The sequence below is a fragment of the Paenibacillus sp. BGI2013 genome, assembly GCF_002843485.1.
GTDB lineage: Bacteria > Bacillota > Bacilli > Paenibacillales > Paenibacillaceae > Paenibacillus > Paenibacillus amylolyticus.
Genome location: NZ_PJFA01000002.1, coordinates 288,358 through 346,028 on the forward strand (window position 1 = coordinate 288,358; position 57,671 = coordinate 346,028).

Consider the following 57,671-nt stretch of genomic DNA (forward strand, 5'->3'; position numbering starts at 1 on the left):
AGGGGATCTTGGAGAGACAAGGGAATATCGTGTGTCGGATCTGCTGGGTGAGGGCGTACGTTTACTGGATCACCTGCAAACCGTACAGATCGGCGAAGTGGAGATTCCGCTGTCCAAGAAGGAGTACCAGCTGTTCAAGTTGCTGTATAGTCAACTGGACCACTTTGTGACAAGGGAACAGATTGTGGCTCAGGTGTGGCCAGAGCGTAGTATGCTGGAGAGTGAAGCGGTAGGGATCGACGAGATTAATTCGCTAATCTATCGGACGAATCGCAAGCTGGGTGTACATTTTACCATCAAGTCCGTTTATAAAAAGGGTGTATATATGAAGTCTCATGTGCCGGAATGAATGAGTGATAACAAAGGGATGAGTTCATGTTCATCATTTACCTGATTCCATGGCTGATTGCTGTGGTGACATTGATATGTGTCATATCTATCGTACTTGTTAGTTGGAAAAACGGGATTTCCCCGATGCCCACATCCAGTCGTGTAAGACAGGTGGTTATACAGGAAGTAAACCGCATTCCAGGGTACGGGGATGTGCTCGAAGCCGGTTCCGGATGGGGTACATTGGGACTGGATGTTGTAAGGCATTGCCCTGGCAAAAGGCTGACCGGGATTGAGAATTCGAGAATTCCCTTATGGTCTTCCCAAATAATTGCCTATCTCAGTGTTCGCTTACGTCGAGCCAAGGGAAACAAGCACTCTCTCAAGGGCAGGCTGCGCTTCATGCGCGGAGACATCTACACCAGTTCCTATGAACATGCAGATTGTGTGATTTGTTATCTGTTCCCGGGAGCCATGACCCGGCTTCTGGACAAGTTCAGTCGAGAGCTTCCGCCGGGTGCCAAGGTGATTAGTGTCTGTTTTGCGCTGCCAGGAAAAGAACCGCTACGTACCATTACATGCCGGGATGCCTTGCGCACCAAGGTGTATGTGTATTCCTTTTAAAGAAAAGAACAGGAAAGTGATCACCAGTTTTTTGCTCAGCTGGAGTGCTGTAAATCTTCTGCCATAACGTTAATGGATGAAAGAGTGTGCTCCATATCATAGTAATGCAGATACCACGTAAGAACGAGGATACGAAAAAGGCCCCGAACTCACTATGAAGTGATTCGGAGCCTTTTTGTCTCGCCTTTGAGTTAGGGCAAGAGATTGCTTGATTATTGCTTACCGCACGTATTATTTTGCAGAATCGGTAGTGCCTGTGCTGTCGGATGTTGTACCGGATTGGGATCTGTTTCTGCCGCCTCCGAATCCGCCTTGTCCACCGCCGCCACCAGGACCGCCCATACCTGTATTGGCTGTGGTTACACCAGATTCATTCACCCAAGTTACATTACTAGTCGATTGGAATGCAACCACTTGAGTTCCGCCACTATAGGTACCGTCTGTGTAGAGTCCATCCACGGCTTTACCTGTAGACGTACCACCGGAGTAGATCACGTATGAACCATCTTTTGCAAGATCCGGGGAGCTGACAACCACGGTTTGATAATCTTTTGCTGGTGCAAACGTCAGAATGTTGTTGCCTTCGCTATCTTGTACATGTACAAGTGTTCCAGCTTTTTGTGTTGCAGGGAATGTCATCACAATGGTGTTTTGCGTAGATGCAGCGGATGTTCCTTGTGCCATACCAGAGCTTCCGGCAGCCACGAGGTACCCACCGCTGATTTCAAATGTACCGTCATAATCCAATGCTCCGTTGCCGCTATTCGTCGGTCCGTTCACAATAACCGTTCCGCCAGTCATGTTAATGGAACCATTGGAATCTAGCCCGTCACCACCTGCGTTCACGGTGAGGGAGCCGCCGTTAATGTGGAACTCGTTATTGCTCGCTGCTCCCATACCGCCCGGTCCACGTCCTTGCTGATTAACAGCTGTACCTTGGGATGCCTGATCGGTAGTCGATGTTGTGCCTGTCGTTTCGGTTACAGAGATGTTCGATGTCGTTGTTGCATCGGTTGCTGTAGTTGCGCTATCTGTACTTGCCGCTGTATTCGTAGCTGTCTCCGTCTCGCCACCTGCAGCATTTACGCCATCATCGGATGCCGTTACATCCACATCGCCATCGTTCAGGGTGATGATTGCACCTTCAAGTCCTTCATAGCTCTTCGCAATGGTGATGGTTCCACCGTTGATCGTAAGGGCCTGATCGGCATGAATGCCGTCATCACCAGATTCAATGTTGAATATTCCGTCGTTGACGGTCACATTATTGTTGCTGTGCAGGGAATCATCCATGGAATCAATGGTATACGTACCACCATTAACCGTAAGGTCTGTGCCTGCTTTGAGCGCTTTGGCACTTGTGGACTCGGTTGCTGTTGTTGCAGTGTCCGCATCAGCATTGTTATCCGTTGTTGTTGTTGTTGTTGTGTTGGCAGAGTTGGATGCTGCTGCGCCGTTTGTGTTAGTTCCGGCATTCGTACCGCTGTTAGTAGGCATCTCGGGCATATCCGCAGGAGGTTCGCCATCTGGTGGTGTGCCCATATCCGTTGGACGTGTGCCGCCACCCCATCCACCACCACCAAATGGATCTTCTTCTACTTTGGCTGGTGCATTGGCGCTACCACCACCCGTTACAATGTTGTATGTGCCGCCATCCGTAACAAGTGCGGTTTCGGCTTGAATACCGTCGTTACCACTTTGGATATCGAAGGTACCTCCATCGATAGCAACGTAACCTTTGGTGGTATCTGTGTCATTGGTTGATTTAATGCCGTCGCCTTCGGCTTCAATGGTAATCGTACCCGCTTGGATGGCGACCATATCTTTACCTTTGATGCCGTCATCGGCTGCTTTGACGCTGATGTTACCGCTGATGATCTTCAGATCATCCTTGCTCGTAATACCTTCATTATAGTTACCTGTGACGGTCAATTGACCTGCACCATTGAATGTAAGATCTGCTTTGCTGAAGATTGCAGCATCCGGCTCGTCTGTCGTAGCGTCAGCGTACACATACGTTTTACCATCCGATACGGTGTTTTTGGTTCCTTTTTCGAGCGTAATTACCGCTTTACCAGCCTTCTGAATGTAGATTGCGGCACTGTCGTTATCATGAATGGTTGCTCCGTTTAATACGAGATGCACAGTACCCTTATCGGCAACGTTAACCACGATCTGGCCATCCGTTAGCTCACCGCTAAGTACATAAGTGCCTGCTTCCGAGATGGTTACCGAACCATTCGCGGCTTTAGCACCCGAACCGGTCACCGTTGCAGTTGTTCCGTTCAGCTTAATCGCTGTGGAATCCGCCTCACTCCAGCTAATGTTGGTATCGTCAGCATCCAGAGAGACCAGATCTGCATATTTTACTGAAGTTTGCTCGCTGACGGATACCGTTTTGGTTGTTCCTGTCGTTGACGTTGCGGCATTGGCGGTTGTGCTTGTCGTTGCTGGTGAACTGCATGCGGCGAGTAGGCTGGTAATCATGGCGATGGACCAAAGTTTGCTGCCTGTTATCATGTTTTTCTTCATATTAGATCGTTCCCTTCGAATTATAAATTAATATTCCGTTGTTGGACTCATGGTTAATGAGATATCCAGGTTGCCGTTCCGTGTGCGGATCGCATCGAGGAATTCCTTTTGGCTAACACTTTCGTGAATGGTTACACTGTAGACCAGCTCATACAGACTGCCGAGTTCGGTCGTTCTGATTTTTTTCAGATCAAAAGGTACGTTGAATGTATGGAACACTTCATTAAGAGCTTCTTCATAACTCAAGTTTTCGGGAATGGTGACTTTCAGCGTTTTCAGCTGACTTTTCTTGCCACCGAAGTTGAAGCGACTCAGAACAAACATGAGTACACACAGGATAATGGTGAACAGCACCGCGTATCCAAAAGCGCCTACACCGCAGGCAAGACCGGAAGCCATCGTGAACAATACGTAAGCAATGTCCTTTGGATCACCAGGGGCACTTCGGAATCGGATGATCGAGAAGGCACCTGCCAAGCTGAAAGCTCGTGCGATGTTGCTGCCGATGAGCAGGATGATGATGGCGACGATGACGGGCAGGACAACCATCGTTAAGGTGAAGCTCTGGGAGTATGTGCTTTGGTTAGTCTTCATGTAGGTAAGGCTGATGACCAATCCCAGAATGATGGCAAGACCAATGGTAATGACTGCGTTGTTAAACGTCAGGTTAGTATCGGTTAGGGCTGAACTGAATAGTGAATCAAGCATATAGGACACGCTCTCTTTCTATAATCGTTTTATCTTGTTCTATGGATGGGTTGAAATCGGTACCTGGTACAAGAATCCGCTCTGTCTGGTAATTCAGGTTGGTTGTTCTCGCGAGATGTCTGAACTCGTTGCCGTATTTAGAGAATCCGGTACGGTACAGTCCATGTTCGGACAGCAGTTGTGACAGCCACATCGGAACGGTTTTCTCGGCTTTCACTTCCATCAGCCATCGACCGTCCTTCACCAGCGGCTCACCGTAATCTCCCTGTTCGAGCTTCAGATCGTATCTGCGGCTACGAATGTTGGTGTCAAAGGTAATGCGAAGATCCCGGCTGTTCTTGTCGAAGAGTGCCTTGCGTTCATACGCCAGATACACTTTTGGTTCCAGATCGTAGAGGCGAAGGAAGTATTTGATTTCCTCCACAACCTGTTTGTTCATGTAATCTGCCAGCTCCGGTGCCTGTCCCGAACTCACGAATTCGTAAGCTTCATCCAGCTTCAAGGCTGTTCTGCGTTTGTTCACCAGGCCAAAGACTTTCTTTTTGATCTCCAGATACACTCTGGCATTCTCTTCAGGGATTCCATAAGCTCGCAGTCTCAGCTTCTCCTTGTATTTTGGTTTGGAGAGACTGGCGCGGATCAGCGAATCCTGTGGAGTGTCGAAGTACAGGTTACTGATGGAGTAATACTCATGTTTCTTGTTGTAGGCATCCAGCTCCATGTATTTCAGCAGGTCATTGTAGAAATGCGCGTACTGCTCATCCGTCAGAAGATACTTGCTCTCATATCGGTTGAATACTTCAATTGCCATGTGGGACTCATTCCTTTCGTTGGTGGGTTGTATGTTTTGTTGCATCGTGTATTGCTTCCATGTCTGTATCTTAGAGCCCCAACCTTGAATGAATCTTAAATGGTTTTACATTGCGTTAACACTTTTTTTACCTTCCTATAATAGTGCGCATACACAAAATGAATTAAGATTGATTCAAGGTTTGATTGATAGAATAAGAACATATAAAACAAGTCCATTGAGAGAAATAATTCAAGCAGAGGAATGAATAGATGATGAGAATATTAATTGCGGAAGATGAGGTTCATTTGGCAGAGGCTGTATCGCAGATTTTGAAAAAAAACAACTACTCCGTGGACATGGTCCACGACGGCAGATCAGGACTCGATTATGCGCAGAGCGGCATCTACGACCTGTTACTACTCGACATCATGATGCCAGAGATGGACGGGATCACCGTCCTGAAGAAACTTCGCAGTGAAGGCAATCATACGCCTGTCATTCTGCTTACTGCCAAGGGTGAACTATCGGACAAAGTCACAGGCCTCGATTATGGTGCCGATGATTATATCGCCAAGCCCTTCGCCACAGAGGAATTGCTGGCCCGAATTCGAGCAGCCTTACGACGGAAGGGAGAAGTGGTTCCCGAGGATGGACTGAAGTTTGGCGACATTGAGCTGAATACAACTCAACTGAAGCTGAGCGTACAGGGTAAGGAGATTAAGCTGAATCTGAAGGAGAATGAACTGCTGGAGCTGTTGATTGCCCGCAAACAGGCGATTACCTCCAAAGAGCAGATTATTGAGAAGTTATGGGGATTTGATTCGGAAGTGGAGTATAACAATGTGGAAGTATATATCTCTTTTTTACGCAAAAAATTAACCTTCTTGAACTCTGCCGTCCGCATTAACACGATTCGGGGTGTGGGGTATGTACTTGAGGTGACGTCCTGATGTTCAAGAAACTTCGAAATCGATTCTTGATCGTGAATCTGGTGTCCATCTCCATTATGATGCTGGTGGCATTTGCGACGATCTATACGATTACTTATCAGAATGTGCAACGTGAGACAAATATGGAGTTGTACAAGGTGTCTGATTTCTATCACAGTCCTTATAATTCATCCAAGATGCCGCGCGGGGAAGGGCAGGGTTCCGGTACAGGTGGTAATACAGGCTCAAGTTCAAGTTCCGGTTCAGATTCGTTTCCTTCCGATACCATGGGTGGTGATAATGGAGGACCGGGAGGTGATCCCAACTCACCTCCGGCACGTTCCGTTTCGTTCATGATTAAGACGGATGATAAGTGGAAGATTACGGATACACATTCCCGATTTGATATGGAAGATACGTTCTACACCGAGGCGTTACAAAAGGTTGACCAGAATAAAGTTGGTGATTCGGAACGGCAGACGGGGCAATTTACGCTGGATGGAACGGACTGGGCCTATGTGGTTGATCCGAGCGGTGACGGGCATATGATCGTATTTATTGATGTGACGGCACAACAAGGCATTCTAACGAATCTGATCTATACCTTTGCTATTGTTGGACTGGTCATGTTGATTGTGATCTACTTCCTGAGTCGTTATTTTGCGAATCGCTCCATTGCACCAGTCAGAGAAGCGTTTGAGAAGCAAAAACAATTCATCGGGGATGCTTCACATGAGCTGAAGACACCGCTGGCGATCATCAATACCAATGCCGACGTACTGCTTGCCAATCAGGAGGATACTATAGCGAACCAGGCGAAGTGGCTTCATTATATCAAGTCGGAAACTGAGCGCATGACCGGACTTACGAATGATCTGCTCTATCTGACACAGATGGATGACTCACGCTCCACGATGATTCATGCGAAGTTTAATATAAGCGATGCGGTAGAGAGTATTATTTTGCCGATGGAGGCCGTTATTTTTGAGAAAAACATTTCCCTCGACTACAACATTGAGCCGAATCTTACGGTTCATGGGAACAGTGAGCAGATCAAACAGGTCATTCTGATCCTGCTCGATAATGCGGTGAAGTATTCCGGTCCAAAAGGCGCCGTAAACGTCACCCTTCAGAAACAGAATAATGATGTCATGCTAGCCGTGTCCAATACAGGTGAAGGCATTGCACCCGAACATCTGGATCGGATCTTCGATCGATTCTATCGTACCGATTCGTCAAGAGCCCGCAAGCATGGTGGGCATGGTCTGGGTCTGGCGATTGCTCGTTCCATTGTGGATCAGCATAAAGGAGAGCTATACGCTCGAAGTGTAGTCGGAGAGGGTGCTACATTTTACGTGCGGTTGTCGTAGGGCAGAGTGATGAGCCGGCTCCACACTAACCTTCGCTACCGCTATATAATCGTTCTTCAGGCATAAGTTCTGCCTGTAATGGGTTAACCTATGCTACAATGGCAACAGTATGTATGAATCAAGGAGATGACTGAACGTGGCAGAAGCAAACGCAATTAATGAACAAGAAATGATGCAATATATTGCAGATAAAACGAAGGCAAGCCAGGCGAATATCGCCCTTGTGCTGAAGCATGAGCAAGCGTACATCAACAAGGCGCATGAGAATTCCAAAGGCAATGATGTTGATATTGACGGCGATGATCTGGCTGACTACATTCTTAGTCGTAAAGATGTGAAGCTGGATGAGTTGACAGTGGAAAGCATCCTGGATGCTGAGATGGACTACTTGATGGACAAGGGTCACGCGGGATACGTCGATTAAGTTAAGTGTGGGCAAAATCTAACGAACCTGATACGCCTTATAAGAGTATTTCTCGCTCGTTTGGGAATGTAACGAATCTCAGACACGTTATTCTATGGATTTTAGGACTTTCCCATGCTGTTAAAGCATTTCCGCGGAATTAGCGTGTCTGAGATTCGTTAGTTCGGGAAATAAGCGCTTTTTGCCGAAATAAGGTGCCCTAGGTTCGTTAGAGTAACTTAGAGTGATCACATGGTGCAACGAGGCGTTAAATGGCTGTTTCAAAAGTGAAATCTCACAGATGAAGCCTAATGCATGGCAAGTGTTGAACTGTCAAAAAGACCTCAACTCCACAATACTGTGGTGTTGAGGCCTTTTTTAGATTGTAGTGACCAGGCATCCCTTCGGGAACACCTGTCGGTATAACTTTTTTAAGGATGGACTTGAAGTTCTATCGACCCAATCCCTATCAATCCCACCGTTTATAGCTTCTTATTGACCCACCATACCGCCATCTACGGTGTAAAGGGAAGCTGTTACATAAGATGCTTCTTCGGATAACAGGAAGTTCATGACCGCTGCTACTTCTTCCGGTTCGCCATAACGGCCCATTGGAATGCTGGACACGGTTGCTGATTGATAGTCTTCCACGTTACCGGAATTAGCTTCGATCTGACGCATCATGCGTGTATTGATTGTACCTGGCAATACAGCGTTAACTCGGATATTATAAGGTGCCAGTTCATTTGCAGCGGTACGCGTGAGACCAACTACGGCATGTTTGGACATAATATATGGAGATACAGCAGGTGCACCCATCAGACCCGCGAGGGAAGAGGTATTAAGAATCGCACCGGATTTTTGTTTTTTCATCACTGGAATGACATTTTGCAGACCCAGGAATACCCCACGAATGTTGACGTTATATACCGTATCCAGTGCTTCAACACTCAGGTCTTCGATCAGCCCTGTTGGACCTTCAATTCCGGCATTGTTGGCAAAATAATCGATTCGACCAAAAGCATCCAATGCTTTTTGCACATAGTTTTTCACGTCTGCTTCTTGGGATACGTTCGCTTTTACGGCGATGACGTGCTCTTTGTCGAGGTTCAGATCAGTAATTGTCTGCTGGATGGCTTCTTCATTCAGGTCCACCAGAACCAAATTGATTTTGCGCTCAGCAAGGCGGCGTGCCAATTCTTTACCAATGCCCCCGGCTGCTCCTGTAATTACGGCTGTATGTGTATAAGATGTACTCATGAACTATCCGCTCCTTATTCATTATTGGCAGGTATTTCTCAAAAAAAGTTTCAACCTGTCGTCTATCTTTCCTGTCTCAATGTTAAGATATACATAGCAATGTGACAATAATCATTGACATCGCATATGTCAGCTATCGGACAGAGGTGTAAGCGGTGTTCATTTATATTACAATAATGAACAAAGGAGGCGAAAATGTTGATCATTGAACATCCTCAGGACCGGAGAGCACGAAGAACGCAGGATGCGATCATCGCTGCGGCGGTTTCTTTGATATTAGAGAAGGGAGCGGATGCCCTCACAATCCGGGATATTACGGAACGGGCGGATTACAACCGTGGAACCTTCTATTTACATTTTCCCGGCAAACCGGAGTTGTTACAGTTCATTCTGGATGATTTCATGCAGGGAGTGGGGCGAGCTTATGCAGAACCATACGTACAGCTTACAGAAGTGGACATGACTGCATTGCTACCATCCACGATGCCTGTATTCGAATATATTGAAGCCCATCAGGATATCTTTCGTGCGTTAATAACAATGCATTCAGATATGAGCTCTCGGCTATGCAATATGTTTAGAACGTATCTAACCGAAGATTTTGTATTGGTGACCGAGGATAGTGAGTGGACGATTAATTACGACATCATGTTAAGTTATCTGGTATCTGCAACGGTAGGTGTAATCATGCATTGGGCGGAGATTGGATTCAAATATTCTGCGCATTATATGGGAGAGCAGCTTACGGCGCTGATTAACATCAAACCGACCCGTCTGCTGATTGAACCAGGGCAGAAGGGTCGGACTATTCACGAGCGTATGCTGTTGGATTAAAGGTCGAATGAGAGTTTTGTTCTATATCAATTGAACTAAAGAATATTTACACTGCACACTCCGATGACAGAACAACCTTCCGATCGCTGTTATCCCCAGATTTTTTTGATTCCTTTTATAAAGGGTAAATCCGGGGATAAAGGCGAACGCTCCGCTTCTTCAGGTCGTTTCTGTCCTCTCCGTTTTGTGTAAATGTTTAGTTCAATTGATATAGATGAAGAAATCCAATTCGATTATCCGGTCATGGAGGCGTTCGCGGCCTGTTGCATCTGAAGCAGCTGTTCGCGGATCAGGACGGACTCGCCGATCATGATTAATGCCGGATTATTCACTTGATGCGACTTGGCGAGGGAATGGAGTTCGGCAAGTGTGCCGGTAATAATCCGTTCCTCCGAGGTGGTTCCCCGTTCGATTAAAGCCGCAGGGGTGTGTCCACTTTTGCCATGGTGAAGCAATTCATGTTGAATCTGGGGCAGTTGGCTAATGCCCATGTAGATGACCAGTGTATCCACACTATGGGCGAGTAGATCCCAGCGGACCGAAGATACACTTCCATCACTGCCGGTTCCGGTGACACATGCGAAGGATGAAGCAATCCCGCGATGAGTTAACGGAATAAGGGATGAAGCGGATGTACCTACAGCTGAAGTGATGCCAGGAATGATCTCAAATGCAATCCCTGCTTCCGCCAGCACAAGCGCTTCTTCACCACCACGGCCAAAGATGAACGGATCGCCACCTTTGAGTCTTACGACTTGTTTGCCTTCCGCCGCATGTGCAGCAAGCATCCGTCCAATCATCTCCTGACTCATGGAATGAAGGCCTGGAGCCTTGCCGCAGTAGATGCGGAGTGCTCCTTCGCGAGCCTCAGCGAGCAATTGATCATTCACAAGCCGATCATACATAATGACATCTGCGGACTGAATACGTTTCAGGGCTTTTACCGTAATCAGATCCGGATCTCCAGGACCAGCGCCAACAATACTAACCAGGCCCCGGCTCATGATCGTGTCCCCAATTTCGGTGCAACATCGGAACTTGCCAATCCTGAACGACCACCCTGAATGGATGCCAGTTTGGACGAGAGCTTTACTGGATTTCCCCAGTGGTGGGCGGCATATAGACCGAGGCCTGTAAATACAGCTCCGCCAATGAGATTGCCCAGCAATACCGGAATCTGATTCCACAGCCACCAGTCAGCCATACTGACCTGTGCACCGAGCATCATGCCTGCCGGGATGACAAACATATTTACCACAGCATGCTCAAATCCCTGAGCGAAAAATATGGTAATGGGCAGCCACATCGCTACGATTTTTCCCAGTGTGGAAGTGGACGTCATTGCCATCACTGCCCCGAGTGTGACCATCCAGTTACATAGAATGGCTTTGATGGTGACCAGTACAATGCCAGCCCCGCCCAAGTGCTGATACCCCAATGTTTTGGTTTCACTGGTCTGGATCAGCGTTTGAATTAGAGGGTTGCTCATATCCGTACCCATCTTGGTAATGGTCAGGCCGTATAAGAGAGCATAGAATGCACATCCGAGCAGATGTCCTGTGATCACCCAAAAATAATTTCGGAGTATTTCCATCCATGTAATTCTACGTTTCAACACCGCGAGTGGAAGCATCGCAAAGTTTCCTGTCACCAATTCGAGACCCAGCAGAATAATGATGACAAATCCTGCCGGGAATATCAGTGCACCTGCCAAACCAACGGAAGTTTGAGATACAGCGGTATATGCCAGTGTGGTTGCAAAGGCAAGGATAGCCCCCGCCAGAAAACCGCGGATCAGCATCTGTACCCGATTCATTCTGGCTTTGCTCTCACCAGCTTCGATCATCGATTGCAGCACTTCTGCAGGTTTAACAAAATCCATAGCGCACGCCTCCTTGATGTCAGGGTATCTCTAGCCTTTAACCCGCAATTGTGATGAAGATTTCTCCGCTGTTGCCGTCTACTTCTGTTTTGTAGGTATTCAAGCAGCCTTCATCTGGCTCTTGTACCTTACCGTTACGCAGATCAATCTTCCAATCATGCAAAGGACAATGAACCGCTGTCCCGCACACCATGCCTTCCGACAGCTTGCCGCCCTTGTGAGGGCAGCGATTCTCGACGGCATGCAGACTTCCGTCGCTCAGTTTGAAGACTGCAATTTCGGTATCCTGTATCAGGAAGGTCCGTGCTCCCTTTTCATCAATATCTGCAAGGTGTCCAATCCGGAATTTGTTCATCGCTGTTCCTCCTCTTCTAGTGGGTTACCGGCTCGGCACCGGACAGTGGGGTGAAGTTTTTACGTAATTTCTCGTCTTGTATGATTTCTTTCCAAGGATCAACCGTGTGACCCAGTGTAACTTCCAGACGTTCAACCAGAGCGAGACGTACATCCCGATCCGCCAATGCTTCCTTCACATGATCCAGACCAACCCGTTCAATCCAAGCCGCTGTTCTCTCATTCCATTTTGCGTTCTCTCTATAATATTGCAGGTAAGAGTAAGTCCACTCTTCCACTTCCGCATCGGTCTTCACCGTACACAGCAACTCGGCTGCACGAACCTTGACTCCCGCGTTACCGCCAACATGAATCTCCCAAGCGCCATCAATGGCGACAACACCCAGATCCTTGATGGTCGCTTCAGCACAGTTCCGCGGACATCCGGAGACAGCGAGTTTCACTTTGGCTGGAGCCACCATCTTGTCGAGTTTTTTCTCCAGACGAATACCCATCTCAATGGAATCTTGTGTGCCGAATCTGCAGAACGTATTACCTACACAAGTCTTCACCGTACGAAGCGCCTTGCCATAACCAAAACCGGAAGGCATATCGAGTTCCTCCCAGATCTTCGGCAGGTTCTCTTTCTGTACACCGAGCAGATCGAGTCGTTGCCCACCCGTGAATTTCACCAACGGCACATCGTATTTCTCTGCGACAGTTGCAATCTTGATCAATTCCGCCGGGGAAGTGACACCACCATAGATCCGTGGAATAACGGAGTAGGTACCGTCTTTCTGGATATTGGCGTGATAACGTTCATTGGTGAATTTGGATACACGCTCATCTGTGTATTCAGCCGGCCAGATCATCCCGAGATAATAGTTGAGGGAAGGGCGGCACTTGGAGCAACCTTCCGGTTCATTCCAACCGAGAACATTCATGACTTCCTTGACGCTTTTGAGTCCCATCTCCTTGATCTGTGCAACAATCTCATCCCGATCATAGGATGTACAGCCACAGATGCCTTCTTTAGTCTGTTCACCTACATTATCACCGGCATAATATGTGAGCAGGTTTTCGATAATAGGTTTGCACCCACCGCAAGAAGCGGAAGCTTTGGTACAGGATTTGATTGCACCGAGTGTATTACAGCCTTTATTCAGAACGGCGTCTCCAATGGAAGCTTTGGTCACACCGTTACAACCACAGACGATCTCGTCATCCGGCATACTCGCCATTCGTTCTGCGACAGATGGACCCGAGCCTGAACCACCGGAAGGTACACCGAGCAAAATTTCTTTCTCCCGACCACTGATGTTCTCACCACTCTTAATGAGGGAAAACAGCGATGCGCCATCCGTGGTATCCCCGAACAATACAGCTCCGATCAGCTGTCCGTCTTTGATCACCATCTTTTTGTACACACCATCAACGTCATCCTGAATACGAATGCTGCGAGTGTCCGCAGCGTCTTTGAATTGTCCGGCAGAGAATACGTCCACACCGGATACTTTCAGTTTGGTAGAAGTGACTGAACCTTCGTATCCTTCGGTTGCCGCGCCAGCCAGGCGTTTTGCGAGCACCATACCTTGTTCATATAATGGAGCAACCAGTCCGTAGGCAATACCGCGGTGTTCTGCACATTCGCCGACGGCAGATATACTAGGGATGCTGGTATGCATATAATCATCTACAATGACTCCACGATTCACATCGAGGCCGGTATTGCGAGCCAGTTCAATCTGAGGGCGAATCCCGACAGCCATGACAACCAGATCCGCTTCAAGCACCGTTTGATCAGTAAAACGAATGGCTTTTACCCGTTGTTTGCCTGTGATTTCTTCGGTATGTTTGTTCAAAAGGAACTTCATGCCCTGTTCTTCAAGCTCACGCTGGAGCATCAGACCTGCCGGCAAATCTAGGTTCCGGTCCATCAGATGACCGTTAATATGGATGACTGTGACGTCCATGCCCAGATTGAGCAGCCCCCGCGCTGCTTCCAGTCCTAGCAATCCACCTCCAATGACGGCAGCTTTGCGATACTTTTGTGATGCTGCCATCATGGTCTCGCAGTCTTTAATATCGCGGAAACCGATCACGCCTTCCTTGTTAGCGCCGGGAAGAGGGAGGATGAACGCCTGTGAACCGGTTGCCATAATCAGCTCATCATAGGCTGCGCGTACACCATCCTGAGATACAACTTCCTTGTGTTTGGTATCGATCTGAACGACCGGGTCACCCGGGTACACCCGAATGCCGTTATCTTCGTACCAGCTCCACTCATTGATTACGATATCTTCGATGGATGTTCCGCCAGCCAGTACGGAAGATAACATGATCCGGTTGTAGTTGGGATGCGGCTCTGCGCCGAAGACTGTAATTTCATAAGCGTGTGGAGCAAGCTTAAGGATATGTTCGATTGTGCGGATTCCCGCCATGCCATTGCCGACCAGCACCAGTTTTTTCGTTGTACTCATTATGATTAGCCCCCTTAGGTCCATTCTGCAAACTGCCTCAAAACCTTGTCTCTAAAATCGAAAAAGCCTGTTATGCCTCGGAGGACTGCGCATATACATACGCATCCCTTGCTCCGAGATTGCAAAACAGGCTTCATTGCCGTTTCAACCAGCTACGCCGTTGTAACTGTGATCGATTCAAATATGGAGTTGTTATGGCTTAACTATAAAAGATCGATCTATTCATGTCAATATAGTTAACATAAAAAAGTATTTGAAATTTAAAGTTAATTATGTTTACATGAGTTTATTGGAATATCGAATGGACGACGAAGTTTTACGAGTATATCTTCTTAGTTTGAAGGATTTTAGATAACGTTAGCACGCTGGATACGATAAATACTGTAGAAAAGGTGCCATGTATAGTGTTTCACCCTTTTTTATTGCAACATGATGAGGCATGAAAAGATCATTCTAATGTTAAAAATAAGACGCATAATCGTCACTACTTAATTTTTGTTAGGTAATGTAACATGTTTATTGCTTTCATGTATTAACGTCTTAAATGATGTGGACTCTGATTATAGCAATAGGGGAGGGATTGATCCATCATGCGATCTTTATTGGTCATCCGTGTTCAACCAACGATAGCTGCCTCATCCGATGCAATCCCTCTGACACCGGAGAGGCTACTGGGAGCAAACGGGTACCATGTACAGGTGGCGGGCAGTGAAGCGGAAGCGGTGAAGCTAGCTCGTGCGGCCGAAGCGTCCATTTTGCATCTGTCGCTGGCTGATGTGGAGTATTGGGTGAACTGCCTGGGAAAGGGGAAGTCGGATTCACCGCTGCTTTGGTGGTGCGCGCCAGATACAGCCTCTTCCTCCGCAGAATCTTGCGAGGTCGAAACCTCATTTGATGGAATACTTACACCGTCCATGACTGGGCCCGAGATTCACTGGACTCTTCACTTTGCAGCCCGGCGCTACATGGAACGCAAACAGTGGGAGCAGGAACGGAAGCAGCTGCAATCCAGGCTGGAAGATCGGAAGTGGATTGATATGGCGAAGGCTATCCTTAGTGATCTGAAGCAGATCTCGGAGGCCGAAGCCTATGACCTGTTACGCAAGAAAGCGATGGATGAACGCAAACGGATGGTCGATGTAGCTACAGCGATTGTGAAGGCCCATCAACTGCTCCAGTCTTAATTGGAAGGAGGATTCTCCATGGATATGTCTCAGATACTCCGAGAGGTCGGACGTGGGAAACGAGGCTCGCGTGATCTGAATTATACAGAAGCACTGACTGTAGCAGAGAAAATCCTGAAACAGGAGGTTTCCCCTGCCCAGACGGCTGCGTTTCTAATGGCTGAACGTATGAAAATGGAAAACGTCGAGGAACTGGAAGCTTTTGTTCATGCATGTCGTAACAGTGCGGAACGTTTCTCCATATTTCAGGATGGATTGGACTGTGCGGGTCCCTATGATGGACGAACAAAGTCGTTCATGGCCACGTTTCCGGTTGCATTTGTACTCGCGGCGGCTGGGTTGCCGGTGACTTTACATGGGAGTGATCCTTTACCACCCAAGTGGGGCGTCACGTTGTCTGTACTTTTGAAGGAAGTGGGCATTGATACACGTAAAATGGATCGGGAAGATGCACGGAGCGCTGCATTGCGTTCGGGTGTCATGTACGTATCCTCCGAGGATTGGTGCGAACCTCTTCGTAAGCTTCGTCCGTTACGGGAAGAGTTGGGTTTTCGAACGGTGTTTAACACAGCGGAGAAACTGATTGATTATAACCATTCACCGTATTTGGTGTTTGGTGTGTTTCATAATACCTTTCTGGATCGGATTGCGAAGTTGCTCACCCGGTTTAACTATCGGCGTGCTTATGTTGTACAGGGGATGGAAGGTTCTGAGGATCTGTATATTGATCGGCCAACCCGCGTATACGCCGTGGAAGACGGTGATATGAAGCTGGAACTGGTTGATCCTGCAGCCTATGAACTGGATATGCCCGTGCCGGAACTGGTCTGGACGGCTGCGAAGCAGCTTGAAGTGGCGGAAAGTGTGTTAAGCGGTGATGGTCATATTGCTTTTGTGAATCAGGTCTTGTTAAATGGAGGTTTCCGCTTATACGCGGCGGGGCGTGTCAATTCCATCGAAGAGGGCATATACACTTGTCAGGGCTTGCTGGAGAGCGGTGCAGCGTATCGCATCTATCAGCAGTGGTGTGTCTCCATGGGTGGTGAACTGCCGGATAGCAGAGCGGTGTCCATCTATCCGGCATCTTCCAGATAATGTAATGCTAGTGTTCAATCTTGTTATTGTTTAGCGTGTTTTTATTCCCAAGGATAAGTAACGGTCAGGAAGTCAGCGAATTTCTTGCTCTCTTCCCGCCGTTGTTTCCTCATGGCCGCCCGATCCGGAGCGGTCTCGTATAGTTTCTTCTCTTCTTCCGTCTCCGGGATAATGCGGGGTACGATCAGTTTGCGATTATTTTCGTCCAGGGCCACAAATGTCAGAAATGCAGTCGCTGCAATTTTCTTTTCTCCGGTCTTCAGATCCTCTCGAATCACTTTCACAAAAATCTCCATGGAACTTCGTCCTGTCCAGGACGCGAACGATTCAAGTGTAACCGAATCCGTTGGATTAATCGGGTACAGGAAATCGACAGAGTCGGTTGAAGCCGTTACAGTATTGACCCGGCATAGCTTGGAAGCGGCAATGGATGCAATATCATCGATGTAGGACATCAACTTGCCGCCGAATAACGTATTATGATTGTTGACATCGGTTGGGAACACCCGTGCCGTCTTGAAACAACGTGTTTCGCGTACATATTTTTTCTCCACCTGATCCATCTCCGTTGGTTTCGGTATCTCTCTCATGCTTTTTTCCTCCTGACAGTATGGCTGCTGTGACATTTCGTGTGTTGCAGGGTCTATTTTTGATCTATAATCCCTAGTATAGGTGTCGGTCTGATACATATTCAAATGAAGTTGGACTGCAAAAAAACCGCCAGGCGCGGACCGGCGCGCTGGCGGTTTACTGCTGTATATTAAGCCTTGGGTTTGAAAATGCCGGACGGTTTGCCGATCGGCAAGAACGCATAACCGAAGTGAGCGTTCAGTACCGAAGCACCTGTACCATACAGGGACACAATTCCGATCGCCAGTTCAGCGTATGCTGCAATGGTGTGGAAAATGTGAGGAGCTACGCCGAAAGCGTCAAAGGTCAAGCCAAGGAACAGGAAGTCAATCAGAATGAAGATGATAAGCAATACTTTATTCGCTTCAATAGCACCGATCGTCATGAACAGGGTGAATACGAGGTATCCGGCAAAAGCAAATCCGAGTTGCTTGCCATCGGCCTGTTCAGCGAGAGTGGAGCCAAATACGCCCATTTTGATCATCCAGTTGGCAGCCATGGCAAACCAGAAGAATGCGTACGCGCCAAAAGCTGTTGTGCCAAAGGTATTGTTGCGTTTGGAATCTTGAATACATGCGAATAACTGGGCAAAAGCACCCAGGAAGATCGCCCAAGGAATAGCGTAGCTAAGTCCTTCTGTAATGCCAAGCTTTTGGGAAGAAGCGACCAGGGTTACGATAGCCAACCCAAATAATCCCATTGCGCTGGGATCGGCGTTAACAATTTTGACTTTAGTCTGTGAATCGGTCTGCATGGTGATGATAAGCCTCCAATAATATCAAATCAGGATCAATGGCCGTCGTTGGCCGTCCTCTACATTACATCATTTGTATCCGCCGGGTCCGGACACACACATCGCCCTATTGTACCTGAATGACCCCATTATGGAAAGGGATTTTATTACCTTTTGAACCAATAGACTTTTTGTTTTTTCAATATACACATTTACGACACAATCCGTTCTGGCCGTGGATGATGAGGCCAGACGTTAGAATCCAACCCTCGGTGTTACCACTAAAATTGCGTCATATCAGCCATTTTCGGATAAGCTCTAGTGTGATAAAATAATCTTTATCAAAATTTGGAGAAGAATACAAAACATCCTTGTCTCCTATGCCATATGTTAATCCAACTATAGATTGACAGGAAAAACTAAAATGGTTCACAGAATAAGGAGGTATCAGGGGTCATGGTTATGAGTTTGGATTTGAAAAATAAAATAGAGAAGGCCAGACATAACCTTCATATGCTGGTAGAGCATAACAAGGGTGGTCTTGGGCATCCCGATGTGATTCGGCAGTCTATGGCATTGGACGAATTGATTAATGAGTATAACCGAATTAGCCGAAACCATTCACGGGCCTGAACCAAAAAAGCGATTTTAATTTTATACACGGAACAAATCACATAGATTGTAACGCTTGATCGTACAGACGGGCATGAATATAGCCGGTATGGACAGCCTCAGTTGAAGAGGCGGTATCCTACCGGCGTAATATTCATGCCCGTTTGTTTTTGCATCGTATCCATCATGCATCTGTTTAATGCAGCAATCGTTTGGCTTCCAAGTATAGAACCTGCACGAACTTTTTTGTATTAATGCGTGTCTGGGACAAGGAAGGCTCCACATTGTTTTGCAACTCCAGCATTTTCTTGCGAATTTCGGTGAAATCGAAAAATTTGGATGCATAGTTCTCGAACTTGGGATGTGTATAATCTGTTAATCCCAGAGAAACCACATGGCTCAGAGTCTGGAAGATGGCCCGGCGAACACGTTGTTCCGATGCCTTGATCTCCTTGTTCACCTCTGCGAGAGAGGCGTCTTCTCCCAGTTTACGTATCGCTACATTCTGGAAGATGTCTTTGAGGGATGGGAACGTATAGGGGGACAGCTTATGCTCATCTGTCTCTACCTGCTCCAGATATTCCAGCATGTCCAGCAGATCCCTGCTGCCCGCTTCACCGATCATGCCCATCTCGGACAGCAGGAAATGTCCAGCAGTCGTGATTGTTTTGTCCGGAACCGGAGCCCCAGCACGTTCGGTAGAATTCAAACCGGACAATCCCTGCAATGTCCGTTGAATATCTGCGATGGATTGCTGCATCCGAAGCCTTTCGCTCACCAGCCGCAGAACAGATAGAATCTCCAACCGGTTAATCGGCTTCGTAATATAATATTCAATGCCTAGTGAATAGGCTTCTCCGATCATATTTTTCGACTCGATCTGGGAGATCATGACGATCTTGCCCTCGAACCTTCCTTCAAGCGCTCGCACAGTCTGAATCCCGTCTCGTTGGGGCATCAGCAGATCAATCAGCAGTACATCCACCTTATGCAGTTCCAACAGTTCCGCGTGAATATGTGCTCCGTCCTCAGCTTCCCCGGCAATATCGCCCAGGCCTTCATCCTCAATAATATCCATCAACATGGAACGAACGCCAGGATCATCATCCACGATAAAATAACGCATGTCAGTCATTCCCTTTCTCTGCGAATGGTGTGATTGATAAATCTATGGTAAAGGCGGTTAACGCCGCGATGAACTCTCGTTCCAGTGTAATCGTTCCTTTCCTTCTTGCATAGAACCTGACATGTCAGGTTAAATGACAATGATTGGGCAGTCAAAGCCCATTTTTAAAATAAATGTAGGAATTGCATGTAGGTATTTGTCGTTTTTCGTAGATGTTCTTGTAGTATAAGTAACATCCCGAAGTCCGGGGCTAGTGTTGTGCAGAATGGTACAAACTTTTCGCGTAACCATCTCTGTGCTTGAAATACACCATAAAAAGGGGCATACCGATGGAGCAAACAATACAAGATATTGTCGTCATTTTCAATGATTTTCTATGGTCCAAAGTGTTAATTATATTATTGGTAGTATGTGGTATATACTTCACCACCAAGACCCGATTCATGCAATTCCGCATGATTGGAGATATGGTAAAGGTGCTTCGAGAGCCAAAAAGCAAGGAACCAGGCAAAATTTCACCTTTTCAGGCGTTTTGTATTAGTATGGCGGCCCGTGTAGGTACAGGGAATATTACCGGTATTGCACTGGCGATCGCACTGGGTGGACCTGGTGCTATATTCTGGATGTGGATCATTGCGATTATCGGGTCAGCCTCCAGTTTTGTGGAGAGTACGTTGGCTCAGATCTATAAAGTGAAGGATAAGGGCGGATTCCGCGGCGGTCCTGCATATTATATGGAACGTGGGTTGGGCAAACGCTGGATGGGGATTTTATTTGCCATTCTCATTACGCTTTCATTCGGTTTGGTCTTTAATGCGGTGCAGTCTAATACGATTACTGTTGCATTTGAGAACTCATTTGGCACGGATCGGTTAACGGTGGGTATCATTATGGCTGTGATATTTGCAGGAATTATTATGGGCGGTGTCAAACGGATTGCAAAAGCATCGGAATACATCGTTGTTGTGCTTGCTGTATTGTACATTGGGGTAGCGGCTTTTGTGGTGCTTGCGAATATTACCCAGCTTCCGGCCATGATTGCGTTGATTGTCAAAAATGCCTTTGGCATCGAACAGGTGGCTGGCGGAACGTTAGGCGCTGCGCTGATGAACGGTGTGAAACGCGGATTGTTCTCCAATGAGGCGGGCATGGGTAGCGCCCCGAATGCTGCTGCAACGGCGGATACAACCCATCCGGTGAAACAGGGACTTATTCAGGCGTTTGGCGTGCTTACAGATACGTTAGTGATATGTACAAGCACAGCCATGATTATTTTGCTATCCGGGGTATACAAAGGTTCCAATCTGGGTGGCATTGAATTAACTCAGGCTGCATTAAGTGTACATATTGGTTCATGGGCATCGGGATTCCTGGCGGTTATGGTGTTCCTGTTTGCCTTTAGTACACTAATCGGAAATTACTACTATGGAGAAACCAACATTGAGTTTATCAAATCCAACAAAGTTTGGCTGTGGGTATACCGCATTTGCGTTATCGCGATGGTGGTGTTTGGTGCGGTAGCCAAAGTGCAGCTGGTATGGGATTTGGCTGACCTGTTCATGGGGCTCATGGTGGTGGTGAACCTGATTGCAATTCTGATGCTGTCCAAGGTGACTTTCGAAGCGTTGAAGGACTACAAAAAACAGAAGGCTGAAGGACGTGATCCCGTCTTTACCCGGGACCGGATTCATATTCCGGGTGAAGTGGAATGCTGGCAGTCGGAAGAAGAAGTGATTGGAGATAAATCAATACATGTAGCCAATTAAGGTTTTATCTGAACGTAGTTGGTTATATAAAATGGGCACAACAAACAACAGGACTTGGATTATCCATCATGGGCAACCCGAGTCCTGTTTGTTGCATATAAAATGTATCTTTGCACTAGCCAAAGTTCATCAAAGATATATTTGATTAATTTTTAACGGAATAGCTGATCAGTTGTTCGGACAGAGCTTTCATTCGCTCCCCTGTTTCATTAAGCTGCTCAATCACATCCGTAAAGGAGGATACAAGCGTTGCTTGTTCCTGTGAAGAGGCTGCAATCTGGGAGACTTCAACTTCCATCTGTTTGATGACCTGTTGTACATCTCTCAGACTGGTATCGATGTCACTTGTAGCTTGTTTGGCATCCACAGAGAGCTTGCGTACTTCGGAAGCAACCACACCGAAGCCGGCACCAGCTTCACCAACACGAGCGGCTTCAATAGCGGCATTCAGGCCAAGCAAGTTGGTTTGCTCAGAGATTTCACGAATGAACCCGGCTACTTTGTTGATTTGGGAAGAGTTCTGAACAGCAAGTCTGGTGTTCTGCAAGATCTGCTCACTGGTTGCTTGCAGTTCTTCGGCATGAGCGGCGACATGTTGCACCATATCAACGAGGTTACCATTGATGGTTTGATTTTCTTGTATAATGTCTTCAAGTTGGTTCTGGTTAGATTGGTCGTAAGATACACAGAAAACAGCAACAACTTTCTGGTGATCATCAAAGATCGGAATGTTCAGAATATCCAGTTCGATACCATAAACTTCCTTGGAGAGAGTAGCAAGGGTCGCTTCTCTTCCATTTTTTAAGATGGCAAAGTTTTGATACGATTCCAAGAGTGACATTCCTTTTTCAAAACCAAGATCAAATTTATCTGTCATAATGACATCTAATACTTTTTCGTGATCGTAAAGAGTTAAACTAGCTGGTTCTCTGAGGATCAGGCTGATATAAGGCATTACTTTAAGCAGGGCATCTACAACGTTCATGGAAGAGGACCATCCTTTCAATATTTGAGTGTATTATTTTTAACGATCTATGGAATGCTCTATCTTTCATCGGACGGAAATGACTTTTCGTGAACGGCATTTTGCATGAAAGAATGAACATTTTATGATTAAATTTTAAAATATTTCCCATCTAAAATGATTTATTGGATATAAGTGTTAGTTGTAACTATTTTTATATCAAGATATTTGTACGAATGTATATCAAATATAGGACATGTGTCCTTTTGTGTACATTATATAGGGCAACGGAGGGAAGTCGGAATGAAAGAAATTATGGACTTTGGACTTGTGCGGCAACTCGCCCGTGAGAATGGGTTGGATCAGGTGCTGGACGAGCCTGCGCTCGCTGAGTTGCGACTACTTGAGGCTGCGAAGGGCGAGATGATATGTGCCAAAGGTGAACGACCCGAGCGGTTGTATTTTCTCGTGCAGGGCAAGCTCAAGATCTATACCACCCTGCCTAACGGCAAGTCTCTGTTACTTCGTTTCAGTACACCACTTGCGCTTGTGGGAGATTTGGAACTGGTAAATGGCAAGGAGGCTATGAATACGGTAGAGTCTGTGAGCAAAAGCCTGCTGCTGGGTATCAGCTATCGCGCTCTCCAGAATACGTATGCAGAGAACCCTAAGTTTCTCCACTTTATGCTGAGTCAAGTTACGCACAAATTGTATACCTTTTCCAACCTGTCGAGTCTGAATATGTTATATCCAGTCGAGAGCCGATTTGCCAGCTATCTGTTGTCCACAATGGGCCAGGACGAGTCTTCTTCGGAAGAGATCCAGACCTCCAAGCTCACCGAACTGGCCGATATGCTGGGCACCAGCTATAGACATCTTAATAGAGTTGTTCAAGATCTGTGTAATCGAGATATTATTCGCAAAGTGCAGCGAAAGCTAGTGATCTGTGATCTGGAACAGTTGCGTGTCATCGCAGGAGGCAATATATATGAGTGATAGTATTTTAAAAGTAAGACCAAGCCTGTATATCTAAGCGACATGACGCGACACAATAAAATACAATACGGCACAACAAAGAGCACCCTCACGAATAAACCAAGGGGTGCCCTTTTTGCTCTGCACTTCAAGTGGATTAGATATCTCCGCGTTCTTCGAACAATTGAGCGATCTCTACAATAACACGGGTGGCCTTCACCATATTGTCTACCGATACATACTCGAATTTGCCGTGGTAGTTCTCACCACCAGTGAAGATATTTGGTGTTGGCATGCCCATATAGGATAGCTGGGAACCATCCGTTCCTCCCCGGATGGGGCGAATAACAGGTTCGATGTCCAGTCGGGTCATGGCTTCATGGGCAATATCGACGATCTGGCGTACGGGTTCAATTTTCTCGCGCATGTTATAGTACTGGTCATTCAATTCAACCGTGATGCTTTTCTCTCCGTACTTGGTCTTCAGTTCGTTTGCGATATGGAGCAGATTTGTTTTGCGCTCTTCAAACTTCTCCCGGTCGAAATCACGGATGATGTAACTCATCTTTGTCAGCTCAACGTCACCCTCCAAAGACAATAGATGATAGAAACCATCATAACCGTCCGTGAATTCAGGAGCTTCCTCCACAGGCAGGCGTCGATTCAATTCCATCGCAATTTTCAGAGAGTTCACCATCTTATCCTTCGCTGTTCCGGGATGCACATTGGTGCCTCGTACGGTAATTTTGGCGGCAGCTGCGTTAAAGCTCTCGTATTCCAGCTCACCAAGTGGTCCACCGTCGACTGTGTAAGCATATTTGGCTCCAAAAGCAGCTACGTCAAACTTGTGCGGTCCACGGCCAATCTCTTCATCCGGGGTAAAAGCAACCCGAATCTTACCGTGTTTCACTTCCGGGTGTTCAATCAGATAGGCCATCGCCGTCATGATCTCGGCTATACCTGCCTTATTATCTGCACCAAGCAATGTTGTACCATCGGTTGTGATCAGGGTGTGGCCTTTATACTCGTGCAGTTCTGGGAAATCCTTGTTGGACAGTACGACATCCAGTTCCGAGTTCAGCACAATGTCAGCACCATCATAGTTATCGATAACCTGTGGTTTGACATTTTTGCCAGTAAAGTCGGTCGCTGTATCGAGGTGAGCCAGGAAACCAATTACGGGAACATCCTTGTCGGTATTGGATGGCAGTGTAGCCATGACATAACCGTTCTCATCCATCGTCACATCTTGCAGACCAATGAAGGTACATTCTTCAACGAGCAGTTTGCCCAAGGCCAATTGGCCGGGTGTGGAAGGGCATGTCTCGCTATTTTCATCGGATTGGGTATCCATCTGAACATAAGTACTCAGTCTTTGAATTAAAATATCTTTCATCTATTATCGCTCCCTAGCTTGAGTAGTATATAAGTTGAGCAACTTGTTTTACACTGATCCACTACGAGGCCAGAATAACCTTCTGATCGCTGTTATCCCCAAATTTTTTGATCCACTTTTACAAAGGTGAAAATCTGAGGATAGCGTATGCTTTCGATGTAGCTTTCTTGCAGAAAGCTTTTAGCTCCGCTTCTACAGGTTATTTCTGCCCTCTCCGTTATCGTGTAACCGTTAGTCACAACTTATGTAAATTGGGTATAGTAATTATTGTGGTTCTCTACGGTTATCATATCATGTTTTGCAGTCATTTCCAGAATGGGGCAAAACCGAAATAGGAGGATGACTAGGTATCAAAAAGGGTACTAGGTCACAAAAATGTACGTACTTGTATTTCTATAACTGAGGTTCATAATAAATGATGAAGAAAGGATGTGTTCAAGACATGCCATTTATCACGGTTAAGGTACTGGAAGGCAAGTCGGTCGAGCAGAAACGTCAGTTGATTGAACGTATGACTCAGGTGGCCTGTGAGACACTGGATGTTGATCCGAGCAAAGTCTTTATCTTCATTGAGGATTTGGAGAAGGACAATTACGGCAAGAACGGAAAACTGTTTTCGGACTTAGACAAATAAGTAAGGGTTCATATATATCTTCATATATATCATGATCATGGAACAGGAGATGTAACATTAATGACTGAACAATTATTTTCGCCCTATCAATTCAAGAGCCTGCAATTAAATAACCGTGTCGTCATGGCACCAATGTGCCAATATTCTGTCACTGCGAAGGATGGCATTCCGAACGATTGGCATCAGGTTCACTATGTGAGCCGTGCGGTTGGAGGAACAGGACTGATTGTAATCGAGATGACCGATGTAGATCCGGATGGACGTATTACCGATAATGACTTGGGGATATGGTCAGATGAGCATGTGCCTGCCTTCACCAAACTTGTAGATGGAATCCATGCCTACGGCTCCAAAGTAGCTATTCAGATCGCACATGCGGGACGAAAAGCAGAGGATGCTCCGCAGCCGGTTGCCCCATCGGTAGTTACATTCCCGGGAGAAAAGTACAAGGAACCACGCGCGTTAAGTACGGAAGAAGTAGAAGCCATGGTGCAAAAGTTCGCAGACGGTGTTCGCCGCGCAGTACAGGCTGGAGTGGATACCATTGAGCTGCATGGCGCACATGGATACCTGATCCACCAGTTCCATTCTCCGCTGATGAACCATCGTGAGGATGTATATGGGCAGGATCTGTCCCGTTTTGGCGTTGAGGTCATTCGTGCAGTGAAAAAAGAAATGCCAGCAGATATGCCGCTGATTTTGCGGATTTCGGCTGTAGAATACGCGGATGGTGGATACGATATCGACCACACCATCAATATCGCTCGTGCCTACCAAGATGCAGGCGTGGACATGTTCCATATCAGTTCAGGTGGCGAAGGTCCTTCCGGACAGCGGAAACCGGGGAACTATCCGGGGTATCAGGTACCGTTTGCCCGTCGCTTCCGTGAAGAACTGAACGTTCCTGTAATCGCAGTGGGTATGCTGGAGGATGCAGCGTTGGCTCAGGCGGTTATTGGCAACGGCGATGCGGATCTGGTCGCGGTTGGTAGAGGCATGTTGCGTGATCCGTACTGGGCGAACCATGCGGCTCTGGAACTGGGTGTCAGCAAGGATCAAGCAGCCATTGCAGAGCAATATTCTCGTGGATACTAACTTGCAATAACATTTACACCTACCAATCCGATGACAGAATAACCTTCCGATCTGAGGATAAAGGCGAAGTGTATGCTTTCGATGTAGCTTTCTTGCAGAAAGCTTGTAGCTCCGCTTCTTCAGGCTATTTCTGCCCTCTGCGTTCTCATGTAAATGTTATTGCAAATTTTATATAGTAAAATAGGCCACAGCAGGGGATAACCTTTGCTGTGGCCTAATTTTTTTATAGTGAGAAGCATCAGCATATCCATCCAATTACGGATGGCTACGCTCTTCGAGTCGCTTCATAGACGAATTTTTGATTCGACTGTGTAGGTGGTTGATCCGGGTTAAAGTCGGCGTACACTTTAATGTCAGAGAAACCAATGTGTTCGAGAATTAGGCGTAACTCTTCTATGCCGTACCAACGCAAGGTAAGTTGTTGCAGCTCTGTAGCAACAAGAGCACCCTGATGCCATTGTTCGTAGCGGATCAGACTCACTTTGTACTGTTGTAGAAGGTTCACTTCAATGGTTTTCACTTCTACCGTGATCGTATCACCATCGGGTAATGAAACGGTTGATGTTTCTACAGAAGAGGGTTGTGTCACATCGGGCAGAAACAGATCAAACACGAGCCTGCCGCCGGGTTCTAAATGCTGAAATAGATTACGTAATGCGTTAATCGACGCCTGTCTGTCTTGGATGAGGAGCAGAGAACCTCCGGGAATGATAATTGCCTCGTATCGATATGGAAGGTCAAGCTTCTCCAGATCGGCAACGAACAGCTCAGGCATGGGTAATGCCCGTTCCATACAACGAGAACGGCAAGAGTCAATCATATCCATTGAATAATCAATTCCATCCACCTTCAAGCCTGCTTCAAGCAAAGGAATGAGCACTCGGCCTGATCCTGACATGGCTTCAAGGATACGTCCATTGCAGCGCTGAAGATAATGGCGATAGAATTCAATGTCTCCTCCCAAGGAGTGTCCCACAGGTTTCGTGAGATCATAAACGGCGGTGCATAATGGACCGTAATAACTGAATGACATAGTATAGGTGTCCCCCACATGTAAATGTATTAAAATAAAAACGTGGAAGGGGAATGAGCAGGATTATCCCTTCCGGCAACGGTTGGAATTGGATTTTTCAGAGCAGACTATCATAGGAATCACGCACCTTTTATGTAATATGTTCCAATTATAGGGTGGGGATAAAGCGGAGGTCAACTTCTATTCGGGTAGTTATACGAAATGAAATGTATAAGGAGGTGATTCGAATGGATTCATCATCAAGTGCACTGCCAGATATCCGGCAGGAACTTATGCTCCATGCACCTGTAGAGAAAGTGTGGGAGATGGTCTCGACCGAGCAGGGACTGAGAACCTGGTTCATGCCAGGCAATCTGGAACCCGTGGAAGGTCACGAGTTTATATTGGAAGCAGGCCCCTTCGGCCAATCACCATGTCAGGTGACGGAAGTTCTTCCGCTGCACAAGCTGTCATTCCGCTGGGGTAAGGACTGGACGTTGACGTTCCAACTGAATGAACAGCCCGAAGGTACGGATTTCACACTGATTCACAGCGGTTGGGATGCGGATAAACTGACCGAGTTTGGACAGGCCCACGCTATCGTACGCGAACGTATGGAACAGGGATGGGCCGGAATCGTTCAGAAGCTTGCCCAAGTTGTTAAATAAATCCTCATTCAATCAACCCCAGGTCATTTCGCCCGTTCTTTCCGGTGAAATTCGGCCTGGGGTTCCTTGGTGTACCAAGAGCTGGTGGAAAAGATAGAAATCGGTCAAATTATAACGAATTTGACCGATTATGATACGGAAACTATTTCCGTGAGCACCAGAAACGTGTAACATGAATTATAGTGATAAATCGACAAAATTAGACGTCTCTCGCCATTGTGGATGGAAGGAATAAATAGATGAGAAAACACTGGATTATGCTGACCATAAGCTTCATATGTATTGTCATTGTTCCACTGGGTTGGATCGCCCAGACGTTAATTAGCGAGCGGATTAACCCTCAAGCTTCAGATGGGAAAATTGACCTGACCCAATGGGACTTTGATCGCAAGGGTGTAGCGTCTCTAAAGGGTATCTGGGATTTCTACCCTGGGCAGTTGCTGAGCCCGGCAGATATTGAAGCAAGTGTATCCGGTCGCAAGCCATTGCCGGCTTCCTCTGGCACTCAGGTTCCGGCCCGATGGAACAAATCTCTGGGGCAAGCGCATGGGTATGGAACCTATCATTTGCAAGTCCAGCTTACACCCCGGACGATGAAAAATGATTATGGTATACGCACACAGAATATACGCATGGCCCACCGGGTATTTATCGATGGGAAAGAGATTGGCGGCAAAGGCTTGCCAGGAAAGACCAAGGCAGCAGATATACAATTAAATCTACCCTTTACAGGATTCACGTCCATTGAGGGCAATACGGCTGACATTATCATTCAAGTATCAAATTATAGTTACTCGTCTGGGGGCATTGTAGCGCCCATTTTGTTTGGAGACGAGCATAGTATTCTGAAAAGCCAGCAACAAGGTTGGCTCAAGGATCTGATGGCCTTATTTGGTTTTATCTTGCCAGCCGCCTTTTTTCTACTTCTGTTCAGATTACGACGTACGGAGAAGGAGCTTCGTTTTCTCGGATTATTCAGCCTTTCTGGTGCGGTGTACGCTCTGACACATGGGGAGAAGTTACTGGGTACGTTTGTACCGTTCCTGACCAATAATGAGATACTTCGGATTCAGCTCCTTAGTTCAGCCTTTGCCTATTATTTTTTGCTTCGGTATATGGATGCCCGTGTACCAGGAGCAGTTCATCAGTGGTTTGTACGTCTGGCTGTAGTGCTAATCGTTACCCAGACTATTGTGGGTCTTACGCTTCCTCCAACGCTTTTCTCGTCTCTTGAGCTTCCCATGTTGCTGATCTCACTTGTTGTCATGTTCTATACGCTGCGAGCCATTTTCTATTGGTTGAAAGGACGGCCGAATGACAGCCACTTTGCACTGGTGAGTATGATGAGCATACTCATGGTTGTTGTGTTATATACGCTTGGTGCGTTCACTACCCTAGACACAGCGTTCTTTGCGCTGATTGAACTTTTATTATTTGTATTTGCCCAGATGATTGTGACCGCAATCCGCTTTGCACAATCATTCCGAGACGTGGAAGCTCTGTCGGAGCGTTTGCTGGCCATCGACAGCCTGAAGGACGAGTTCATGGCGAATACGTCTCATGAGCTACGAACTCCCCTGCATGGCATCATTAATATTGCACAATCCATGCTGGAAGGGGCGGCTGGAGCAGTCACGCCCAAGCAAGCGAAAAATCTCTCCATGATTACTTCAACCGGGAAGCGCCTTTCACTGCTGGTTAACGATATTTTGGATTTTGCCAAATTAAAAAATAGTGAGATCGAGTTAAAACGGGTAGCTGTCGATCTGGAATCCGTTGCTCGTACTGTGGTTGAAGTCTCGGGTTTCACGTTTGAGGACAAGCCGGTTATATTGATTCAACAATGGCCCCAGTCCTTGCCACTTGTTGAGGCAGACGAAGATCGCCTAAGGCAAGTTCTGTATAACTTGCTGGGTAACGCCTATAAGTACACTGAGCAGGGTGAGATTCGATTGTACGCCAGCGTTGAAGGGGACTGGGTGAAGGTATCGGTCGCTGATACAGGGGTAGGCATTGCCTTGGACAAACAGGAGGATATCTTCCAGGCGTATGAGCAGAGTAACGGCACGATTGAGCGATTGAATAATGGAACCGGACTGGGTCTGAGTATTACGCGAAAACTCGTTGAGCTTGGCGGTGGTGAGATCTGGGTTGAATCGGAGCCGGGGCAAGGTTCGACCTTTCATTTCACCCTGCCTGTTATGAAGATGCCACTTTTGCAAACTCATTCGAAACCAGCTGCCGCCCGATATGTTGCTGCACAGGGGGCAGGGGCGAAGGAGCTTGTGACAAGAGAGTCAGATGAGCAGGATGATCTTACGGAAGCGGAGCATACGATTCTGATTGTAGACGATGACCCCGTGAATCGACAGGTATTGCTTAACCTGTTATCGACGGAGCGGTATCGTGTGATTGCAGCGGACAGCGGGTCCACTGCATTGAAACTCCGCGAGGAGTTCCCGTCCATTGATCTTGTTATTACGGACTGGATGATGCCTAAGATGTCCGGGCTTGAGTTATGTCGCAAACTGCGCGAGCACAGTTCCTTGTCTGAGTTACCGATTCTGATGCTGACCGCCCGTGGGTTACCTGAGGATATCAAACACGGATTTCAGGCGGGAGCCAATGACTTCCTGAGCAAACCGGTGGATGCCGGTGAATTGCGCGCCAGAGTTCGGACGTTAATTGAGATGCGGAGTTCTGTGCAGGAGGCTATTCGGACCGAAATGGCCTTTTTGCAGGCCCAGATCAAGCCACACTTTCTATATAATGCACTCAATGTTATTATCGCAACCTGTGCAGTGAATCCGGACAAAGCAACCGATCTGCTGATTGAATTGAGTCATTACCTGCGCGGAAGTTTTGACTTCCAGAACAGGGAGCAGCTTGTTCCTTTGACCAAAGAGCTGGAATTGGTGGAGTCTTATGTGCATCTGGAACAGGCGAGATTTGAGGAAAGACTGGTGGTTGAGTATGAGGTGGAATCGGACGTACATCTGTATCTGCCACCTCTCAGTATTCAGCCTCTTGTGGAGAACGCCATTCGTCACGGCGTGATGGAGCGGGCAGCCGGCGGGACAGTTCATCTTAGGATTTTCCAAGAGAGCGAGCATGTAGTCGTACAGGTCCAGGATGATGGTGTAGGTATCCCTCCTGAGCGTATGGCTCAGGTCAAGTCTGGGCGTACCGAAGGTCCGGGAGGTGTGGGGCTGCAAAATATAAACCGTCGCCTGATGTCTCTCTATGGTCAGGGGCTGGAGATTCATAGCCATGTGGGTAAAGGCACGCAGATCCGATTCCGTATCCCCGTGCAAAAGGTGGATTATTCCAATTAGTGTGCCAAGTGAAGCAATTATGGTTAACAGACTAGGGGGTGCCGATAAAATCGGTATTCCTATTGAATCTTTCATGGCAGGAGGCTGAAAGAACGGTGAGAGCCATTGTGATCGATGATGAGAAGCCAGCGCAGCTTCATCTGGAACGACTACTACGAACGGACGGACGAATTACACCCGTGCAATGTTTTTCAACAGCTCGTGATGGTCTGCATTTTCTGGCAAAGGAACGTGTAGATGTTGTATTTTTGGACATTGGAATGCCGGAGATGAATGGCCTGGAAGCGGCTGAATATATACAGCAATTGGATCAGAGTATTCGTATTATCTTTGTTACGGCTTATGCGGACCATGCAGTGGAAGCATTTGAGCTGCATGCACTGGATTATGTACTGAAACCGGTCAGCTCGACCCGATTGGCCAAAACCGTTGATCGAATCGCGGGCATAATGTCGCATAATTCTCAAGTTGCAGCCACCGCCGAGGTACAGGGATCGGAACCCGTACCTGTGGAGTTGGATACTGAAGTTCCGGGGCTGCTTACGTTCAAACATCTGGATATCTACAGAAGTTTAGATCAGGGTGCCAAGAAACATAAGTGGCGCACAACCAAATCACAGGAATTGTTTGCTTTTTTGTTTCATCACAGGGAAGAATGGGTAAGCAAGGAGATTCTGCTGGATAAGCTATGGGGTGATGTTTCCCAAGAAAAGGGATTAACCCACCTACATACTTCCGTGTACCAGATTCGAAAGCTGCTTAAGGAATGGAACATGACAGGCAAGCTGGAGTATAATATGAACCGTTATCGTCTGTTATCAGGCAATCTGGTAAGTGATGTGGATCAATTTGAAAAATCCATGGTTTACCACGTCATCACATCCGACAATGTCGATGACTTGAGGCATATGATACCGCTTTATCGTGGCGATTATCTGGAAGAGCATGATTATCATTGGGCACAGGCCAAAGCAAGGGAACTCAGACGCAAGTACACAGCGCTGGTTATGGATATCGCGAGATGGGACATGGAGCATGGTCGTGGCAAGGAAGCGATTGAGCAATTAACGATATTACAGGAACGGGAGCCTTATTCGGAAGAGATCTGCCGACTCATGATGGAAGTGTATGCATCCATGGATGATCAGCAAGGCATACTTCGTTTGTATCATTCATTTACATTGACATTAAATGAAGATCTGGGGTATCAGCCCGAGCCCGAAACAAGCAGGTTATATCAGAACCTGACGGACAAATAAACGTATGTAATGTAAGTTCAGACAGGAGGGTGAGCATGAAGCTATTCATACACCGCAAAGATTTGCGTACGGATGATCTGGCCGCATTCGATTATTTGCGGGAACACCAAGAAGAGAGTGTGCATGTTCTCATCTATGATTCATTCCTCCTGCGGCAAGGCCGAGAGAAGGAACACAGCGGTGTGAATTTCAGGCAGCACGCAGCGGATTTAGGCAGACAGTATCTTGAAGCCAAACGAAAACTGCATGTTGCTTATGGCAAACCGGCTGAAGTAGTTGATTTCATCCTGAACGAATTCGAAGGTGAGATTAACGAGATTGTGGTCCATCGGGACATGACGCCATATGCAATCGAGCGGGATAGGGCCATACGCAAAGTTAGTGAGGCGCACGAGGTTACATTCACACAACTGACGGATCATCTGTTGATGGATCTGAATGGATTTGCCAATTTTACAGGCAAGTCGGAGCCATATAAGGTATTTGCGGCTTTCCATCGGCGGTGGGTGGAATTCATGAATGAACATCCCAACCCTCCTTCGGCAACAACGATTGCAGAGTTGAAGGTGAGTGATCGTCAGATTGAATGGCCGGATGCAATGCAGGTATCTCCGGAGTTGCTGGAGGGCAGTGGTTCGAATGACGAGGACCCGCATCTGCTGTTGGATCAATTTTTGTCGGATCGAATTGCTGAATATGGGGATCATCGGGATGAATATGAGGCGTACGAGCCAAGTCATCTCAGTTCTTACGTAGCTGTGGGGGCTGTATCCATTCGCAAAATGTATGATGCGGCGAGTCGCGCAGTTGAGGCTGGGGAATGGATCAGGCAGTTGTGCTTCCGCGACTTCTATCTGTATCGAGCGGTCTATGAGAGTCACTATTTTACATATGAAAAGGTGTACGATCTCTCGGCTCTCCATGATGATCACTTTGAACGGTGGTGCAAGGCGGAGACAGGCATTCCGATTATTGATGCAGCGATGACGGAACTGAATGAAACCGGACATATGCCAAACCGGCTGCGGATTCTCACGGCGATGTTTCTCACCAAAAACCTGCAGTGCCCATTCACCTTGGGCGAAGCTTATTTCAGGCGCAAGTTGAGTGACTATGATAACATTCAAAACCGTGGTAACTGGTTATGGTGTGCCTCGCTTGGTGAGAATGCGGCTCCGTATTTTCGCGTGAACAATCCGGTAACGCAATCCGAGAAATATGATCCGCAAGGTGATTATATTCGCAAGTGGTTGCCTGAATTGAAGGATCTGCATAGCAAGGACATCCATCAGCCGCGCAAGGATGGCATTGTTGATATGAAGGCATCGAGACAGGCAGCTATTGACGTGTATAAACAGATTCTGGCGAGTCGTGCGAAGTAGACTCAGTCAGGGCGGGATGCATGCCCAAACCCAAATTTACCATTCTCATCCGGTTGATCCAATATTCATTTGGTTGAGAGCAGGATGTTACACAGACCGCGTACTCGCGGTCTTTTTTACATATATAGACATGAAAATAGTGTGAAATGTGTTGAAAATTTAGGAATTATTAAGAAATTGGACTACCCTTCTTAAGCATTATGGCTTTTAATAGATAGAGAGCTTTATTGTATTAAGTCATATCTGACATATTGACGAACACATTAAGGAGAAATTTTAAAATGAGTGAAACACTGAAAAGAGAGCGAATTCCAGAGCTGAACCTGGTTCGTGCCTTGGCAATTATCGGCGTACTCAGCGTGCATTCCACGTCCTATGCAACGGTGGACATGACGGGCTCAGGCTACTACTGGCTGTACAATTTTATTAATATCTTTATGAAATATGGTACGCCAACCTTTATTTTTATGAGCAGTTTTGTGCTGTTCTATAACTATTATTCTCGTCCGCTGGATAAGAAACTTGTGAGTAACTTTTACAAGAAAAGATTTGTGTATATTTTGCTTCCGTACTTCCTGTTTTCATTGATGTATTTTGTTTTGCTACATTTCACGCATTATCAGGGCCGACCTTTCGGCGAATCGGCAGTAAGTTTTATCACGAAATTGTTTACAGGTAAGGCATATACACATCTGTACTTTGTGTTTATTAACATGCAATTTTATCTGTTATTCCCATTGGTGTTATGGTTGCTTAAGAAATATCCTACTGTGGTGAAATGGTCTGTTCCGATTGGACTATTGATTCAATGGGCATTCATCGTAAGTAATAAATATGGATTCCAGGTGCCCAACAAGGGAAGCTGGGCGTTTTCGTACTTCTCCTATTTCATGCTAGGTGCTTTTATCGGAGTGTACTTCCCTAAAATCAAGCAATGGTTTGTTATCAGTCGAGCCAATGCAACCAAAGGACGCGTAGCTTCATGGATTCTGCTCTGGGCGGTATGGATCATTGCTGGGCTTGGCCATGTGTATATCTATTACCTGCTGCGTCTGAAGATCGCAACGTATAACACACTGTGGTATGAATTCTTCTGGAATGTGCATACCTTTGCTTGTGCACTGGTGCTTATCCAGATTGCCTATCTGCTCTATCGCAAAGGGCCTTCACTCATCGTCAAGCCGCTGAATCGGCTTGGGGCATTGTCCTTTGGCATCTATCTGATCCATCCCTTCTTCCTGCTGGTGTATCGTGAATTTCCACCGCAAACAGGTGTTTCTTGGTTAGTGCATCTGTGGTATGCCGGAGGATTCGGTGTAGCTCTGATCGCTTCGTGGATCGTCGTTGGATTGACGGCAAGGTTTGTTCCATATGCATGGGTCATCTTTGGCAATCTGCCAAAACCCAAACCACGTCTCGTCCCACAACAGAACTCGGGGCAATTGGACGTTTGATAAGATGTATTTCCAACATAGGAATAATAAACCGTTTCTTGGTCGACCTTAGGGGAGAGCAGGAAGCGGTTTTTTTGATGTATGCAGATATGTGTAATATGGGGAACGAGTGTTTCTTTTTCATGTATGAGGGGTAATCATAAGGCGGAACGATAATACATTATGGATAACAGGATTAAGGTGAATATAATGACAACATGCGAAAAATGCGGGAGACCGATGCAGGATATATTGGAATATGTGGAACACATTCTTCACGAATGCAGTGAACAGACACAGGAGTACAACTCGAAAGATTATCAGGCCTATGGCCATGAGGGTGTTCACGAGCAGATGTGATACAATAGAAAGAAACCGGATTCATACGGAACCGAGGTGACAACATGGAGACGGGTCCAGCCCCTTTCCGGCAAGGAAAGACGGAACAAGAAGCGCGACTGAGCAAAACGTGTATGTATTGCGGACAACAGCGGCCGATGTCCGAATTCCGGCGCAGAACCGGAAAGCGGGCAGGTCCCGGAGCCAGGCGTGGAGCCTGCCGCAGCTGTCGCCAACTTGGTGGACAGGCTGACCACGAGTCAGGTTCAAGCGTGAGCGGACGAACGAATGAACGGATCGAGCATCAACGGGATGGTTTGGAGACACGTGCTGTTACTGCCAGACGCTCTGCATCTGCGAGAGATGAGGTAGGTCGTACCTCCCATGGTATGGAGCAAGGATCTGCTACGTTGGCTGAGTCTGACAGAATTCTGGTGTCTCAACCATCAGTAGACTCAAGTTCTTCGAATGACGATGAACGCGCTGAGTTGGTGGCTTCTCCACCCTCTTCTTCGGGTATACGGAAGAAGAGGAGAAGACGGAGGAAGAGCAAGCGATCAGAGAGCATGACGGGCAATGAGCTGAGAGAGACAAGTCTGGAGCATGATGGTTTGGCGGGTGAGGTAGGAGATAAGCCACAGCTAGGTGAGCATTGGCGTGGGGAAGAAGGGCATTCGCAGGGGCATGCTGTTGCGAATGAGAAAGGCAGTGCACAGCGGGCTGGCGCGCGAGCAGCCGCTGCAGTGCAGGCCGCCGAGCAGACTGCGGCGGCCCACCAGGCTCTGCTGCCCGCTGAGCCGCAAGGCCCGGCAGCAGAGCCCATGGCTGCGGATCAACCGACCGCAGCCAAACGCAAGCGCAAGCGGCGCCGCAAGCGTGTTGCCGCGCTCGCGCCCGGCGCAGGGCAGGCCCGCAGCGTAGCTGCTGAGGCCCATGCGCCGGCCCTGAGCGACCGTGGCGATGCCACCACGGTCGCTGCGCCTACGGCGGCGGAGGCACAGCCTGCCGCCACCGGGCGCGAGCCTGGGCAAGCGCCGGGGGCCGCTACGGAGGCAGGGCCTCCTGCGCCCGTGCGCCAGCCTGGCTCGCCAGGGTCCAAGCCGCGCCAGGCGCGCAAAGAGCGTGCGCCCAAGGCGAACGGCGAAGACGCTGCCCGCGTTGCATCTGGGCAGCGACCCGCGCATGCCAGCCGTAGCCACGGGGCTGGCACGGATGGCCGTCCCCGCCGCCAGACCCCGTCGGCCCCGGTGGCCATTGACCCGGAAGATCCGGCTTCGCTCCGGACCAACCGTCAAGGCATGGTACGGATGAGGGGGAAGACGGACAAGGGCAGACGCTGGCATCAGGAAGTGGACATGGAGCTTGCGGTCACGCTAGTGAAGGAAAAAGCCGCTGTGGTGGTGAATCGGTACACGATTCGCCGATTGTTCAGCAACAAGGATTTCAAGCGGTATATTCTGACTCGGGATCACTACACCTGTTACTTCTGTGGATCGTATGGAGATACGATTGACCATCTGCTGCCGCGTGCCAAAGGTGGACATACCACTCCGCTCAACTGTGTCTGCGCCTGTAATCTGTGCAACCAGTCCAAAGCAGCGATGGATGCCGAAGAGTTCATGCATTCCGGTATTCCCGAATGGAATGCTGCCCATCAGGCAGAATTGATTGAACTGGCCATGCAGGAAGCGCAGCTGGAAGAAGGATAATATGCCCCCGAAGATGGATCGGGGTTTCGATATAAAGAGCACACCAAGACCACAGAGGTCTAGGTGTGCTTTTTTGATTTAATTGTGATTTGAGTGGGAAGTGAGTTTGCCGTGCAATAATTTCTTCAAATTGACAACGGTGTTCATCGAAGATGTACGTTATACTGGGAGGGAGTTACTAAAGAAGCTTCATCATCCATATGAATGATGAAATGTATAGTGAACATCAAACCTGAGAACGTAGACTGTATAGATTGGATGGATGCAGATGACCCCGGCAGCATTGGACATTATGTCCTATATTACGGAAGAAAATATTCGTTTCTGGCTAGAGAAGTTTCGCTCCCTGGGCCCGTTACCGGGAATTTTGCTTACGTTTATGAAATCATTTGTACCGCCACTTCCAACGCTGTTGATTGTGGGCGTGAACGGTGCGGTATACGGTCTGTGGGCAGGGTTTTTATATTCATGGATCGGCATGGTGCTCGGTTGCACTGTTACATTCCTGATCGTACGGGAGATTGGGAAATCCGCTTTTGTAGAGCGATGGGCACGCAAACCTCGTGTGCAACGCAGCATGGTATGGATTCGAAGGAATGCATTCAGTTATGTTTTTCTGCTGAGTATCTTCCCGGTAGGTCCGTTTGTCATTATTAATGTGGCGGCAGGTATCGCGCGAATGCGATTATTATCTTTCCTGCTTGCGGTGGGCTGTGGTAAAGCGATCATGATCTTCTCTGTTACGTATATCGGTTCCAATGTGGAACAATTTCTGGAGCACCCAATACGCTGGGTAGGCGTATTACTGTTCATTGCGGTATCCCTGTGGGCAAGCCGCAAACTGGAGCGACACTTTACCCGGTCATCGTCAGATGGTGAAGAGCTGAATAATCTGAATCAACCCTCTGGAAAATCGATCTCCTCCTAGTTTCGGGGTACAGTGGTATATTTGTTTGGTATTTACAAATTACCTGGGATGGAAGGTAGGCCACATGCGATGAGGTACTACAGTATCCGACTTGCGAGTATGGAGCGGAACTAAAATTTGCTGGCGTGCGATAGATTAGAAATTAGAAAAAACATATAGACTGTACTCCGGCATGACTCCTACTTGTCCGGGGAACAGTCTATTTTTCATGCTTGATTACTGGAACGACTTCTCCTGTGCATTGTCCAATAACATGCTTCTTGATTATCTCCATATCTGTTATGATTTCTGCCCATTCCAGATTTCTAGTAGCGGTCCGTGCTGCCCATAGACCGGATCAGTCCGCGGGATCGGAACCTTTTGGATTTCCTGAAGAGCCTTGTGTCGCTCGCCTTCTTCACCTGTGCGTGTGTTGTAACTCATGCCGCCCGGATAAGCACCGGCAATACGAAAATCACTGCTGGACTCCAGACGTTTATGCCCTGTTCCAGCGGGAAGCACGACAACGTCGCCTGTTTGAAGGTAAACTTTCTGCCCATTTTCTCCGCCTAAAATCAGTTTCACGAATCCACTCACCACAGCAAGAGCCTCATGAGCATTACTATGATAATGATGATAATTGAACACACCATTCAACCAGCTATTTCCCCATCCATTACGGTTCAGCAACGATTCTGCGTGAAGGGCCTCTTCAGCCCATACATTCTTATACAAAAGCACAGGCAGGGTCGGATGATTGGGAATTACACCGTCATCCTGAAAGAATAACGTCTCTATGGCCTTTTTCCGTTCATTCATCTCACATCACCTCACTATAAATTACCCGATAACCTCAAGGACGAACAAAAAACAATTGTAAAATGATACAAAATGTATCATTTTAAGGGTATACTCAGTACATAAACTCTCTTCAATCCACAGGTTGTATAAATCGCAAGGGGGAATCGTGTGTGAACATTGTGATTACAGGGGCTTCTGGATTTGTGGGATTTAACCTTTCACAGTATTTGGCGCAAAAGGGGCATCGAATTACCCTTCTGGATCGGGATGATTATTGTCAGAGGCTTGTTCATATCTCTCCTCTGCATGAGATGGCGCTCATCTGTTGTGACCTTGCATCAGACCGGATTCATTTACCTCCAGGAACAGATTACATTATCCATCTGGCGGCCATGCCACACGTAGATTATTCGTATCATCAGCCAGGGGAAGTCTTCCGCAATAATACACTCAGCACACAGGCTGTCCTTCAATATGCTACGGAACATCACATTCCAGTCTTGCTGGCTTCATCCGTTGAAGTGTATGGCGGCGATTGGGGCAGAGTCTATCATGAATCAGATCCGTATGCACCTGTCTCTCCTTATTCCGCGTCCAAAGTCGCGTGTGAAATGCTGGCTCACTCCTATGCTCAATGTTACCAGCTTCCAGTCAAACTCTTTCGTTTGACCAACCTCTATGGTCCATGGCAGTTGCCAGACCGTATTATTCCCCGAAATTTTGGTAGGATGTTGGACGGACTGCCTCTGGATATCCAGGGATCGGCAGTGCGTGATTTCTTGTATGTAGATGATGCCCTCCGGGCCATTGAACAGATCATGCTGAAAGGCAAAGACGGACAGGTCTACAACATATCGACAGGGCTTGGAACAACCATGCAGGAAATAGGGGAGATATTGAAACCAATGGATCGATCCGTAGCTGCTGTAGAGATCCGGGAGCAAGAACCAACCCAGTCCAGAGGGTCGAGTCTGGTCGTACATTCAGGCAGATTGCGAGCGGAATTGGGTTGGTTACCGCAAACCACGTTGGAAAAGGGATTGGAAAAAACTTTCCGTTGGTATCAGGAACATCCCGAATGGGTCAGACAGTTCAGCCGTGAATACCATACAACAAGGGAAACACGCAGTTTCATTGTCGATATGGCAAGATACGCAGTTCCAGCAGTATAAAATGCACAAAAAAAGCCAGGGAAGGGTGTATTGAGTAACACCTTCCTTGGCTTTTTTGCGCCTCCGTCTCATTTTCGGATTTCATCCGAACACGGACAGTCAGGCTATTTTAAAATAATCTATTGCACGAAATCTTCGTGCTGTTGGACCTCACATTAAAAGGATCTAGTGATGATCTTTTTTAATGTCGGCAATTTTATCCTGTACAGCACCTTTGGCTTTGTCTTTTTTACCCTCAGCCTGAAGGGATCTGTTATTGGTTGCATTACCGATCTGATCCTTCACTTCGCCTTTGGCCTTGTTTACGCCTGCTTTGATTTTATCGCCAGTTGAATTACTCATATCGAACATCTCCTTCGTTTCTGGTGTAGTCCTTATTAACCGGGATGTCCGCATTCTAAACGCAATGGCTTTGTTCCAAGTTTTGCATTCGTGACGCAAGAGGTTCATACTTGAAATAGAAAAGATGTCTCAATGATGGAATAAGGCTGAGCCCAACGCTGCATAATAACGACAGTGACCAATTTCGTTGCATGAAAATTGTGATATTGGAAAACAATTCCTGAACATTTGGATAAACGAATCCTTCCTTGTGTACATATCGCACATCTGGTCATATGTGATCTTGTCTTAATACCACATGTGGTAGGAATACGGATCTTGGACAGGAGGATCGGCGGCGTTAGCTTGCCTGAATGGGTTGACAAAAAAATCGATTTTGTTACAATGTTCACAATATCTTCACAAGTGTAAAAAATTTCTTTTTCATGTTCATGTGTAAGAGGTGTAATATAAGGGTATAGAGTTCGGTTTCGGCCTGCTTGTCGTTTTGTGCGTCAACACATGTTGTCCGCAATAGATCCAAGATACAATGCATGATATGGGAGTGGCCCTGAGCTACGCTCATCCTATTGTGTGAAATTTGGTACATTTAAATGTATTCGATGTATTTTGTGGTTCGGCTCTGCTTGACAGGCATCATGAAAGTCGCGGACTTCTATCCCAAAGTAAAGGAGGACTTTCTCTTATGTCACAATCGCCTACTCAACAAGAGGTGCCAGTTACAGAAGGTGCCAACGTTTCCGAGCGCCAGTCCTTGGACGTTCTGGATCAACTGATGAAGCCTGAGGTACAGGAGTCTTTAACCGTTCTGGTGGAGAACCTGCCTAAATTGGCTGAAATGGTTACTGCTATGACAAAAGCTTATGACTTTGCACAAAGTGTAGCAACAGACAAAGTTCTGATCAGCGACACAATGAGCGCAATGGGCGAGTTCGCTAAGCCTGTTGTAGACAAAGCTAAAGGTGTAGCTTCTGCTGCCATCGAAGCCAATGACCGTGCGCAAACAGAGCAAACTTCAGTTGGCTTGTTCGCTATGCTGAAAATGCTTAAAGATCCAAACGTACAACAATCGCTTCGTTTTGCTCAATCTTTCTTGAGCATCTTGAACGAGCGTCAACAACCGAAACGTTAAGACTTAGAAGAACGGAGGATGGATATGTCGAAGCAAATTTTGATCTTGGGTGGAGGATACGGCGGTCTGTTGACTGCATTGACTGCACGTCAATACTTGTCTCCGGAAGAAGCGACAATTACTGTCGTGAACCGTTACCCTACACACCAAATTATCACGGAACTGCACCGTCTTGCAGCGGGAAGCATTGCTGAACAAGCAGTTGCTCTTCCACTTGAAAAATTGCTGCGTGGCAAAAACGTGAACTTGAAAATCGATACGGTGGATACAATCAAGCCGGACGAGAAAAAAGTTCTGATGACCAGCGGCTCCACATACTCTTACGATGCACTTGTCGTTGCCTTGGGCAGCGAAACGGCATTCTTCGGAATTCCAGGATTGCAAGAGTACAGCTTCACGCTCAAATCGGTTAGCGATGCAAACCGTATTCGTGCACACGTTGAAGCGCGTCTTGATGCTTACAAACAGTCCGGCAACAAAGCAGACGCTACGTTTGTTATTGGTGGCGGCGGCTTGACAGGTATTGAGCTTGTTGGCGAATTCGCTGACCTGCTTCCTGCAGTATGTCAAGAAAAAGGCATCGACTTCAAAGAAGTATCCCTGTACACAGTTGAAGCAGGTCCTTCCATCCTGGCAGGATTCCCGCCAGAGCTTGTTGAGCGTGCTAAATCAAGTCTTGAGAAACGTGGCGTTAACTTCATCGTTGGCGTAGCGATTACCGAGATGAAAGAAAACGAAGTTCTGCTGAAAGACGGCAGCTCCATCCCTACGAACACACTCGTATGGACAGGTGGCGTACAAGGCAACGCTGTTGTTGCTAACAGCGGAATTGAAGTGGATCGTGGCCGTGCGAAAGTTACGGAAGTTCTGCAATCTACTTCTCACAAAGACGTGTTTGTTGCTGGTGACAGCGCAGTGGTCTTCCCTAGCGAAGGCGCTCGCCCTTACCCTCCAACAGCACAATTGGCTTGGCAAATGGGTGAGACTATTGGTCACAACTTGGGCGTTATGTTCAAAGGTGGCGCAATGGAATCCTTCACACCAGTATTCTCCGGTACGCTGGGAAGTCTGGGTCGTAAAGATGCTGTCGGCATGATCGGTGGCAACCAGACTCGTCTGAAAGGTCTGCCTGCAACCATGATGAAAGAAGCAAGTAACATCCGTTACCTGGCTCATATTCACGGTTTGTTCGCACTGGCTTACTAATCTTAATGCCATTCAAGGGCGCCCTTTGGGCGTCCTTTTTGGTTGTCACCATTACAAAGGAAAACAGATATTCAGATGGGAAAAAGGTACGGCAGAAGTGGTCGATGTGAGATCGCGTATAAAGTACCTAGGGGATATGGCATATTAATGGAACGATGGAATCCTTCAGATTTCATAGAGGTACTGAACGGGCATGGACATAAAGCCGGCGCTTAGAAGCGCCGGCTTTCGTTTAAATTATAGGATGAGTATCTTTAAATAAAAAGAACGGGGAGCAACAACAAGCAGCCCGTTCAACTGAGAGGAGAAATGACGTATGAACGTTTTAGTTATAGGAGCGAATGGACAAATCGGTAAGTTTGTGGTGGAGCAGCTGGCACAGGAAGGCAAACATAAAGTAACGGCCATGATCCGCAAACCGGAGCAGGCGGGTACACTGAAGGAACTCGGTGCAGATGTGGTAATTGGTGACCTGGAGGGTAGTGTGGAGGATTTGGCTGAGGCAATGAAGGATCATAATGCCATTGTGTTTACGGCAGGTTCTGGCGGATCTACCGGTCAGGACAAAACACTGCTGATTGATCTCGACGGTGCGGTGAAAACGATGGAAGCCGCAGAGCAGCAAGGAATCTCCAGATATATTCTGGTCAGTGCGTATGGCGCAGATCAACGGGAGAAATGGTCAGAGTCCATCAAGCCTTATTACGTGGCGAAACATTATGCGGATCGTGTGTTGTTTGCAAGTGATCTCAATTACACGATTATACGTCCAGGTGGTCTCAAGAATGAACCGGGCACAGGCAAGATTGCAGTTGGAACCGATCTGGAGCCAGGAAGCATCCCACGTGAAGATGTAGCCCGCGTAATCGTGGCTTCTTTGCAGGAAGAGAAGACGTACCGAATGGCCTTTGATCTGATTGCCGGGGAGCATCCGGTTGAAGATGCCTTGGGCAAATTGTAGATGTTATTGTAAGATAACGGGAGAATGAAATGATGGGGATGAGGGGGAGCGCTGCATGAACGAAGCCGTGCTGGTCATAGAGGATGAGCCCAAAATAGCACGTCTGCTGGAACTGGAACTACAGTATGAGGGATATCAGGTGGGCAAGGCTGGTAGTGGAACAGAAGGACTGGAGAAGTATGCTGAAGGACAGTGGGATCTGATTCTGCTGGATGTGATGTTGCCTGGTCTGAGTGGAATTGAAGTGTTGCGGCGAGTTCGGGCCAAAGATGCTACGGTCCCGATCATTATGCTCACTGCCAAAGATTCTGTAGAAGACAAAGTATCCGGCCTGGATCTTGGAGCCAATGACTACATCACCAAACCGTTCCAGATTGAAGAGCTACTTGCGAGAGTTCGGGCTGCATTGCGGCTTAGTGCAGTGGCGTCTGTTGTTTCTTCCGCCTCTTCGTCTACACCTGCTGATACGGGGAATGACTCTTCTGGGCATAAGGGTGAAGCTGAGGCGGGCTGGTTGACGGCTGCCGGGTTGAAACTAAATGAAGGAACGCGAGAGGTATCCCGAGATGGTGTGGCCATTGAGCTTACTCCACGTGAGTTCGACCTGCTCGTGTATCTGCTGCAGAATCAACGTCAGGTGCTCAGTCGTGACCAGATTGTGCAGGCCGTGTGGGGATACGATTATTATGGAGATACCAATGTGGTGGATGTGTACATCCGTTATGTGCGCAAAAAGGTGGATAACGGATTCACACCACCCTTAATACATACCGTACGGGGCGTAGGATACGTCCTGAAGGAACAGTTATGAGTCTGCGCAGTAAAATCTACGGATATTCGTCTGTATTATTTGCTGTGCTGTTAATCGCGGTGAACCTGTCGGTCTACATCGTGTTTGAACGAATGTCGATTGATAACGAGGTTAATCGGGTGGAAGCGGAAGCGGAGTCTATTGTCAAAGGAGTGCGTCAGTCTGCCGGCTCCATTCCGCCGGATGACTTGTTACGGGCCTACGCGCCTGTGAACGGCATGCTCCGGATTGTTAATGAAGACGGCACCAGTTCCCCGGTGACAACAACAGCAGCTTCCGAGCAGCTGAGCAAGCTGCCTTATAAGTACGAAAGTGAGAAGAAATCGGAGTATACCCAAGTTGAACAGATTGGTTATGTGTGGGTATCAGTCCCGGTCATCTGGCCTGATGGCGAGGTGGTGAATGTACAGGTCACTGAGAGCATTGCAGAGACGGAGAATCGTCTGTCTGTACTTCGAACTGTGCTTGTGGCGGTCACGATTATTGCTCTGATCCCAGCCATTATCTCCAGCCGGATTCTGGCGAATCGGATGACCAGACCGATTCAGCAGATGACACGCACGATGACTGACATCCAGTCCAGCGGCCAATTTAAGCGTCTTCCACTGGAGGAAGGGTCGAAGGATGAACTGAAAACAATGGGACAGACGTTCAACCGGATGATGGATTTACTCGAATCCAACTTTGAACGACAGGAACGGTTTGTATCCGATGCATCTCATGAGCTCAAAACACCGCTGACCATTATTGAGAGTTATGCCAGTCTGCTACAGCGACGAGGAAAAGAGCGGCCCGAGGTATTTGATGAAGCGGTGGAAGCGATTCTGTCCGAATCGGTTCGCATGCGAGAGATGACCGAGCAACTGTTACTGCTTGCGAAGCAGCCAGAGCAGTGGAATGTGCAGTTGGAGCGTGTAGATATCACGAGACTGGCTACAGACTCGACACGTGCATTTCGCGAAGCCTATCACCGTGAAGTCCGGTGTGAAGATCCAGGTTCAATATGGTCGATCAGCGATGAGAGTAAGCTGAAGCAGCTTTTGTTTATTTTGCTGGATAATGCCCGGAAGTATAGTGAGGATGCAATTGAAGTCAGGCTGGAAGCCAAGGGGCAAGAGTGCCGTATTCGGATCGTGGATACCGGGATTGGTATGCGGGAGGACGAGCTGGAAAAGGTATTTGACCGATTCTACCGGGTTGATCCGGCCAGAACACGCAGCTTAGGTGCAAGTGGTTCAGGTCTGGGATTGTCACTTGCCAAAGAGCTTGCAGGGGCAGTTGGAGCACGGATCGAACTGACCAGCACCGAGGGTGAAGGCACCGAGGCTTCGATTATTTTGCCTTTATCGGTTCAGAACGGGCCGCTCTCATGAAATTCTCATTCTTCTCTTATATACTATATAAACTGAACTAAAGATTCTTCACACTGACACTACGATGACAGAACAACCTTCCAATCGCTGTTATCCCCAGATTTTTTGATTCCCTTTTCTCAAGGGGAAAATCCGTGGATAGCGTATGCTGTCGATGCAGCTTTCTTTCAGAAAGCTTTCAGGCGAAGTGTATGCTTTCGAAGTAGCTTTCTTGCAGAAAGCTTGTAGCTTCGCTTTTTCAGGTTTTTTCTGTCCTCTCCGTTACTGTGTAAAAGATTAGTTCATTTTATGTAGTAGCATTGGAAACTAAACTCAGACCGAATATATAACAGATGAACTCGGGCTATGGGGAGAGCTATAAGGGGGAAACTTGATGACAGAGCATGAGCAGCAACCACCGGAAATGAAACGGCATGAACAGGCGAACAGTGGATGGGCCAAATCTCGAAGATCACTCTGGTGGGGTTCAGGGCTTCTCCTTGTGCTGATTGTGGTAGCTGTTGGGTGGTGGAAGCCTTGGCAATCGAGTGGTGCGGTACTTACGGCAGATGCGGCAGCCCAATCGGTGCTGGATCAATATCCAGGTGAGATTGTGAATTCCACGTTGAAAGACGGAACATACATCATGCAGCTCCGTTCGGAGACCGGACTATATGACGTGCAGGTGGATGCCGTCACGGCTACCGTGAATTCCATCAAACGGCTGGAGTCCAACCCGCAAGCGGAAGAGAAGACGTTATGGAGCCGCGAACAGATCAAGACGGCGTTGTTAAAACAACAAACGGATGACCAACTGGTCTCTCTAGAACTTGTGGAGCAGCAAGGCAGTCCGGTATACACCGCGGTAGTGAAGGCAAAGGATAACAGTCGTGAAGAACTCACAATTGATCCATACACGGGAGAGACGATAGCTTCCAAAACAATAGCAGCCCCGACAACTGAACCAACCAAGGATGATCCCAAACCTCAGTTTCTGAGCGAGAAACAAGCCAAACAGAAGGCACTTGCGGAGGTTCCGGGGGAAGTGGACGACATCGAACTGCGTGGAACCAACAGCGGGAATCCATATTATTTGGTTGAAATTGATTTGGAGGATGGCCGGGAGGCTATTGTGCAAGTGAATGCCATCTCAGGAGCAATTCGTTCGGTGACTTGGGATGAGGACGATGATTAACATTTGTACAGGAATCCATTGAATATAGAGTTACACCTTGTTGGATAGATGATTCCTAATGTAGGGGTCATCTTTTTCATTTCTTTTAGATTACATACATAATGAACACTCATTAAATGAGCATTCTCTTCATTTTCTCATCAAATTCTAATCTAACTCTCGCTGATCTCTCATTCCTGCAGGTTATTCTATAAATGTAGACGAGAACGAAACAACAACAACGAGGAGATGAATGATGATGATGAACAAACATAAACTTTGGATTGGTAGCTTGTCAGCAGCAGTATTACTTGGTGGATCGGCCGTAGCGGCTAGCGGGAATGTGAACGGACAATCGGTGCAAACTACACCAACGTCAACAACACAATCTGCAACACAGAATCAGAACAGCACAGGTAAAATGCTGAATGCATCCCAAGCGAAAGCGTTGGCGTTAAAAGCAGCCGATGGTAAAGTGGATGACGTGGATCTGGAGCGTAGAAACGGCCAAACGTTCTATGAAGTTGAGATCGACAGAAAAGGAACCAATGATGTTGTTGTTCGTCTGGATGCTTATACAGGCAAAATCCTTGCGGTCGTGAATGATGATGACTACGATGATGACGACGATTATAAAGGTACTGTAACAGGCAACACATCTAATAACTCTGCTTCCAAGCAGGTCAAATTGACGGCATCCCAAGCTTCAAACATTGCGTTGAAACAAGTTACGGGTGGTAAAGTAACCAAAGTCGAGCTGGATCATGATGATGGTCGCTATGTGTATGAGATCGAACTGAGAACTGCTCAAGGTGAAGCAGATGTAGATATTGATGCCAACACAGGTAAAGTGTTATCGTTTGACCAGGATTTTGACGACCAAGATTAAGCAATAAGGGCGAGTATACGCCGATAAAACATCATATAAAAACCTGCCTATGAACAGACGCACACAGCTAGAGATCGTTACATCATGGAGGGGCAGGGCAGGTATAGCAGAGGACGCTTCGGGGGAAGCGTCTTTTTGCTGTTTATGGAGAGAGCGGAGTATAAAATTGTACATCTTCCGCCGGATTGTTCACTATTCGAGCAGGAACGTGGCGGATACAATCGGAATCAGGGAGGTGAACGCCCAGCCAGTAATGCCAGGAATTCTATTGCTGAAATGCATCATCGATCGGAGGCAGATGAGACATATCGATTTTAATTTTATGTAAGCGCTTCATAAAAAACATGGAGGTGCATTACGATATGGCTATGAACGATGGATGGTTGAAAAAGAATACACATTCACGTCGCTTTACCCGCCGCTTGAGTTATCTGCTTGCTTTGGTTTTGGCGCTGCAATCAATAGGCATGCTGCTCGTACCCGGACCGAATACTTCAGCTGCTCCGCTCAGTGTAACGAACGGGGTACAGTTCAAGGATACCAATGGCAATGTCGTTCATGCTCATGGGGGCGGGATGATTAAGGCAAATGGGTATCATTACTGGTTTGGAGAGAACCGCAATACGAATGGAACGTTCAAGGCGGTATCGGTGTATCGTTCATCGGATCTTAAGAACTGGGAGTATCGCAATGATGTGCTCACCAGCAGTTCGGCAGCCGAGTTAAATATCTCCAACATTGAACGCCCAAAAGTCATCTATAACAGTTCGACTGGCAAATATGTGCTGTGGATGCATAAAGAGAATGGTCTGGATTATGGCGAGGCAAGAGTAGCTGTAGCTACTTCGAATACAGTTGATGGCAACTACACGTATGTGGGCAGCTATCGTCCACTTGGGTATGATTCCAGAGACATGACGGTATACAACGATAACGGAACCGCTTATCTGATCTCCGCGACCCGAGTGAATGCTGATCTGAATATATATAAGCTGACCCCGGATTTCCTGGGTGTGGAATCCCTTGTCACAACACTGTGGCCCGGACAATATCGAGAAGCACCTGCCCTATTCAAAAAAGACGGCGTCTACTTCCTGATCACCTCGGGTGCCACTGGCTGGAATCCGAATCAGGCGAAATATGCGACAGCCTCCAGCATTACAGGCACATGGAGCGGTCTCAGTAACTTTGGAGACAGTACAACGTATGGTTCTCAATCCACCTATGTCGTTCCGGTAGAAGGTTCACAGACAACCTCCTATCTCTACATGGGTGATCGCTGGGCTGGAGCGTGGAGTGGGCCTGTGCAAGATTCCAAGTATGTCTGGCTGCCACTTTCATTCCCAAGCGCAACCAGTCTGGCGATGAACTGGGCCAGCAGTATTACGATTGATACAGCAACAGGGATCGTGACCGGAGTGAATACACCGGATGTCTGGGACCCGAATGCTTCATATCAGCTGATTAGCCGTAAAAGCAATAAATTACTGAATGTCATCGGGGGTTCTTCCGCCAACGGTGCGGATCTGGAGCAGCGAGCAGATGGGGGGACGACAAGTCAACAGTGGCAATTTACCGATGCGGGTGGCGGTTATGTCAAAATCATCAACCGTTCCAGTGGCAAGCTAATTGGTGTGGAGAATGGTGCCACGACCGATGGGGCTGTCATTGAACAGTGGAATGATGGCGGTTGGTCCAGCCAACAGTGGCAGCTTGTCCATGTAGGTGGTGGTTATTATAAACTGAAGAACCGCAGTACAGGCAAGGTCTTGGACATCTCCAGTCAATCCTTGGCAGATGGGGCTGCGGCCATCCAGTGGACGGATAATGGCGGCACGAATCAACATTTTCAGATTGTTAAGGTGCAGTAAGACTTTTAGATATTAGAAAATAAGATTCAACATAAAGTGGAAGCCCTTGTCTCTTACCATAAGGTGGGATAGGGGCTTTGTGATGTATTCACGCATGTTACGTGATGCTTTTACTCGAAGGGGATATCCAGTTGATGGCTGATATCGTGACCTATTTCCGGTCATTACCATCCCAATCTGTGGTAAACTAGTAGAATTGTAGAAAAAGCTAGAGACAGGAGCTGGATAACAAAGTGAGTGAACAACAAGTGCTATCCATTGAAAGCTTGCGTATGAGATACAACGGACGTTATGTGCTGAATGGCATCGATCTGGAAGTAAATCGCGGTGAGATGATTGGATATATTGGTCCAAACGGGGCTGGCAAAAGTACGACGGTTAAGATTTTACTCGGGCTGGTTGAAGGATATGTAGGCACGGTGCAAATCTTTGGTAAAGATATTGCGGATGGCGATGTAGAGTATAAACGCAGAATCGGCTATGTTCCGGAGGTGGCGGAATTGTACGAACAATTAACGCCTGCGGAGTATCTGACTTTTACGGGAGAGTTATACGGTATGTCCTATGAGGATGCGGATTACAAAGCCAAGCTATTGATGGATTGTTTTGGAATGGAAAAATCATATCATTCCCGCATTGCCTCTTTTTCCAAAGGTATGCGTCAGAAAGTGCTGTTGATCTCTGCGCTGCTGCATGACCCGGATCTGTTGTTCCTGGATGAACCACTCAGCGGATTGGATGCCAATAGTGTGATGGTGGTCAAAGAGATTTTGTCACAATTGTCAGCCAAAGGCACAACCATCTTCTATTCGTCACACATCATGGATGTGGTGGAGAAGATCAGCAGTCGAATTGTACTGATTGCTGAAGGGCGCGTAGTGGCAGACGGTACATTCAAGCAGCTCCAACAGCAATCCATGGAAGGCACGCTGGAAGAAGTGTTCAATCAATTGACAGGCTTTAATGAACATAAAGCCATTGCTGAGCGATTTGTATCGATTGTGCAGGAGGTGTACTGATATGGAGGAATCCTCCGACTTCCGCACACTCAAGATTCTGGATCGCTTTCGTCCGCTTATCGCCAGAACAGGGGCAGATTATGATGTGCTGCGCCTGATCTTGCGAGTGAAGTTCCAGATGGATCAACGCAGAGTACCTACCATTTTATCCAACAATTCAGGAAAAAAGGAGCGCAAGGAAGGTAATCAGTTTCTTCGATCTTTATGGTTGTATGGATTAATGGGACTAATGATGGTTCCCTTCATCGTCTGGGATACGGGGCATTTCATGCTTCAGATGGGACTTGTGTTTGGCATATTAATGTTTATGATCATGACGTCCATGATCTCGGATTTTTCCTCTGTGCTGCTGGACATCCGGGATCGTAATATTATTATGACCAAGCCCGTTAATGGACGAACGGTGGGGATGGCCCGAGCCATCCATGCGGGCGTATACCTGCTATTACTGACAGGTTCATTAACCGGTATACCGCTAATTGCTGCGTTGGTAACGCATGGGATCGGATTCTTTCTGATCTTCCTTGTGGAACTGATTCTGATCAATATGCTGATTCTGGTGACAACGTCTCTGATCTATCTGTTCATGATGAAGTTTCTGGATGGTGAGAAGCTGAAGGATATGATCAATATGGTGCAAATTCTGCTTTCCGTGGGGATTGCGATCGGTTATCAGCTGGTCATTCGTTCGTTCAGCATTATTGACTTTGGTATGGTATTTACCCCGGCTTGGTGGCAGTTGCTGTTACCTCCGTTATGGTATGCGGCTGCATATGAATGGTTATTTGCAGGGGGCGGGAATGTGTGGATCTATACGTTCACAGCACTGGCAGTCTTGGTTCCTGTGGTGAGTATGATCGTATATGTGAAGCTTATGCCTTCCTTTGAATTGTATTTGGAAAAAATGGCACATTCGGGTCAGTCCTCCGGACGCAGACGTGGAAGATGGGATCGGTTGATCTCCAAGGTGGTCAGTCGTTCGAGAGAGGAGCAGGCTTGCTTCCGTCTGTCAGCCAGCATGATGCGTAATGAACGGGAATTCAAGCTGAAGGTGTATCCATCGCTTGGTTTATCATTTGTTTTACCTTATGTATTTTGGTTTACTGAATTGCAATCTTCTAGTTGGGCGGAGTTTAGACAAAGTTCGTTTGTATACACCTTTTACATCGTGCTGATGTTGGTTGTAACGGTTGTAGTCATGCTGAAATTTTCAGGACAATATAAGGCATTCTGGACTTTTCGCGCTGCACCGATGGCGAATGATAGCGCGTTATATAAAGGAGCTCTAAAGGCATTCTTATGCAACATGTTCCTGCCTATATTTCTGGCAAATGCCATTTTGTTTACCTGGACATTTGGATCACGGATACTGCCGGATATTGCGATAATTATGCTGACGGCTACGGCGCTTGTCCCACTGGCAGGCAAATTGTTGCTGCGTAAGCCACCGTTCTCCCAATCCTTCAGTATGGCGCAGCAAAGTGATGGTTGGTATGTATTCGCCGCCCTCCCTGTGCTTGCTATGTTATGGGGAGTCCATGTCTTTTTCCGTTCGGTGTCAGGGGGCGTGTGGATCTATGGTGCGCTACTGATCGTAGCGAATGTGTTGCTGTGGACGCTGCTGTTTCGAGAGAAGAAGACAGCGAAGAAGAGGTCGGTTGCAGTTTGAGAAGTTGCAGCAGAACTGAAGAATAAAAGAGTAAAAGAAGGACTGAAGTAAAGTAGTAAAAGAAGGAAAGAAAAGAGGGTGGATTACGTTGAGAGGGACGGTTTACAAGAAAACTTAATGTAATCCGTACAGAGAGCGATTGGAAAAAAATGAGCCAAAGAATCAAGGAATCAAGAGCAAGAGCAAGAGCAAAAGCGATAAGGGATTAGAAAGTAGAAGGACGAAGTGATAAGAGCCTAGAAGAGTTAAGAGTGCTAAGAAGAACTAAGAAGGGCTAAAAAGAGCTAAAAAGAGCTAACCGGGACACTTACGTCTAGGTTAGCTCTTTTTGATAGGTGATACTACCCCAAGGAAACCTTCGCCGTAGCGCTAACGAACCTGAGACAACCTATTCAGGGTGAAAATCTGAAATATAAATTCTAACGAACCTCAGGAACGCTATCCTTCGGAAAAGTAGCTATTTCGCTTGAAAAAGAACCAAACTAGGCAAATAACGTGCCTAAGATTCGTTAGATATTAGATTCATGCTAAAAGGACCAAATAGGTGTATCAGGTTCGTTAGAATGAAGTAAAGCAGTGGAGGTTCCCCAGGAGGAGGCACCCTATCTTGTATGGCCTGAGCGGAGGATGGATTCCGCTAGCCGATCGGCTGCATCGGCTGTGGAGATCGCAGATTGCGTAGCTTCTGCGTATACCTTGCTCAGCGTGCCTGCAATCCCCGCCACCTTTTGGCGGATCAGGTCAGGCCCGGCGCCTTCCAGCTCGTAGGCGGTGGAGATGATTCCGCCTGCGTTGAGCACATAATCAGGCGCGTACAGGATGCCGCGCGCCTGCATGCGGCCTGCAACCAGCTGTCGTTCACTCAGCTGGTTGTTGGCCGCCCCGGCAACGATGGAGCAGCGCAGCTCCTCCACCGTTGCCGGGGTCAGTACGCCCCCTAGGGCACAGGGGGCGAAGACCTTGCAGTCAGCGGCGTGGATATGGGCCGGATCGGCCGAGATGGCGCCGCTGAACTGCACAAGGGCACGTTGTACACGCTCCGGTACAACGTCTGCCACAATGAGCCGTGCCCCGGCTGCATGCAGGTAACGGCACAGGGCATACCCGACCTTGCCCAGTCCCTGGACGGCAACGGGAATGCCCTGCAAAGATGCAATGCCTTGCTGGCGCAGCGAGGTCACAATGCCGATGTGTACGCCGTAGGCGGTCTTCTCGGCAGTGAAGTCATCCTGCGCCCCCAGCGAACCCGTGGTGTCCGTCACATGTGCGGTCTCAAGTCGGATCTGGTCCATGTCTGTCGCCGTGGTACCCAGATCAAGACCTGTCACGTACCGTCCGTTCAGCCGCTCTAGACAACGACCCAGTGCGCGAAAGCGCTGCGCCCGCTTGGATACGTCCGTATCCAGGCTCTTATCTATACGATCAGCAACCTCATCGGCAACGAATTCCCGTTCTGCGGCAGCGCTCTTTTGATGCTCTACCCCTAGATCTCCAGCGACCTGCTCACCACTTTGAGATCCACATCCATCTTCATCCGGTTTTGTATTCTTGGCAAAAGGTACATCCCATATGACCACTTTCCCGCCACCATACGGCAATCCGGAGATTGCATTTTTGTACGTCATGCCTTTGGCAAGCTTCACAGCATCCCGAACAGCTTCTTCCTCGGATGCATAAGTCCAGTAGCGGCATCCGCCGAGCGCAGGTCCAAGGACCGTGTTATGAATGGCAATGACCGCCCTCAATCCACTATCTGCATCATGGCAAAAAATGAGTTCCTCCATGCCTTCCCGCTCCATCTCCTGCCATAGCTGCATGACGGTACCCCCTTTTTGTTTTGACCCCATCCATCCTGGTTTTGACCTGATATCCTGTGCCAGCGTGCTTGGCTTTATGATGATACAGCATATTCAAAGACTCCCATTTTCGCCCCTGGGACCTCCGCCGGGTTGATAATCGGTACAAACGGTTCTATAATTGCAGTTCCGGCATGCCAGAGAGCAGAAAATGCCTACGGATTTACATTCAACCGTTTAGAATGAGGGTATAACGTCCAATGATGGAGATAGAGCAAACATACAGGAAGCATAGATGAAACGAAATCGTCGAGTATATGCAGCAAAGGGCCAATTCCGTTGTGAAGGCCAGGAAAGAGGGATTGTGATTGTTTAAAATATTGGTATTTATCTTTTTGATCCAGATTGTCTACGTATCCGCTTATACACTCCGGATGATTCTGACACTCAAAGGACAGAAATACATCGCTGCACTGATCAGCATGGGTGAGATTGTGATCTATGTGCTCGGTCTGAATCTGGTGTTAAACTATCTTAAACAACCGGAGGCCCTGATTGTATATGCGGTAGGTTACGGATTGGGTGTGCTGCTCGGAGCGTGGATTGAAGAAAAGATTGCGCTCGGTTATATCACCGTTAAAGTAATCTGTAATCAGCTGGATGGAAGCGTCGCGAATGCCCTGCGAGATAAAGGGTACGGTGTTACTGCGTGGGTGGGTAGTGGACGTGACGGGGATCGGCTTGTGATGGAGATTCTGGCGAAACGAAAAAACCAGAAATTGCTCTACCAGACGATTCTCGATCTGGACCCCAAAGCATTTGTTATTACCGTGGAGCCCAAACAGTTCCATGGCGGCTTCTGGACACGTTCCATTAAAAAGTAAAATCGAGCAGGTCTGCAGCAGATGCAGTCCTGCTTTTTTAATTTCATCCCATCTGGAATGTTCTTGTTGCCACGATATATCCCTGAAACCTTACTCCCCAAGTTAACTCTGTACGATTCAAGGTTGCTTACAGTACAAACCCTTACCATACCAGCCTTTCCTAACCACATGTGAGATAGGGATTATTGTTGTAATCGCTTTCAACACTTACATTGAGAACATGTCCTTCGTAACACGGCATGGCAGCGATGGGCGAATGTAATCATCATATAATGGGAGGAATGGAATCGATGAAATCTAAATTTCGAAGTTTATGCAGCACAGCCCTGGCTCTAACGTTGGGGTTAACTTTATTGTCCGGCCCGGCAAGTGTGCAGGCAGCGGGTAACGCAGACTACAATCTTACAGGCTTCTCCCAAGGGAACGCGGGCGGCGGCATCATTAGCGAATCAAACACAGCCACGTATAAGAAAGTGTATAATGCGACCGATCTGGCAATGGCTCTGAAAAAGAACTCCGGCGTCAAAGTTGTTGAGATCATGAACGATCTGAATCTGGGATGGAATGAAATTCCGAGCGCAGCGCAGACTTCTCCTTTTGCCAAGCATAATGATGCACTGACGCATCCCGTATTAAAACAGACCGGTGTTAGCAAGCTCACGATTGATGGTTTCAATGGACTCACGATTTTCTCCGCCAATGGTTCCAAGATCAAACACGCTGCGATCAGCGTGAAACGAAGCTCAAATGTCATCATCCGCAACCTGGAATTTGATGAGTTATGGGAATGGGATGAATCCACCAAAGGTGATTACGACAAGAACGATTGGGATTACATCACCCTGGAGGAGAACAGCAACGTATGGATTGATCACTGCACATTTAATAAAGCCTATGACGGACTCGTCGATTCGAAAAAAGGAACCAGCGGTGTGACCATCTCCTGGTCCCTCTTCAAAGGGGATGACGGCAGCTCGAACAGCTGGGTTACCCAGCAGATTAACGAATTGGAAGCAAACAAGGCTTCCTATCCCATGTATAACTACCTTCGCAGCAGTGCTGTAGGTCTCAGCAAAGCCGATATTATCGCCATCTCAGGACCCCAAAAGAAAGGACATCTGGTCGGTTCGACCAGCCTGGAATCAGCTAACGCCAACCTGTCCATGACGCTGCACCATAATCTCTACAAGGATATTCAGGACCGGATGCCACGCCTGCGTGGAGGCAACGCACATGCATACAACATCGTGATGGATTCGACAGGGGCACGTGCCGCTAAAGCCAAAATTACAACGGCGATGGCAACAGCGATTGCGTCCAAAGGTTATAAGTTCGATATCATTGGCAATGGGGCAATCTCCACAGAGAGCGGAGCCGTATTAGTTGAGAAATCAGTCATCAAGGACGTTCTGTATCCTGTTCGCAACAATCAGACCGATCCGGCAGATCCAACCTATACCGGCAAAATAAGAGTGACCGATACCATGTATTCTTTGGATGGAAGCTCATTCCGTGGCAGCAGTGATACGCCTGGCAGTCCACTGGCGCCGATCCCGGCCGTGGAGAAATCGTTCTCCTGGAACGGCTTCTCGACACTTCCTTACAGCTATACCACGGATGATCCATCTACGTTGAATGCACGCCTCACGGCTTCCAATGGCGCGGGTTCGGGTAAATTGACCTGGTCCAAGGACAATTGGTTGAAGACAAGTTATTGATATCAGAGTAAACTGTTGCTTTTACGTTCTTCAAATAAGGAAAAGAGTGCTCCTGCAGCTACGATAGCCGGGAGTGCTCTTTTTATATAATTTAGCTCCAGATACAGTTTGGCGGGCCGATTGAAAAGTGACTCCTTGTTAG

52 protein-coding genes (1 of these 52 running past the window's edge) are annotated in these 57,671 nt (G+C 47.6%); 35 read left to right on the forward strand and 17 right to left on the reverse strand.

Annotation, left to right across the window (positions count from 1 at the left end; all coding sequences use genetic code 11):
• Positions 1–349: the 3' portion of an FHA domain-containing protein gene (locus CXK86_RS05135; protein WP_036612185.1), read on the forward strand. The gene continues 323 nt to the left of window position 1, outside the view; 349 of the gene's 672 nt are visible here — the last part of the coding sequence; its start codon lies beyond the left edge, outside the window; its stop codon occupies positions 347–349.
• A 26-nt stretch (positions 350–375) separates the two neighbouring features.
• A complete protein-coding gene (locus CXK86_RS05140) occupies positions 376–954 on the forward strand; it encodes a class I SAM-dependent methyltransferase (RefSeq protein WP_036671660.1) in 579 nt (192 codons plus the stop codon).
• Positions 955–1,185: 231 nt separating this feature from the next.
• Here CXK86_RS05140 and CXK86_RS05145 read toward each other — a convergent pair whose 3' ends face one another.
• From CXK86_RS05145 to CXK86_RS05155, 3 genes are read right to left on the reverse strand one after another with little or no spacing between them, the layout of a single operon-like run.
• A complete protein-coding gene (locus CXK86_RS05145; RefSeq protein ID WP_076251929.1) occupies positions 1,186–3,486 on the reverse strand; it encodes a carbohydrate-binding domain-containing protein in 2,301 nt (766 codons plus the stop codon).
• Between the two features lie 27 nt (positions 3,487–3,513).
• Positions 3,514–4,194 (reverse strand): DUF4956 domain-containing protein, encoded by a 681-nt coding sequence (locus tag CXK86_RS05150; RefSeq protein WP_036612177.1) that lies wholly within the window; start codon positions 4,192–4,194, stop codon positions 3,514–3,516.
• On the reverse strand, positions 4,187–5,005 hold the full coding sequence (locus CXK86_RS05155) for a polyphosphate polymerase domain-containing protein (protein WP_076251927.1): 819 nt from the start codon (positions 5,003–5,005) through the stop codon (positions 4,187–4,189). The genes CXK86_RS05150 and CXK86_RS05155 overlap by 8 nt, the downstream gene beginning before the upstream one ends.
• A gap of 254 nt (positions 5,006–5,259) precedes the next feature.
• On the opposite strand from CXK86_RS05155, the gene CXK86_RS05160 reads away from it, so the two are divergent.
• The 3 genes from CXK86_RS05160 to CXK86_RS05170 all read left to right on the forward strand — a co-directional run bounded on the left by CXK86_RS05160 (position 5,260) and on the right by CXK86_RS05170 (position 7,710).
• Positions 5,260–5,937: a response regulator transcription factor gene (locus CXK86_RS05160; protein ID WP_036612327.1), complete on the forward strand. Its 678-nt coding sequence runs from the start codon at positions 5,260–5,262 to the stop codon at positions 5,935–5,937.
• Positions 5,937–7,286 (forward strand): sensor histidine kinase, encoded by a 1,350-nt coding sequence (locus CXK86_RS05165; protein ID WP_076251926.1) that lies wholly within the window; start codon positions 5,937–5,939, stop codon positions 7,284–7,286. The genes CXK86_RS05160 and CXK86_RS05165 overlap by 1 nt, the downstream gene beginning before the upstream one ends.
• A gap of 136 nt (positions 7,287–7,422) precedes the next feature.
• Positions 7,423–7,710, forward strand: coding sequence for a hypothetical protein (locus tag CXK86_RS05170; protein WP_370511430.1), 288 nt, complete (start codon positions 7,423–7,425; stop codon positions 7,708–7,710).
• A 471-nt stretch (positions 7,711–8,181) separates the two neighbouring features.
• Here the strand turns inward: CXK86_RS05170 and CXK86_RS05175 are convergent, their stop codons facing one another.
• Positions 8,182–8,949: an SDR family NAD(P)-dependent oxidoreductase gene (locus tag CXK86_RS05175; protein ID WP_036612166.1), complete on the reverse strand. Its 768-nt coding sequence runs from the start codon at positions 8,947–8,949 to the stop codon at positions 8,182–8,184.
• 195 nt (positions 8,950–9,144) lie between these two features.
• On the opposite strand from CXK86_RS05175, the gene CXK86_RS05180 reads away from it, so the two are divergent.
• The gene (locus CXK86_RS05180; protein ID WP_076251925.1) at positions 9,145–9,783 is read left to right on the forward strand and encodes a TetR/AcrR family transcriptional regulator; all 639 of its coding nucleotides are present in this window, start codon (positions 9,145–9,147) and stop codon (positions 9,781–9,783) included.
• 233 nt (positions 9,784–10,016) lie between these two features.
• Here the strand turns inward: CXK86_RS05180 and cobA are convergent, their stop codons facing one another.
• From cobA to nirB, 4 genes are read right to left on the reverse strand one after another with little or no spacing between them, the layout of a single operon-like run.
• Positions 10,017–10,787 carry a uroporphyrinogen-III C-methyltransferase gene (cobA, locus tag CXK86_RS05185; protein ID WP_076213931.1) on the reverse strand — a complete coding sequence of 257 codons (771 nt, stop codon included), beginning with the start codon at positions 10,785–10,787 and terminating at the stop codon, positions 10,017–10,019.
• Complete coding sequence (locus tag CXK86_RS05190) at positions 10,784–11,665, reverse strand: formate/nitrite transporter family protein (protein ID WP_076251923.1); 882 nt, start codon at positions 11,663–11,665, stop codon at positions 10,784–10,786. Before CXK86_RS05190 ends, cobA begins: the two co-directional genes overlap by 4 nt.
• A 37-nt stretch (positions 11,666–11,702) precedes the next feature.
• Positions 11,703–12,020 carry a nitrite reductase small subunit NirD gene (gene nirD, locus CXK86_RS05195; protein WP_076251922.1) on the reverse strand — a complete coding sequence of 106 codons (318 nt, stop codon included), beginning with the start codon at positions 12,018–12,020 and terminating at the stop codon, positions 11,703–11,705.
• A gap of 16 nt (positions 12,021–12,036) precedes the next feature.
• Positions 12,037–14,478 carry a nitrite reductase large subunit NirB gene (nirB, locus tag CXK86_RS05200; protein WP_101313498.1) on the reverse strand — a complete coding sequence of 814 codons (2,442 nt, stop codon included), beginning with the start codon at positions 14,476–14,478 and terminating at the stop codon, positions 12,037–12,039.
• 590 nt (positions 14,479–15,068) lie between these two features.
• Here nirB and CXK86_RS05205 point away from each other — a divergent pair.
• Both CXK86_RS05205 and CXK86_RS05210 read left to right on the forward strand, forming a co-directional pair.
• A complete protein-coding gene (locus CXK86_RS05205) occupies positions 15,069–15,662 on the forward strand; it encodes an ANTAR domain-containing response regulator (protein ID WP_076251918.1) in 594 nt (197 codons plus the stop codon).
• A gap of 18 nt (positions 15,663–15,680) precedes the next feature.
• Complete coding sequence (locus CXK86_RS05210) at positions 15,681–16,757, forward strand: anthranilate phosphoribosyltransferase (RefSeq protein ID WP_076251916.1); 1,077 nt, start codon at positions 15,681–15,683, stop codon at positions 16,755–16,757.
• A gap of 41 nt (positions 16,758–16,798) precedes the next feature.
• Here the strand turns inward: CXK86_RS05210 and CXK86_RS05215 are convergent, their stop codons facing one another.
• The gene (locus CXK86_RS05215; protein ID WP_026081401.1) at positions 16,799–17,311 is read right to left on the reverse strand and encodes an acyl-CoA thioesterase; all 513 of its coding nucleotides are present in this window, start codon (positions 17,309–17,311) and stop codon (positions 16,799–16,801) included.
• Between the two features lie 206 nt (positions 17,312–17,517).
• Positions 17,518–18,141 (reverse strand): acetate uptake transporter, encoded by a 624-nt coding sequence (locus CXK86_RS05220; protein WP_036671640.1) that lies wholly within the window; start codon positions 18,139–18,141, stop codon positions 17,518–17,520.
• A gap of 435 nt (positions 18,142–18,576) precedes the next feature.
• On the opposite strand from CXK86_RS05220, the gene CXK86_RS05225 reads away from it, so the two are divergent.
• Complete coding sequence (locus tag CXK86_RS05225) at positions 18,577–18,753, forward strand: aspartyl-phosphate phosphatase Spo0E family protein (RefSeq protein ID WP_017691636.1); 177 nt, start codon at positions 18,577–18,579, stop codon at positions 18,751–18,753.
• A gap of 175 nt (positions 18,754–18,928) precedes the next feature.
• Here CXK86_RS05225 and CXK86_RS05230 read toward each other — a convergent pair whose 3' ends face one another.
• Positions 18,929–19,858, reverse strand: coding sequence for a response regulator (locus tag CXK86_RS05230; protein WP_036612142.1), 930 nt, complete (start codon positions 19,856–19,858; stop codon positions 18,929–18,931).
• 329 nt (positions 19,859–20,187) lie between these two features.
• Here CXK86_RS05230 and CXK86_RS05235 point away from each other — a divergent pair, with 329 nt between their 5' ends.
• Positions 20,188–21,624, forward strand: coding sequence for an alanine/glycine:cation symporter family protein (locus CXK86_RS05235; RefSeq protein ID WP_076251914.1), 1,437 nt, complete (start codon positions 20,188–20,190; stop codon positions 21,622–21,624).
• Between the two features lie 145 nt (positions 21,625–21,769).
• Here CXK86_RS05235 and CXK86_RS32870 read toward each other — a convergent pair whose 3' ends face one another.
• Positions 21,770–22,609 (reverse strand): methyl-accepting chemotaxis protein, encoded by an 840-nt coding sequence (locus tag CXK86_RS32870; protein WP_036612138.1) that lies wholly within the window; start codon positions 22,607–22,609, stop codon positions 21,770–21,772.
• A 282-nt stretch (positions 22,610–22,891) separates the two neighbouring features.
• Between CXK86_RS32870 and CXK86_RS05245 the strand changes: the two genes are divergently transcribed.
• A complete protein-coding gene (locus CXK86_RS05245) occupies positions 22,892–23,584 on the forward strand; it encodes a Crp/Fnr family transcriptional regulator (protein WP_076213954.1) in 693 nt (230 codons plus the stop codon).
• Positions 23,585–23,720: 136 nt separating this feature from the next.
• Here the strand turns inward: CXK86_RS05245 and pepT are convergent, their stop codons facing one another.
• Positions 23,721–24,959: a peptidase T gene (pepT, locus tag CXK86_RS05250; protein ID WP_076251912.1), complete on the reverse strand. Its 1,239-nt coding sequence runs from the start codon at positions 24,957–24,959 to the stop codon at positions 23,721–23,723.
• 442 nt (positions 24,960–25,401) lie between these two features.
• On the opposite strand from pepT, the gene CXK86_RS05255 reads away from it, so the two are divergent.
• Complete coding sequence (locus CXK86_RS05255; RefSeq protein ID WP_017691642.1) at positions 25,402–25,593, forward strand: tautomerase family protein; 192 nt, start codon at positions 25,402–25,404, stop codon at positions 25,591–25,593.
• Between the two features lie 60 nt (positions 25,594–25,653).
• The gene (locus CXK86_RS05260) at positions 25,654–26,688 is read left to right on the forward strand and encodes an NADH:flavin oxidoreductase/NADH oxidase (protein ID WP_017691643.1); all 1,035 of its coding nucleotides are present in this window, start codon (positions 25,654–25,656) and stop codon (positions 26,686–26,688) included.
• A gap of 265 nt (positions 26,689–26,953) precedes the next feature.
• On the opposite strand, the gene CXK86_RS05265 is transcribed toward CXK86_RS05260, so the two are convergent.
• Positions 26,954–27,721, reverse strand: coding sequence for a class I SAM-dependent methyltransferase (locus tag CXK86_RS05265; protein ID WP_076251911.1), 768 nt, complete (start codon positions 27,719–27,721; stop codon positions 26,954–26,956).
• 227 nt (positions 27,722–27,948) lie between these two features.
• Here CXK86_RS05265 and CXK86_RS05270 point away from each other — a divergent pair, with 227 nt between their 5' ends.
• The 8 genes from CXK86_RS05270 to CXK86_RS05300 all read left to right on the forward strand — a co-directional run bounded on the left by CXK86_RS05270 (position 27,949) and on the right by CXK86_RS05300 (position 38,753).
• Complete coding sequence (locus CXK86_RS05270) at positions 27,949–28,368, forward strand: SRPBCC family protein (protein WP_036612128.1); 420 nt, start codon at positions 27,949–27,951, stop codon at positions 28,366–28,368.
• A gap of 239 nt (positions 28,369–28,607) precedes the next feature.
• Entirely contained in the window at positions 28,608–31,703 is a 3,096-nt protein-coding gene (locus CXK86_RS05275; RefSeq protein WP_076251909.1) for an ATP-binding protein, read from the forward strand.
• Positions 31,704–31,798: 95 nt separating this feature from the next.
• On the forward strand, positions 31,799–32,962 hold the full coding sequence (locus CXK86_RS05280; protein WP_076251907.1) for a response regulator: 1,164 nt from the start codon (positions 31,799–31,801) through the stop codon (positions 32,960–32,962).
• A gap of 35 nt (positions 32,963–32,997) precedes the next feature.
• Complete coding sequence (locus tag CXK86_RS05285) at positions 32,998–34,344, forward strand: cryptochrome/photolyase family protein (RefSeq protein WP_076251906.1); 1,347 nt, start codon at positions 32,998–33,000, stop codon at positions 34,342–34,344.
• A gap of 281 nt (positions 34,345–34,625) precedes the next feature.
• A complete protein-coding gene (locus tag CXK86_RS05290; RefSeq protein ID WP_076251904.1) occupies positions 34,626–35,798 on the forward strand; it encodes an acyltransferase in 1,173 nt (390 codons plus the stop codon).
• A 189-nt stretch (positions 35,799–35,987) separates the two neighbouring features.
• On the forward strand, positions 35,988–36,137 hold the full coding sequence (locus CXK86_RS31985) for a hypothetical protein (protein ID WP_179087885.1): 150 nt from the start codon (positions 35,988–35,990) through the stop codon (positions 36,135–36,137).
• A gap of 44 nt (positions 36,138–36,181) precedes the next feature.
• Positions 36,182–37,825, forward strand: coding sequence for an HNH endonuclease (locus CXK86_RS32965; RefSeq protein WP_370511429.1), 1,644 nt, complete (start codon positions 36,182–36,184; stop codon positions 37,823–37,825).
• Between the two features lie 292 nt (positions 37,826–38,117).
• Positions 38,118–38,753, forward strand: a complete 636-nt coding sequence (locus CXK86_RS05300) for a TVP38/TMEM64 family protein (RefSeq protein ID WP_257467772.1) — start codon at positions 38,118–38,120, stop codon at positions 38,751–38,753.
• Positions 38,754–39,032: 279 nt separating this feature from the next.
• Here CXK86_RS05300 and CXK86_RS05305 read toward each other — a convergent pair whose 3' ends face one another.
• Positions 39,033–39,551, reverse strand: coding sequence for a cupin domain-containing protein (locus CXK86_RS05305; protein WP_076251900.1), 519 nt, complete (start codon positions 39,549–39,551; stop codon positions 39,033–39,035).
• A gap of 152 nt (positions 39,552–39,703) precedes the next feature.
• Here CXK86_RS05305 and CXK86_RS05310 point away from each other — a divergent pair, with 152 nt between their 5' ends.
• Positions 39,704–40,705: an NAD-dependent epimerase/dehydratase family protein gene (locus CXK86_RS05310; RefSeq protein ID WP_179087884.1), complete on the forward strand. Its 1,002-nt coding sequence runs from the start codon at positions 39,704–39,706 to the stop codon at positions 40,703–40,705.
• Positions 40,706–40,870: 165 nt separating this feature from the next.
• Here the strand turns inward: CXK86_RS05310 and CXK86_RS05315 are convergent, their stop codons facing one another.
• Positions 40,871–41,047, reverse strand: a complete 177-nt coding sequence (locus CXK86_RS05315) for a CsbD family protein (RefSeq protein WP_074092719.1) — start codon at positions 41,045–41,047, stop codon at positions 40,871–40,873.
• A gap of 685 nt (positions 41,048–41,732) precedes the next feature.
• On the opposite strand from CXK86_RS05315, the gene CXK86_RS05320 reads away from it, so the two are divergent.
• The 11 genes from CXK86_RS05320 (at position 41,733) to CXK86_RS05370 (ending at position 53,131) form a co-directional block, all read left to right on the forward strand.
• Positions 41,733–42,179 carry a DUF1641 domain-containing protein gene (locus CXK86_RS05320; RefSeq protein ID WP_017691658.1) on the forward strand — a complete coding sequence of 149 codons (447 nt, stop codon included), beginning with the start codon at positions 41,733–41,735 and terminating at the stop codon, positions 42,177–42,179.
• A gap of 24 nt (positions 42,180–42,203) precedes the next feature.
• Positions 42,204–43,385 (forward strand): NAD(P)/FAD-dependent oxidoreductase, encoded by a 1,182-nt coding sequence (locus CXK86_RS05325; protein WP_036606574.1) that lies wholly within the window; start codon positions 42,204–42,206, stop codon positions 43,383–43,385.
• 316 nt (positions 43,386–43,701) lie between these two features.
• Positions 43,702–44,346: an SDR family oxidoreductase gene (locus tag CXK86_RS05330; RefSeq protein WP_076251898.1), complete on the forward strand. Its 645-nt coding sequence runs from the start codon at positions 43,702–43,704 to the stop codon at positions 44,344–44,346.
• 55 nt (positions 44,347–44,401) lie between these two features.
• Positions 44,402–45,157 carry a response regulator transcription factor gene (locus tag CXK86_RS05335; protein WP_076251896.1) on the forward strand — a complete coding sequence of 252 codons (756 nt, stop codon included), beginning with the start codon at positions 44,402–44,404 and terminating at the stop codon, positions 45,155–45,157.
• Positions 45,154–46,530: a sensor histidine kinase gene (locus tag CXK86_RS05340; RefSeq protein WP_076251894.1), complete on the forward strand. Its 1,377-nt coding sequence runs from the start codon at positions 45,154–45,156 to the stop codon at positions 46,528–46,530. The genes CXK86_RS05335 and CXK86_RS05340 overlap by 4 nt, the downstream gene beginning before the upstream one ends.
• Before the next feature lie 373 nt (positions 46,531–46,903).
• Positions 46,904–47,704 (forward strand): PepSY domain-containing protein, encoded by an 801-nt coding sequence (locus CXK86_RS05345; protein WP_101313499.1) that lies wholly within the window; start codon positions 46,904–46,906, stop codon positions 47,702–47,704.
• Positions 47,705–47,942: 238 nt separating this feature from the next.
• Positions 47,943–48,572: a PepSY domain-containing protein gene (locus tag CXK86_RS05350; RefSeq protein ID WP_180361726.1), complete on the forward strand. Its 630-nt coding sequence runs from the start codon at positions 47,943–47,945 to the stop codon at positions 48,570–48,572.
• Positions 48,573–48,707: 135 nt separating this feature from the next.
• A complete protein-coding gene (locus CXK86_RS05355; protein ID WP_101313501.1) occupies positions 48,708–48,890 on the forward strand; it encodes a hypothetical protein in 183 nt (60 codons plus the stop codon).
• 44 nt (positions 48,891–48,934) lie between these two features.
• A complete protein-coding gene (locus tag CXK86_RS05360; RefSeq protein WP_257467773.1) occupies positions 48,935–50,443 on the forward strand; it encodes an RICIN domain-containing protein in 1,509 nt (502 codons plus the stop codon).
• Between the two features lie 233 nt (positions 50,444–50,676).
• Complete coding sequence (locus CXK86_RS05365; RefSeq protein ID WP_101313502.1) at positions 50,677–51,462, forward strand: ABC transporter ATP-binding protein; 786 nt, start codon at positions 50,677–50,679, stop codon at positions 51,460–51,462.
• A gap of 1 nt (position 51,463) precedes the next feature.
• The gene (locus CXK86_RS05370; protein WP_101313503.1) at positions 51,464–53,131 is read left to right on the forward strand and encodes a hypothetical protein; all 1,668 of its coding nucleotides are present in this window, start codon (positions 51,464–51,466) and stop codon (positions 53,129–53,131) included.
• A 602-nt stretch (positions 53,132–53,733) separates the two neighbouring features.
• Here the strand turns inward: CXK86_RS05370 and CXK86_RS32875 are convergent.
• Positions 53,734–54,948 carry a Leu/Phe/Val dehydrogenase gene (locus CXK86_RS32875; protein WP_101313504.1) on the reverse strand — a complete coding sequence of 405 codons (1,215 nt, stop codon included), beginning with the start codon at positions 54,946–54,948 and terminating at the stop codon, positions 53,734–53,736.
• A 347-nt stretch (positions 54,949–55,295) separates the two neighbouring features.
• On the opposite strand from CXK86_RS32875, the gene CXK86_RS05380 reads away from it, so the two are divergent.
• Together CXK86_RS05380 and CXK86_RS05385 are read left to right on the forward strand one after the other, a co-directional pair.
• Positions 55,296–55,811 carry a DUF2179 domain-containing protein gene (locus CXK86_RS05380; protein ID WP_101313505.1) on the forward strand — a complete coding sequence of 172 codons (516 nt, stop codon included), beginning with the start codon at positions 55,296–55,298 and terminating at the stop codon, positions 55,809–55,811.
• Positions 55,812–56,101: 290 nt separating this feature from the next.
• A complete protein-coding gene (locus CXK86_RS05385; RefSeq protein ID WP_101313506.1) occupies positions 56,102–57,529 on the forward strand; it encodes a pectate lyase family protein in 1,428 nt (475 codons plus the stop codon).
• Positions 57,530–57,671: the final 142 nt, after the last annotated feature.

Bases quoted from the DNA above. Each gene is read 5' to 3' on its own strand.
- CXK86_RS05270 (WP_036612128.1), top strand. From the start codon at position 27,949: ATGGATTCATCATCAAGTGCACTGCCAGATATCCGGCAGGAACTTATG.
- CXK86_RS05340 (WP_076251894.1), top strand. From the start codon at position 45,154: ATGAGTCTGCGCAGTAAAATCTACGGATATTCGTCTGTATTATTTGCT.
- CXK86_RS05320 (WP_017691658.1), top strand. From the start codon at position 41,733: ATGTCACAATCGCCTACTCAACAAGAGGTGCCAGTTACAGAAGGTGCC.
- nirD (WP_076251922.1), bottom strand. From the start codon at position 12,020: ATGAACAAATTCCGGATTGGACACCTTGCAGATATTGATGAAAAGGGA.
- CXK86_RS05300 (WP_257467772.1), top strand. From the start codon at position 38,118: ATGTCCTATATTACGGAAGAAAATATTCGTTTCTGGCTAGAGAAGTTT.
- CXK86_RS05175 (WP_036612166.1), bottom strand. From the start codon at position 8,949: ATGAGTACATCTTATACACATACAGCCGTAATTACAGGAGCAGCCGGG.
- CXK86_RS05370 (WP_101313503.1), top strand. From the start codon at position 51,464: ATGGAGGAATCCTCCGACTTCCGCACACTCAAGATTCTGGATCGCTTT.
- CXK86_RS05230 (WP_036612142.1), bottom strand. From the start codon at position 19,858: ATGCGTTATTTTATCGTGGATGATGATCCTGGCGTTCGTTCCATGTTG.
- CXK86_RS31985 (WP_179087885.1), top strand. From the start codon at position 35,988: ATGACAACATGCGAAAAATGCGGGAGACCGATGCAGGATATATTGGAA.
- CXK86_RS05245 (WP_076213954.1), top strand. From the start codon at position 22,892: ATGAAAGAAATTATGGACTTTGGACTTGTGCGGCAACTCGCCCGTGAG.
- CXK86_RS05265 (WP_076251911.1), bottom strand. From the start codon at position 27,721: ATGTCATTCAGTTATTACGGTCCATTATGCACCGCCGTTTATGATCTC.
- CXK86_RS05335 (WP_076251896.1), top strand. From the start codon at position 44,402: ATGAACGAAGCCGTGCTGGTCATAGAGGATGAGCCCAAAATAGCACGT.
- CXK86_RS05140 (WP_036671660.1), top strand. From the start codon at position 376: ATGTTCATCATTTACCTGATTCCATGGCTGATTGCTGTGGTGACATTG.
- CXK86_RS05180 (WP_076251925.1), top strand. From the start codon at position 9,145: ATGTTGATCATTGAACATCCTCAGGACCGGAGAGCACGAAGAACGCAG.
- CXK86_RS05255 (WP_017691642.1), top strand. From the start codon at position 25,402: ATGCCATTTATCACGGTTAAGGTACTGGAAGGCAAGTCGGTCGAGCAG.
- CXK86_RS05150 (WP_036612177.1), bottom strand. From the start codon at position 4,194: ATGCTTGATTCACTATTCAGTTCAGCCCTAACCGATACTAACCTGACG.
- CXK86_RS05165 (WP_076251926.1), top strand. From the start codon at position 5,937: ATGTTCAAGAAACTTCGAAATCGATTCTTGATCGTGAATCTGGTGTCC.
- CXK86_RS05145 (WP_076251929.1), bottom strand. From the start codon at position 3,486: ATGAAGAAAAACATGATAACAGGCAGCAAACTTTGGTCCATCGCCATG.
- nirB (WP_101313498.1), bottom strand. From the start codon at position 14,478: ATGAGTACAACGAAAAAACTGGTGCTGGTCGGCAATGGCATGGCGGGA.
- CXK86_RS05205 (WP_076251918.1), top strand. From the start codon at position 15,069: ATGCGATCTTTATTGGTCATCCGTGTTCAACCAACGATAGCTGCCTCA.
- CXK86_RS05350 (WP_180361726.1), top strand. From the start codon at position 47,943: ATGATGAACAAACATAAACTTTGGATTGGTAGCTTGTCAGCAGCAGTA.
- CXK86_RS05220 (WP_036671640.1), bottom strand. From the start codon at position 18,141: ATGCAGACCGATTCACAGACTAAAGTCAAAATTGTTAACGCCGATCCC.
- CXK86_RS32875 (WP_101313504.1), bottom strand. From the start codon at position 54,948: ATGCAGCTATGGCAGGAGATGGAGCGGGAAGGCATGGAGGAACTCATT.
- CXK86_RS05315 (WP_074092719.1), bottom strand. From the start codon at position 41,047: ATGAGTAATTCAACTGGCGATAAAATCAAAGCAGGCGTAAACAAGGCC.
- CXK86_RS05210 (WP_076251916.1), top strand. From the start codon at position 15,681: ATGGATATGTCTCAGATACTCCGAGAGGTCGGACGTGGGAAACGAGGC.
- CXK86_RS05385 (WP_101313506.1), top strand. From the start codon at position 56,102: ATGAAATCTAAATTTCGAAGTTTATGCAGCACAGCCCTGGCTCTAACG.
- CXK86_RS05305 (WP_076251900.1), bottom strand. From the start codon at position 39,551: ATGAATGAACGGAAAAAGGCCATAGAGACGTTATTCTTTCAGGATGAC.
- CXK86_RS05160 (WP_036612327.1), top strand. From the start codon at position 5,260: ATGAGAATATTAATTGCGGAAGATGAGGTTCATTTGGCAGAGGCTGTA.
- CXK86_RS05155 (WP_076251927.1), bottom strand. From the start codon at position 5,005: ATGGCAATTGAAGTATTCAACCGATATGAGAGCAAGTATCTTCTGACG.
- CXK86_RS05345 (WP_101313499.1), top strand. From the start codon at position 46,904: ATGACAGAGCATGAGCAGCAACCACCGGAAATGAAACGGCATGAACAG.
- CXK86_RS32870 (WP_036612138.1), bottom strand. From the start codon at position 22,609: ATGAACGTTGTAGATGCCCTGCTTAAAGTAATGCCTTATATCAGCCTG.
- cobA (WP_076213931.1), bottom strand. From the start codon at position 10,787: ATGAGCCGGGGCCTGGTTAGTATTGTTGGCGCTGGTCCTGGAGATCCG.
- CXK86_RS05290 (WP_076251904.1), top strand. From the start codon at position 34,626: ATGAGTGAAACACTGAAAAGAGAGCGAATTCCAGAGCTGAACCTGGTT.
- CXK86_RS05235 (WP_076251914.1), top strand. From the start codon at position 20,188: ATGGAGCAAACAATACAAGATATTGTCGTCATTTTCAATGATTTTCTA.
- pepT (WP_076251912.1), bottom strand. From the start codon at position 24,959: ATGAAAGATATTTTAATTCAAAGACTGAGTACTTATGTTCAGATGGAT.
- CXK86_RS32965 (WP_370511429.1), top strand. From the start codon at position 36,182: ATGGAGACGGGTCCAGCCCCTTTCCGGCAAGGAAAGACGGAACAAGAA.
- CXK86_RS05360 (WP_257467773.1), top strand. From the start codon at position 48,935: ATGGCTATGAACGATGGATGGTTGAAAAAGAATACACATTCACGTCGC.
- CXK86_RS05260 (WP_017691643.1), top strand. From the start codon at position 25,654: ATGACTGAACAATTATTTTCGCCCTATCAATTCAAGAGCCTGCAATTA.
- CXK86_RS05275 (WP_076251909.1), top strand. From the start codon at position 28,608: ATGAGAAAACACTGGATTATGCTGACCATAAGCTTCATATGTATTGTC.
- CXK86_RS05285 (WP_076251906.1), top strand. From the start codon at position 32,998: ATGAAGCTATTCATACACCGCAAAGATTTGCGTACGGATGATCTGGCC.
- CXK86_RS05325 (WP_036606574.1), top strand. From the start codon at position 42,204: ATGTCGAAGCAAATTTTGATCTTGGGTGGAGGATACGGCGGTCTGTTG.
- CXK86_RS05225 (WP_017691636.1), top strand. From the start codon at position 18,577: ATGGTTATGAGTTTGGATTTGAAAAATAAAATAGAGAAGGCCAGACAT.
- CXK86_RS05330 (WP_076251898.1), top strand. From the start codon at position 43,702: ATGAACGTTTTAGTTATAGGAGCGAATGGACAAATCGGTAAGTTTGTG.
- CXK86_RS05190 (WP_076251923.1), bottom strand. From the start codon at position 11,665: ATGGATTTTGTTAAACCTGCAGAAGTGCTGCAATCGATGATCGAAGCT.